Source organism: Aliivibrio finisterrensis (assembly GCF_008933155.1).
In the GTDB taxonomy this organism is placed as follows: domain Bacteria; phylum Pseudomonadota; class Gammaproteobacteria; order Enterobacterales; family Vibrionaceae; genus Aliivibrio; species Aliivibrio finisterrensis.
This window is the reverse complement of record NZ_WBVP01000008.1, coordinates 114,199-168,183: the sequence shown is the minus strand read 5'-3', so window position 1 is coordinate 168,183 and position 53,985 is coordinate 114,199. Positions and strand designations below refer to the sequence as shown.

Annotated in this window: 53 protein-coding genes and 1 pseudogene (1 of these 54 only partly in view); 35 read left to right on the top strand and 19 right to left on the bottom strand. The window is 39.5% G+C overall.

Going from position 1 to position 53,985, the window contains the following annotated elements; translation table 11 throughout:
- The 5 genes and pseudogenes from F8B77_RS17535 to F8B77_RS09510 all read left to right on the top strand — a co-directional run.
- A pseudogene (locus tag F8B77_RS17535) lies at positions 1-2,693 on the top strand (hypothetical protein); the annotation flags it as partial.
- Between the two features lie 74 nt (positions 2,694-2,767).
- Positions 2,768-2,920, top strand: coding sequence for a hypothetical protein (locus F8B77_RS17530; protein WP_167512789.1), 153 nt, complete (start codon positions 2,768-2,770; stop codon positions 2,918-2,920).
- Between the two features lie 102 nt (positions 2,921-3,022).
- The gene (locus F8B77_RS09520; protein ID WP_151655151.1) at positions 3,023-3,373 is read left to right on the top strand and encodes a DUF4156 domain-containing protein; all 351 of its coding nucleotides are present in this window, start codon (positions 3,023-3,025) and stop codon (positions 3,371-3,373) included.
- Between the two features lie 236 nt (positions 3,374-3,609).
- Positions 3,610-3,954: a hypothetical protein gene (locus F8B77_RS09515; protein ID WP_151655150.1), complete on the top strand. Its 345-nt coding sequence runs from the start codon at positions 3,610-3,612 to the stop codon at positions 3,952-3,954.
- Positions 3,955-3,962: 8 nt separating this feature from the next.
- On the top strand, positions 3,963-4,238 hold the full coding sequence (locus F8B77_RS09510) for a nitrogenase-stabilizing/protective protein NifW (protein WP_151655149.1): 276 nt from the start codon (positions 3,963-3,965) through the stop codon (positions 4,236-4,238).
- A 78-nt stretch (positions 4,239-4,316) separates the two neighbouring features.
- Here the strand turns inward: F8B77_RS09510 and F8B77_RS09505 are convergent, their stop codons facing one another.
- Positions 4,317-5,888 (bottom strand): arylsulfatase, encoded by a 1,572-nt coding sequence (locus F8B77_RS09505; RefSeq protein ID WP_151655148.1) that lies wholly within the window; start codon positions 5,886-5,888, stop codon positions 4,317-4,319.
- Between the two features lie 398 nt (positions 5,889-6,286).
- Between F8B77_RS09505 and F8B77_RS09500 the strand changes: the two genes are divergently transcribed.
- From F8B77_RS09500 to F8B77_RS09470, 7 genes are all read left to right on the top strand, one after another.
- Positions 6,287-7,291 carry an AAA family ATPase gene (locus tag F8B77_RS09500; protein WP_151655147.1) on the top strand — a complete coding sequence of 335 codons (1,005 nt, stop codon included), beginning with the start codon at positions 6,287-6,289 and terminating at the stop codon, positions 7,289-7,291.
- Between the two features lie 8 nt (positions 7,292-7,299).
- Positions 7,300-8,238: a DUF58 domain-containing protein gene (locus F8B77_RS09495; RefSeq protein ID WP_151655146.1), complete on the top strand. Its 939-nt coding sequence runs from the start codon at positions 7,300-7,302 to the stop codon at positions 8,236-8,238.
- Positions 8,235-8,771, top strand: a complete 537-nt coding sequence (locus F8B77_RS09490; protein WP_151655145.1) for a DUF4381 domain-containing protein — start codon at positions 8,235-8,237, stop codon at positions 8,769-8,771. Before F8B77_RS09495 ends, F8B77_RS09490 begins: the two co-directional genes overlap by 4 nt.
- Complete coding sequence (locus F8B77_RS09485; RefSeq protein ID WP_130044593.1) at positions 8,761-9,828, top strand: VWA domain-containing protein; 1,068 nt, start codon at positions 8,761-8,763, stop codon at positions 9,826-9,828. Before F8B77_RS09490 ends, F8B77_RS09485 begins: the two co-directional genes overlap by 11 nt.
- A complete protein-coding gene (locus F8B77_RS09480; RefSeq protein ID WP_151655144.1) occupies positions 9,821-11,518 on the top strand; it encodes a vWA domain-containing protein in 1,698 nt (565 codons plus the stop codon). The genes F8B77_RS09485 and F8B77_RS09480 overlap by 8 nt, the downstream gene beginning before the upstream one ends.
- 2 nt (positions 11,519-11,520) lie before the next feature.
- Entirely contained in the window at positions 11,521-12,870 is a 1,350-nt protein-coding gene (locus tag F8B77_RS09475; protein WP_151655143.1) for a BatD family protein, read from the top strand.
- 63 nt (positions 12,871-12,933) lie between these two features.
- Positions 12,934-13,848 carry a LysR family transcriptional regulator gene (locus F8B77_RS09470; protein ID WP_167512795.1) on the top strand — a complete coding sequence of 305 codons (915 nt, stop codon included), beginning with the start codon at positions 12,934-12,936 and terminating at the stop codon, positions 13,846-13,848.
- Between the two features lie 50 nt (positions 13,849-13,898).
- On the opposite strand, the gene F8B77_RS09465 is transcribed toward F8B77_RS09470, so the two are convergent.
- Positions 13,899-15,593, bottom strand: a complete 1,695-nt coding sequence (locus tag F8B77_RS09465) for an alkaline phosphatase family protein (RefSeq protein WP_208846118.1) — start codon at positions 15,591-15,593, stop codon at positions 13,899-13,901.
- Positions 15,594-15,646: 53 nt separating this feature from the next.
- Entirely contained in the window at positions 15,647-16,432 is a 786-nt protein-coding gene (locus tag F8B77_RS09460; RefSeq protein ID WP_208846122.1) for a formylglycine-generating enzyme family protein, read from the bottom strand.
- A 215-nt stretch (positions 16,433-16,647) separates the two neighbouring features.
- Here F8B77_RS09460 and F8B77_RS09455 point away from each other — a divergent pair, with 215 nt between their 5' ends.
- Both F8B77_RS09455 and F8B77_RS09450 read left to right on the top strand, forming a co-directional pair.
- Positions 16,648-17,964, top strand: a complete 1,317-nt coding sequence (locus tag F8B77_RS09455; protein ID WP_151655140.1) for an anaerobic sulfatase maturase — start codon at positions 16,648-16,650, stop codon at positions 17,962-17,964.
- Positions 17,965-17,978: 14 nt separating this feature from the next.
- A complete protein-coding gene (locus F8B77_RS09450; protein WP_151655139.1) occupies positions 17,979-18,968 on the top strand; it encodes a tetratricopeptide repeat protein in 990 nt (329 codons plus the stop codon).
- A 93-nt stretch (positions 18,969-19,061) separates the two neighbouring features.
- Here F8B77_RS09450 and F8B77_RS09445 read toward each other — a convergent pair whose 3' ends face one another.
- The gene (locus F8B77_RS09445) at positions 19,062-20,444 is read right to left on the bottom strand and encodes an MATE family efflux transporter (protein ID WP_151655138.1); all 1,383 of its coding nucleotides are present in this window, start codon (positions 20,442-20,444) and stop codon (positions 19,062-19,064) included.
- 277 nt (positions 20,445-20,721) lie between these two features.
- Here F8B77_RS09445 and F8B77_RS09440 point away from each other — a divergent pair, with 277 nt between their 5' ends.
- Complete coding sequence (locus tag F8B77_RS09440) at positions 20,722-21,327, top strand: riboflavin synthase subunit alpha (RefSeq protein ID WP_151655137.1); 606 nt, start codon at positions 20,722-20,724, stop codon at positions 21,325-21,327.
- Positions 21,328-21,342: 15 nt separating this feature from the next.
- On the opposite strand, the gene F8B77_RS09435 is transcribed toward F8B77_RS09440, so the two are convergent.
- Both F8B77_RS09435 and F8B77_RS09430 read right to left on the bottom strand, forming a co-directional pair.
- Complete coding sequence (locus F8B77_RS09435; protein ID WP_151655136.1) at positions 21,343-21,546, bottom strand: zinc ribbon domain-containing protein; 204 nt, start codon at positions 21,544-21,546, stop codon at positions 21,343-21,345.
- A gap of 180 nt (positions 21,547-21,726) precedes the next feature.
- Positions 21,727-22,596: a fructosamine kinase family protein gene (locus F8B77_RS09430; RefSeq protein WP_151655135.1), complete on the bottom strand. Its 870-nt coding sequence runs from the start codon at positions 22,594-22,596 to the stop codon at positions 21,727-21,729.
- A 272-nt stretch (positions 22,597-22,868) separates the two neighbouring features.
- Between F8B77_RS09430 and F8B77_RS09425 the strand changes: the two genes are divergently transcribed.
- Positions 22,869-23,204, top strand: coding sequence for a DUF3802 family protein (locus F8B77_RS09425; protein WP_130047526.1), 336 nt, complete (start codon positions 22,869-22,871; stop codon positions 23,202-23,204).
- Between the two features lie 69 nt (positions 23,205-23,273).
- Here the strand turns inward: F8B77_RS09425 and F8B77_RS09420 are convergent, their stop codons facing one another.
- Entirely contained in the window at positions 23,274-23,750 is a 477-nt protein-coding gene (locus F8B77_RS09420; RefSeq protein ID WP_151655134.1) for a C40 family peptidase, read from the bottom strand.
- A gap of 330 nt (positions 23,751-24,080) precedes the next feature.
- Between F8B77_RS09420 and F8B77_RS09415 the strand changes: the two genes are divergently transcribed.
- Together F8B77_RS09415 and F8B77_RS09410 are read left to right on the top strand one after the other, a co-directional pair.
- Entirely contained in the window at positions 24,081-25,673 is a 1,593-nt protein-coding gene (locus F8B77_RS09415; RefSeq protein ID WP_151655133.1) for an AbgT family transporter, read from the top strand.
- 168 nt (positions 25,674-25,841) lie between these two features.
- On the top strand, positions 25,842-26,531 hold the full coding sequence (locus F8B77_RS09410) for a pseudouridine synthase (RefSeq protein ID WP_151655159.1): 690 nt from the start codon (positions 25,842-25,844) through the stop codon (positions 26,529-26,531).
- A 34-nt stretch (positions 26,532-26,565) separates the two neighbouring features.
- Here F8B77_RS09410 and F8B77_RS09405 read toward each other — a convergent pair whose 3' ends face one another.
- A complete protein-coding gene (locus F8B77_RS09405) occupies positions 26,566-27,369 on the bottom strand; it encodes a sterol desaturase family protein (protein WP_151655132.1) in 804 nt (267 codons plus the stop codon).
- An 86-nt stretch (positions 27,370-27,455) separates the two neighbouring features.
- Between F8B77_RS09405 and F8B77_RS09400 the strand changes: the two genes are divergently transcribed.
- On the top strand, positions 27,456-28,199 hold the full coding sequence (locus F8B77_RS09400; protein ID WP_151655131.1) for a tRNA-uridine aminocarboxypropyltransferase: 744 nt from the start codon (positions 27,456-27,458) through the stop codon (positions 28,197-28,199).
- 126 nt (positions 28,200-28,325) lie between these two features.
- Positions 28,326-29,237, top strand: a complete 912-nt coding sequence (gene nagK, locus F8B77_RS09395; RefSeq protein WP_130044577.1) for an N-acetylglucosamine kinase — start codon at positions 28,326-28,328, stop codon at positions 29,235-29,237.
- 139 nt (positions 29,238-29,376) lie between these two features.
- Here nagK and F8B77_RS09390 read toward each other — a convergent pair whose 3' ends face one another.
- The 6 genes from F8B77_RS09390 to F8B77_RS09365 all read right to left on the bottom strand — a co-directional run bounded on the left by F8B77_RS09390 (position 29,377) and on the right by F8B77_RS09365 (position 34,379).
- Positions 29,377-29,709: a PBPRA1643 family SWIM/SEC-C metal-binding motif protein gene (locus F8B77_RS09390; protein WP_105054831.1), complete on the bottom strand. Its 333-nt coding sequence runs from the start codon at positions 29,707-29,709 to the stop codon at positions 29,377-29,379.
- Positions 29,710-29,795: 86 nt separating this feature from the next.
- On the bottom strand, positions 29,796-31,577 hold the full coding sequence (locus tag F8B77_RS09385; protein WP_151655130.1) for a bifunctional molybdopterin-guanine dinucleotide biosynthesis adaptor protein MobB/molybdopterin molybdotransferase MoeA: 1,782 nt from the start codon (positions 31,575-31,577) through the stop codon (positions 29,796-29,798).
- Positions 31,574-32,158, bottom strand: a complete 585-nt coding sequence (gene mobA, locus F8B77_RS09380) for a molybdenum cofactor guanylyltransferase MobA (protein WP_130044571.1) — start codon at positions 32,156-32,158, stop codon at positions 31,574-31,576. Before mobA ends, F8B77_RS09385 begins: the two co-directional genes overlap by 4 nt.
- A complete protein-coding gene (locus F8B77_RS09375) occupies positions 32,136-32,843 on the bottom strand; it encodes an energy-coupling factor ABC transporter ATP-binding protein (protein ID WP_151655129.1) in 708 nt (235 codons plus the stop codon). The genes mobA and F8B77_RS09375 overlap by 23 nt, the downstream gene beginning before the upstream one ends.
- Positions 32,844-32,855: 12 nt before the next feature.
- On the bottom strand, positions 32,856-33,554 hold the full coding sequence (locus F8B77_RS09370; protein ID WP_151655128.1) for an ABC transporter permease: 699 nt from the start codon (positions 33,552-33,554) through the stop codon (positions 32,856-32,858).
- A 3-nt stretch (positions 33,555-33,557) separates the two neighbouring features.
- Positions 33,558-34,379: an ABC transporter substrate-binding protein gene (locus F8B77_RS09365; RefSeq protein WP_151655127.1), complete on the bottom strand. Its 822-nt coding sequence runs from the start codon at positions 34,377-34,379 to the stop codon at positions 33,558-33,560.
- 281 nt (positions 34,380-34,660) lie between these two features.
- On the opposite strand from F8B77_RS09365, the gene F8B77_RS09360 reads away from it, so the two are divergent.
- Both F8B77_RS09360 and F8B77_RS09355 read left to right on the top strand, forming a co-directional pair.
- Complete coding sequence (locus F8B77_RS09360) at positions 34,661-36,082, top strand: sigma-54-dependent transcriptional regulator (protein ID WP_151655126.1); 1,422 nt, start codon at positions 34,661-34,663, stop codon at positions 36,080-36,082.
- Entirely contained in the window at positions 36,079-38,121 is a 2,043-nt protein-coding gene (locus tag F8B77_RS09355; RefSeq protein WP_151655125.1) for a sensor histidine kinase, read from the top strand. The genes F8B77_RS09360 and F8B77_RS09355 overlap by 4 nt, the downstream gene beginning before the upstream one ends.
- A gap of 244 nt (positions 38,122-38,365) precedes the next feature.
- On the opposite strand, the gene F8B77_RS09350 is transcribed toward F8B77_RS09355, so the two are convergent.
- From F8B77_RS09350 to F8B77_RS09340, 3 genes are read right to left on the bottom strand one after another with little or no spacing between them, the layout of a single operon-like run.
- On the bottom strand, positions 38,366-39,730 hold the full coding sequence (locus F8B77_RS09350) for an ATP-binding protein (protein ID WP_151655124.1): 1,365 nt from the start codon (positions 39,728-39,730) through the stop codon (positions 38,366-38,368).
- Between the two features lie 17 nt (positions 39,731-39,747).
- Positions 39,748-40,404 (bottom strand): response regulator transcription factor, encoded by a 657-nt coding sequence (locus F8B77_RS09345; protein WP_151655123.1) that lies wholly within the window; start codon positions 40,402-40,404, stop codon positions 39,748-39,750.
- A 32-nt stretch (positions 40,405-40,436) separates the two neighbouring features.
- Entirely contained in the window at positions 40,437-40,826 is a 390-nt protein-coding gene (locus F8B77_RS09340) for a PepSY domain-containing protein (protein ID WP_130047502.1), read from the bottom strand.
- A gap of 329 nt (positions 40,827-41,155) precedes the next feature.
- Between F8B77_RS09340 and F8B77_RS09335 the strand changes: the two genes are divergently transcribed.
- The 4 genes from F8B77_RS09335 (at position 41,156) to F8B77_RS09320 (ending at position 44,501) form a co-directional block, all read left to right on the top strand.
- Complete coding sequence (locus F8B77_RS09335) at positions 41,156-42,712, top strand: BCCT family transporter (RefSeq protein ID WP_151655122.1); 1,557 nt, start codon at positions 41,156-41,158, stop codon at positions 42,710-42,712.
- A 136-nt stretch (positions 42,713-42,848) separates the two neighbouring features.
- Positions 42,849-43,283: a hypothetical protein gene (locus F8B77_RS09330; protein ID WP_151655121.1), complete on the top strand. Its 435-nt coding sequence runs from the start codon at positions 42,849-42,851 to the stop codon at positions 43,281-43,283.
- A gap of 120 nt (positions 43,284-43,403) precedes the next feature.
- Positions 43,404-43,799 carry a copper resistance protein gene (locus tag F8B77_RS09325; protein WP_151655120.1) on the top strand — a complete coding sequence of 132 codons (396 nt, stop codon included), beginning with the start codon at positions 43,404-43,406 and terminating at the stop codon, positions 43,797-43,799.
- Between the two features lie 213 nt (positions 43,800-44,012).
- Positions 44,013-44,501 carry a hypothetical protein gene (locus F8B77_RS09320; protein WP_151655158.1) on the top strand — a complete coding sequence of 163 codons (489 nt, stop codon included), beginning with the start codon at positions 44,013-44,015 and terminating at the stop codon, positions 44,499-44,501.
- 85 nt (positions 44,502-44,586) lie between these two features.
- Here F8B77_RS09320 and F8B77_RS09315 read toward each other — a convergent pair whose 3' ends face one another.
- A complete protein-coding gene (locus F8B77_RS09315) occupies positions 44,587-46,302 on the bottom strand; it encodes a chitinase (protein WP_151655119.1) in 1,716 nt (571 codons plus the stop codon).
- Between the two features lie 186 nt (positions 46,303-46,488).
- On the opposite strand from F8B77_RS09315, the gene F8B77_RS09310 reads away from it, so the two are divergent.
- The 7 genes from F8B77_RS09310 to F8B77_RS09280 all read left to right on the top strand — a co-directional run bounded on the left by F8B77_RS09310 (position 46,489) and on the right by F8B77_RS09280 (position 50,535).
- On the top strand, positions 46,489-46,935 hold the full coding sequence (locus F8B77_RS09310) for a GNAT family N-acetyltransferase (RefSeq protein ID WP_151655118.1): 447 nt from the start codon (positions 46,489-46,491) through the stop codon (positions 46,933-46,935).
- Between the two features lie 48 nt (positions 46,936-46,983).
- Positions 46,984-47,403 carry a GNAT family N-acetyltransferase gene (locus F8B77_RS09305; protein WP_130047497.1) on the top strand — a complete coding sequence of 140 codons (420 nt, stop codon included), beginning with the start codon at positions 46,984-46,986 and terminating at the stop codon, positions 47,401-47,403.
- Positions 47,404-47,412: 9 nt separating this feature from the next.
- Positions 47,413-48,204: an SDR family oxidoreductase gene (locus F8B77_RS09300; protein ID WP_151655117.1), complete on the top strand. Its 792-nt coding sequence runs from the start codon at positions 47,413-47,415 to the stop codon at positions 48,202-48,204.
- Positions 48,205-48,240: 36 nt separating this feature from the next.
- Positions 48,241-49,101 carry a sulfurtransferase gene (locus F8B77_RS09295; protein WP_151655116.1) on the top strand — a complete coding sequence of 287 codons (861 nt, stop codon included), beginning with the start codon at positions 48,241-48,243 and terminating at the stop codon, positions 49,099-49,101.
- Between the two features lie 18 nt (positions 49,102-49,119).
- On the top strand, positions 49,120-49,338 hold the full coding sequence (locus tag F8B77_RS17525; RefSeq protein ID WP_167512794.1) for a DUF6500 family protein: 219 nt from the start codon (positions 49,120-49,122) through the stop codon (positions 49,336-49,338).
- Complete coding sequence (locus F8B77_RS09285) at positions 49,339-49,779, top strand: GNAT family N-acetyltransferase (RefSeq protein WP_122034607.1); 441 nt, start codon at positions 49,339-49,341, stop codon at positions 49,777-49,779. It begins immediately after the preceding gene.
- 291 nt (positions 49,780-50,070) lie between these two features.
- Positions 50,071-50,535 carry a GNAT family N-acetyltransferase gene (locus F8B77_RS09280; protein WP_151655115.1) on the top strand — a complete coding sequence of 155 codons (465 nt, stop codon included), beginning with the start codon at positions 50,071-50,073 and terminating at the stop codon, positions 50,533-50,535.
- A gap of 9 nt (positions 50,536-50,544) precedes the next feature.
- Here F8B77_RS09280 and F8B77_RS09275 read toward each other — a convergent pair whose 3' ends face one another.
- Positions 50,545-51,195 (bottom strand): glutathione S-transferase, encoded by a 651-nt coding sequence (locus F8B77_RS09275; RefSeq protein ID WP_151655114.1) that lies wholly within the window; start codon positions 51,193-51,195, stop codon positions 50,545-50,547.
- Positions 51,196-51,377: 182 nt separating this feature from the next.
- Here F8B77_RS09275 and F8B77_RS09270 point away from each other — a divergent pair, with 182 nt between their 5' ends.
- Positions 51,378-53,630 (top strand): peptidase U32 family protein, encoded by a 2,253-nt coding sequence (locus F8B77_RS09270; RefSeq protein WP_151655113.1) that lies wholly within the window; start codon positions 51,378-51,380, stop codon positions 53,628-53,630.
- Between the two features lie 125 nt (positions 53,631-53,755).
- A protein-coding gene (locus F8B77_RS09265) for a GNAT family N-acetyltransferase (RefSeq protein WP_151655112.1) crosses the window boundary here: on the top strand, positions 53,756-53,985 show its 5' portion. It continues 301 nt past the right edge of the window; only the first 230 of its 531 coding nucleotides appear in the window; its start codon is at positions 53,756-53,758; its stop codon lies off the right edge, out of view.

Sequence of the window (53,985 nt, the reverse complement as noted above, 5' to 3'; positions counted from 1 at the left end):
CGCTGGGTAATACACCTGAGGAAATTAGACAGTGGTTTAGTCAAATTAACATTGAACCTGCTCAGCCAGTTACCAGTGACTCAGTCGTTAGTGTTATTGCGAATAATAATCTTGAGAATACGGCACCAGAAGATGGTATCTATCAAATAAGCTATTTATTCGTCAGTGATTTAGCACCTAATCAAACATTTACTAGCCTTATTGATATGGAGGACGCTTATCCTGATACAAATAATGTGAGAGTGATAGCCCATCAAGTGAGTATCCAAAATCTGGATATAGTGAGAACATTGAAAAGCAAAACCCATACTTTTGCTCTCGCTCATGACCTCGATGGTGATGGTATTTTGAATGAATGGGATGACGATATCGATGGTGATGGAGTCGTAAATACATTAGATGCGTTCCCTGAAAATAGTGAGATTAGCCTAGATATTGATGGTGATGGAGAACCCGATAGTTTGGATGACAAAGCTATTACTCAAATAGATATTAGTAGCGATGGTATGTATAACGTTGACAGTAATCAATTGGTGAAATTTGTACCGTTAACATTAAGTAATGGTGGTACTTTAACCAGTTCTAATGCATTAGTTGGGCGAGTTTCTATTGTTGATAATACATTGTTATATCAAGCATCAGACTCTATGCCACAACAAATGTATATAGAATATACTTGGGTTAATGACAGCGGGGAAACGATGGCAGACTATCTATTATTGATCTCTAATGATGTAGATCCAAACGCCCCTCGCTTTGATGACGTCAAACCGCGTGATATTTCTGCAACGAGCCTTTTCACCCCAATCGCAGGTCTATCGCCAACAGCTAAAGATGTATTGGGTAACCCAGTCCCTGTTTCACTGCGAGATAATATACCCCGTTTACGTTCGGGTAATCATGTAGTTTATTGGGAAGCTACAGACCCCAATACACAGGCTACCCAAACTGTAGGGCAGCTATTCCGAGTCTTTCCGCAAGTTAATTTTGAGCAGCGTACAGCTATTTACGAAAACAATAAGGCGCAAATTACGGTGCATTTAATGGGGGCCTCTCCTGTCTATCCTGTCTCAATTCCAATTGAGATTGCAACTGAGCTAAGCAGTAGTGATTTTAACGATCATTCTTTGCTAGCCGCGCATACCATTACTATTGAGTCCGGTGTAAAAGGGGTGATCAACTTTGATGTATACGGTTCAGATGGCAATGAGGGAAGCGAAAGTTTAACAGTGGTGTTTAGTGACGATGTAAATGCTGGATCTTATGATTCTTTAACCTTTACCCTATTGGAATCTGAGCCAATGCCTACTATTGATGCAAAAATCATCAACACCAATGGGAAAGTACGTTCTTTAGTGTATCCCGAGTTAGTTGATGACTTGTATCTAACAGTCGACATTTTTAAACCTAACGAGTCGGTAAGCATCGAGATAGACTGGTATGTAACCTTTGAGGGAGATAAGCAATGGTTAGGTACCATGCTAGATACTGCTACATTACCAGTGGATATTAGCGGTGAGGTGGGTCGTTACTACTTCGACTATCAAGGAAGAGTGTTAGATACAGATTTGCCCGAACTTAAAGGACGAGTAACGTTAAGGGTGATGGACACCATGGTGCTTACGTCTAATCAAGATAGTGATAATGATGGTATTGTAGATATGTATGAGGGGTTTCTTGATACTGATAACGATCTAATCCCTGACTTTTTAGACGCAGTCAACTCTTGTGAATTGCAAGCTATTGATAATGAAAAGGCACTCGGTGGTGGGTATGTGATGCAATCGAGCCCAGGAAGTTGTATTCAGCTCGGAAAATTATCAGAAAAAGTAGGAACATACAGTCCATATATTAGCAATGAACAACGCAGTATTACTAGCGCTGAAGGTGCGGCTCTTTTACCCCGAGATATAGAATTCGATGACAAGTACACCGACAGTCACGTGACCAATTTTACCATTACCGAAGTATTTAATGATTCTATCTCTATTGTTTTACCTATGTTAAGACCATTAGTACCTGATAGTTTTTATCGTAAATATACGGAGCGAGCAGGATGGTTTACTTTTGATGAAAGTGAAGAGGGTAGTAATTTGCGTTATGCTCAAGGGGAATTGGGTTTTTGCCCACCTCCTGGTTCCGATGAATATCAAGAAACGATGATACTAGGAGGGTATTGTCTTGAGATAACGATCAAAGATGGGGGGGTACATGACGGGGATGGTGAACGTAATGGACATATTGACGACCCAGGCTATATGGTTTTTGCATCAACCCCACTCGATATCCCAGGTTTTACTGTTGATGCTGAAGCCGTCTTCGATCCACAAACGGATAAAAAGGTATTACAATTTAATTTATGTGATTATATTACCGCTGTCGATTGCCACAGTTTGTCGGTGAATAATGGTAATATCAATTCTGGCGGAGTAGTCACCAGTGTTAAGCAAGACATCACAATAACTATGCCAGTTTGGATCGATTTAATCGAAGTGCAATTAACAATTAACAATGGCGAATCAGCCACAAATGTTCCTGTACAGTTAGATTTCTCATTGCCAATATCAACGCTTACTGAACCTGAACGAAAGAATTTTGTAACTGTAGCAGGCGGTGGTGCATTGGATTTGTTTAATCTGTTGTTAATATGGCTATTGATCCGCACCAGAAGGTCTGAGAACGGAGTTAAGTGAGTACAATTTTCATGGTGTGAAGTATGTCCTGATTTAATGAGAAATCAAGTATCTTCAAGGATCACACGTATAGTATGGTTCTTATTTGGCGTATTAGACTTTATCAGTATCATTGGTATTCCATTCAACACTTGAAACTTGCGGTGATCTCAATTGCACCTATTGGGCACACAAGAGATGGTAACGAAGTTGCAGCAGGGGCTCGTTGTGCCAATGCAGACATATAAATAAGTGGTGATAATAAAAGCGCTAGAAATCTAGATTATTACTTGCCAACAGCTAAATTTTCACTAAAATCGCGCAACATTTATTTGGTTAGTGATTAATTAATGAAAACGCTAGTAGCTAGCTCTATGTTAGCATCGTCATTGATATTAACAGGCTGCGTGACTTTCCCAACTCAAGAATCAGAAAAAGTAGATGTGATTTGGGATGAAGTTGAAGTAGTTAAAGATTGTCAACGTTTGGGGATTGTATTTGGCTCAGAAGGCCATTTTTACGATTACTGGTTGCACGCTGATAAGGATATGGTTTGGGGTACATTAAACCAAATGCGTATTAAAGCAGCAGCACTGGGTGCGGATACGTTGTATCTATATCAGCCTTTAGATTTTTCAAGCTCTGTTACTATGTTTGGTAACGCTTATTTGTGTGAGCAACCAACAGAAAGTACAACTTAAGTTAAATAGATACCTGATAAAAAAGCATCGATAGATTGGTAACTATTGATGTTTTTTTATTGATCTATTGACCAAATAACGCCAAGTAGGATTAATGAAGACCGTTAAGATTAAAAAATAATCATAGCGTGTGTTTTCTTTACTTAGATCAAGTTGACAATAGAAGTGGTTAAGACAAGGCGATTTTTATTCGTTACTATGCGTCTTAATTAGAATAAATATTGGTTGAAAAGATAATGAAAATTTCTGTTGATGGTGGCTCTTTTAAAGTGGCAGTTGAAACTGAATATGAAGGGTTAGTTGCTGAATCAACTAAGATTTTTCATAGCACTCGTGAGCAAGCGGGATCAAACGATAAAGCGATTTTGCGTTTTCTACAAATTATCATTGAACATCGTGAAGACAATGATGCTATTGGGTATGCATCAATGGGGTTATTAGGTTGGTATAACGAAGTTATTTATGCTGTTGAAGATAAAGACCTTACGCTAAATTTGCCTAAGATTTTGCCACATCTATTAAATCCATCGGGTGATCTTACGGCTACTAGCGCGACTGAAATGAACACGTTTAAGCATTAGTATTACCGATGAGCCAAGCTGAAATTCAAAAAGTGATTGCTAGTTTTACTTCAATAGAACAGGTTCTTAAGCATTTTGATATTGAGTTTGACAGTAAGTTTATTAATGAATATCGAGTGCCATTAATGAAACGGATTAATGGCAACTTGCTGCTTGCGAAACCAGACGATTGGTTTTCGGCTCGCCGTGCATTAAGAAATGCCTATTGTAAGATTCAAAGAGGACGATTAGATCCCCACAGTCGTTCAGCGTGTCGTGGTTGTACTACGTGTATTCGTCGATAATCTCACAATATTTATGTATACAAAAAGCCCTCAATGTTAATCCATCGAGGGCTTTCATTTATTCACTTAACGATTCAATTATTTCACGTTTAAACTGTTCATTTGTTGTTGCAGTTTATCCAGTTGCTGCATTTTCCCTTTAAGTTGTAAGGATTCTGATGTGATTGTTGCAGGGTTCAATATTGTACCATTTTGCATTGGGTAATCAGGCAGCGTTGAGAAGAAGTCACCTAATACGTCTTGAATAGGTACAAATAACCACATGTTATCTGCCATCCAGCGTAAGTACATACCCGATTCGTGTGGTGCTTTTTCAAATGGGTCAGCACGTAGGTGGATAATTTGAGGCCAGTTTGGTTCTAGACGAACCGCGTTAGAAATATTACCTTCCATTACCGCAAAGTTTAATTTCCAATCCTGCCAACGAACCGCGTTTAACTCACCATTTGCAGTGAAGTAGAGTAGGGATTCACGAGGGCCTTTGTCTGTTTTTCCTTCAAAGTACGGTTTGAAATCATAGCCATCAATATGAACTTTGAATTCTTTGCCGTTAGCATTGTAGCCTTTAGCTAGTTTCTCTTTCACATTAGGAACACCTGCAGCATCAAGTAAGGTTGGAAGCCAATCTTGGTGTGCCATCATTTCATTGATTTTAGTGCCCGGTTCGATAGTTCCCGGCCAACGAACAAGTTGTGGAACGCGCATACCGCCTTCCCATGTTGTTCCTTTCTCACCATGGAATGGAGTTGCACCACCATCTGGCCATGTTGCTGTTTCTGCACCGTTGTCGGTTGAATAAATAACAATGGTGTTATCGGCAATGCCAAGATCATCTAGTTTATCAAGTAAAATTCCGACATGGTCATCATGCTCAAGCATACCATCAGCGTAAATACTGATGCCTGACGCACCTTGGTATTTCTCTTGCAGACGAGTCCATACATGCATACGGGTGGTGTTATGCCAGATAAAGAAAGGCTTATCCGCTTTAACGGCTTTTTCCATGAATGCGAGCGTTGCATCTAAGAACTCTTCATCGGCGTGTTCCATACGTTTACGCGTCATCGGGCCTGTATCTTCAATCTTGCCATCGGCATACGACTTAATCACACCACGAGGGCCGTAGTTTTTACGGAATTCAGGATCTTTAGGGTAGTAGTAAGTTTCAGGCTCTTCTTCTGCGTTTAAGTGGTAAAGGTTGCCGAAGAACTCGTCAAAACCGTGGTTAGTTGGCAAATGTTTATCTTGATCACCAAGATGGTTTTTACCAAATTGAGCTGACATATAACCTTGATCTTTTAATAGATCCGCAATAGTTGGTGCCCAATCTGGAATACCGTGATCAGATCCCGGCATGCCAACGGTCAATAACCCAGTTCGAAATGGTTCTTGGCCTGTAATGAAAGCAGAACGTCCAGCAGTACAAGATTGTTGACCATAGTGATCAGTAAAAAGGGCACCTTCGTTTGCAATACGGTCAATGTTTGGGGTTTCGTAACCCATCATTCCTTGGTTATAAGCACTGATATTCCAATAACCAACATCATCGCCAAAAATAGCTAGTATGTTTGGTTGTGTTGCGCCCATTGCTGCACTTGATGTGGCTAATAATCCAATACCGACAGTCAACTTATTCATATGATAACTCATGATAGAACTCCAAATTGTTGCGATTAGTTATAAGTACTTTAGAGGAGGAAGCATGCTTCGTCGCTTTATAGTGGATATAACTAATGGTTATTATTAATTTAAGTTATTGTTTTAATTAAGTATGTTGGTTTTTGCTTTAGTATTTAATTGAAAGCCTGATCAGAAAATTCACTAAATATACTCTAGCCCTAATCTGTTGTTTTCTTTAGGCTTGGAGAGTAAATCCACATCACCTTTAGGCGGAGTTAGAGAAAGTGGGCAAGTCAATTGATTAAGAAAGCGACAGGGATAGCGAAGCAAAAGCAACGCCTTTAATGATGATCGGTATAACCAATAGTTATAGAGCAAGTATTTACAATGAATAGATAAAATTTATCTCGTTAGGATAGGGAGCAAACATGAATCAAACCCAACAGGCAATAAATACATTGATAACACAGGTTGAACAGTCCGTTATTGGTCAGTCTCACGTGGTACGCTCGTTGGTTATTGGGTTATTAACTCAAGGTCATGTACTGCTTGAAGGCCTACCGGGAACCGCTAAAACACGTTCCGTTAAATCATTAGCAGACAACTTACATACCTCGTTTGGGCGGATTCAATTTACACCAGATCTCCTTCCATCGGATGTCACGGGTACTGAGGTGTATCAAGAGTTAAACGGTAAACCACAACTGCATTTTCAACCGGGGCCTATTTTTAACAGCATAGTATTGGCGGATGAAATTAATCGAGCGCCAGCTAAAGTACAAGCGGCATTATTAGAAGCGATGGCGGAAGGAACGATCACCGTTGGCGATCAAACGCACACCTTACCTGAACTCTTCATGGTACTCGCCACACAAAACCCAGTAGAACAAGAAGGTACATATCCATTGCCAGAAGCGCAAATGGATCGATTTATCATGAAGGTTTCTGTTGATTACCCTGATGATGAGGCAGAATTAGACATTATACGCCTTGTTCGCGGCGAAGAATCTTCTCAAAAGCAGGCAGCGGAAAAAAAGGAGGATAAGTCAGAAAGCGCAGTTAATATTCAGCTTGATCCTTCTGTCGTCATGCAAGCAAGAAGCAAGTTATCTCAAATTGAAGTCTCTGAGATCAGTGAGCGATATATCGTCGCCTTAGTTATGGCGACACGTAAACCTGAGCGTTATAACGAGTCTAATTTATCTCGTTGGATTGAAATAGGCTCAAGCCCTCGAGCGTCTATCTCACTGGATAAATGTGCGCGAGCTTATGCGTGGTTGCAAGGTCGAGATTACGTAGAACCAGATGATATACGAGCAATGGCTCATTCTGTGTTGGGGCATCGTGTAACCTTGAGCTACGACGCGTTGGCGGATGGCGTAACGCAAGAGCAAGTCATTAATGAGTTATTGGATCACGTTGTTATTGGGTAGGGCTTTTTATGAAGGATAAAAGTACTGATCCACGAATACATTGTGATTACAGTAAGCTAATTAAACTGCAATCCCAAGCGAGGGCGTTCAGTTTATTACCGAATTTAAAATCAGGCACTGCGTTGTCTGGCCGCCATTCGTCTATTTTTCGGGGGCGAGGTTTAAATTTTGAAGAGCTAAGACATTACCAACTCGGTGATGACATTCGTAATCTGGATTGGAAAGTCACGATGCGAACCGGTAAGCCTCATGTTCGTTCCTATACTGAAGAGAAAGATCGTCATTTTATTATTTGTGTCGATCAACGCAGTAGCATGTACTTCTCATCTGTCGATACCATGAAATCGGTCGTTGCAGCAGAGCTTGCAGCATTAACGGCTTGGCGAATATTACAAGACAGTGATCGAGTGGGGTTTGTTCTTCAATCAACAGAGAAACTGCATTGGTTAACCGCAAAACGATCCCAAGGGGATTTACTCCATCGATTGAAGTTGTTAGCCAATACAAATCAGTCGTTAGATGTGATGAGTAAAGACAGTGATGCGGTGAGTTTCTCTCAATTTGTCATCTTATTAGGAAGCCTAAAATTAAAAGAAACGACAATCATCATTTTTAGTGATTGGCATGGCACTACACCGGATGATATTACCCATTTAAAGCACCTTCAAAAGCATAACGACGTACTTGGTGTGCTTATCTCTGATCCTTTTGAATCCCATCTTCCAGCATTACATAACGACTGGGTTGTTGGCGATGGTTCATTGCAAATTAGTATTAATGAGGCGAAGAAGTTTGATTTAGCCAATAAAGGGTTAAGTGAACAGCAAAGTTTAAAAAGAGAACAATTGATCCAACTCATGGCTGCAAAAGGGTTGCCCGTTATCGAGACAGACACGTCAGGTGCGCATATCGAACAATTTAAACGTGCTGTAGGAGGTCGTCGATGAGCCTTCATACACCACCAAGCAGCTATATATTAAGAGATCTGAGTGAAGTGGTTACCCCTGAACATGTCAGCTGGTTTCCTCAAACGTTAGGGTGGAAAATAATCGCTATTACTTTGGTCGCTTTTAGTCTCTACAAAGCCATAAAGTGGGGAAAAAAGTGGTGGGGAAATCGCTATCGTCGTGAAGCTTTAATACTCGTTATTTCCATGAAGGTAAGGCTTGATGAGCAAGCGAAAATGTCGAATAAGTCGCAAGTGAGTCAGCAACTAACTCATGATTTATTTGAGGTGATGAAAGCTGCGGTTGTTTATCTGAATCCTCAACATGCTCCTGTTTTTGGTCATGATTTTCTTTGCGTAATCGATGGTTATTTTCCGCAAAGTTTGACCCCTTTTGATGATGACATTGGTAAAGGGTGGATGAAAGCGTTAGTTCAGAGTAAAAATCAATTAACGTTTCAAGAGTTACAGCAATTACTTACCGTATGTGAAGCGTGGTTATGTCATCATCAGGGGGAAGCGAATGTTAATTGATCAACTTGAATTTGCGAACCCGTATTGGTGGTGGATACTGCCACTACCAATGGTTATTTATTGGTTTATTCCTGCTTATCGCACTCGTCAATCAGCCATAAAGGTTCCATTCTTTGATGTGGTTGCTAAAGCCTTAGATGAGACACCATCTGATGGGGCAAGTCAGCTGACTCCTAGTGTGTGGCAAAAAGCGATTTTGATTTTATCTTGGGGGCTATTGGTTTTAGCGTTAACCAAACCGACCATTTTAGGAGAGCCTCAAACCCGTGAGCAATTAGGACGAGATGTTATGGTTGTGGTCGATTTATCTGGCTCAATGGCTGAGCGAGACTTCGTTTCTTCTACTCGAACTGATAATGGTGAGCGCCAATCCATTTCACGTTTAGACGCTGCTAAAGAGGTGTTATCCGATTTTGTGAAAACCAGAAAAGGCGATCGTTTAGGGCTCATTTTGTTTGGCGATGCGGCTTTTGTTCAAACGCCATTTACCGCTGATCAAAAAGTTTGGCTTGAATTGCTTAATCAAACCGATGTGGCAATGGCTGGGCAAAGTACCCATTTAGGAGATGCTATTGGTTTAGCGATAAAAGTATTCGAGCAAAGTGGTGACGATGAAACGGCGGTAAAACTAGATAATACGATTGATATAAAACCAAGAGAAAAAGTTGCAATTGTACTAACCGATGGTAATGACACAGGCAGTTATGTTGAACCAATAGATGCCGCAAAAGTCGCTGCTGCGAAAGGGGTTCGTATTCATATGATAGCGATGGGGGACCCAAAAACCGTGGGTGAACAAGCCCTTGATATGGAAGTCATAAATCGCGTAGCTAAATTATCCGGTGGTAATGCATTTGAGGCGATGAACCGTGACGAATTAAGTTTGGCCTATGATGAAATTGGAAAATTAGAACCGCAATTGTATGAGAGTACGACTTATCGTCCAAAGCAATCAATACATTACTACCCAGTAATGTTGATCGTTATTATGTATTTATTGGCGTTTAGCTTAGTGACTGTTAAACGTTATTTTAAAGCAGGAGAGGCGGATGTTTGATTCTCTTATGTGGCAACAAATCGTTGAGCAGTTTCATTTTATTCGACCTTGGTGGCTATTGGTTTTACTTCCTCTTGCACTATTAGTTTATTTACGTTGGAAGCAGGACAGTAAGAATGAATGGCAAGATGTATTACCCGATCATTTGCGTTCGGCATTAACCATCAATGATATGGGGTGGAAAAAACAGCTTCCGCTCAAGTTGCTCAGTGTTTCTATGTTTATTGCTATTATCGTGTGTGCAGGGCCAACTTGGGAGCGTGAACCGTCCCCGTTTGGTGAAGATAAAGCGGCGTTGTTAATTGTATTAGACAACAGCCCATCGATGTTGCAAAAAGACTTAGCCCCGAGTCGATTAGAACGGTCGAAACAGAAGATCCGAGATTTACTTAACGAGCGAAAAGGTGGAAAAACCGGGCTTGTCGTATTCTCCGGATCCGCACATTTAGCCATGCCATTAACCAAAGATAACTCCGTTTTTGCTCCGTTTTTAGCTGCAATTAACCCAGATATTATGCCAGTTGAAGGGAAGAGTGCAGAGAGTGCACTAGCATTAATAGAACCACAACTTGGTGATAACAGCGCAGGAACCGTTTTACTGATCAGTGACGGTGTTAATCCTAAGACGATTCAAGCGTATGAAGAGTATTTTCAAAATAGCTCACATCAACTATTGGTGCTAGCGGCAGGTAATAAAGATAAAGTGAGTGATAACCCAATGGATTTATCTTCATTACAAACGCTAGCACGAAAAAGCAATGGTAGCGTGGTGGAAGTGACGGTTGATGATCGTGATATTCAATCATTAAATAATAAAATTCAGCGTCATATGCAGTTGAATAATGAGTCAGCGATGCCGTGGAAAGACATGGGTTACTATTTACTGTTCTTGGTCGCGTTATTGATGCTTTCATGGTTTAGAAAAGGTTGGTTAGTGAAATGGTGTTTAGTGGTATGTGTGGTTTTTCCAACCTTATATTCAACGCCAACCTACGCTGAAAACGTGAGTTTAAAAGTCAAAACTGAAGAGCCGGTGAGTACGGTGACATTATGGCAAAAAATCACTGATGGCTGGATGGATTTATGGTTGACGGCAGATCAACAAGGACAATGGTATTTCGAACAATCAGACTATTTAAAAGCGGCAAAACAGTACCAAGACCCACTTAAAAAAGGGACGGCGTATTACTATGCGGGAGAATATCAATTAGCCCACAGCGCATTTTTACAAGTGAAGTCTGATTTAGGCCTGTTTAATGCGGCAAACGCGCTAGCAAGACAAAGAGAATATGTAGCAGCGCGGGATATTTTCCAGGGGTTATTAACAGAGGATATTGACTCCGAATTAAGAGAAAAAACGGAAAATAATTTGTCTGTAATGCAAGGTATTGTCGATGAAGTAAACCGTACCAGTGAAAGTCAAAAAAGCACAACCGATGGTCCAGAAGAGTCGTTTGAGTTAGCAGAAGATCAACCTAAAACCGGTGATGGTGCCGATGAAGAGGTTGATGCCTCTTTAATGACAAAAGAGAGTCTCAATGCCAATGAGATTTTGGGCAGTCAAGAATTAGCCGATAAATGGTTACGTAGAGTTGAGGCTGATCCGAAATACTTCTTACGTGCTAAGTTTCAACTGCAACGATACGAACAAACGCGCAATCACGCAACAGATACAGTGAAGGAGAAGTGAAGATGACCATTAGTAAACAAAGCACAACTCATCTAATGCTCTTCGTTATTATGATAGTTGCGGGTTTTAGCTTTCCAACGCACGCGACATCAATAAATGAGTTAAATAAATCAGACCGAGTGGTAATAAAAACGTGGCTTAGTGAGCCAGCTAATAAGGATACATCACTTAAAACGCCTCGCTACGCGGTCAATGAGCAAATCATTCTTTATATTGAAGTTGCAACACCAAGATGGTTTACCAGTGGCACTCGTATTGCCAATATTGAGATCCCGAATGTCGTGACTAAGCAGCGAAATACGTTAGCGACCAATTTTACGGAACGAAAAGATGGGATCACTTGGAGTCACCAACGTTGGGAAATTACCTTATACCCGCAAGAGAAAGGGCGCTTTGTGGTGCCTTCTACCGAAGTGAATATCGAGGTTTCACGTGAGGGAGGCGGTAATGTATCAGGCACCTTATACAGTGCACCACAGCAATTTACAGCAGCAATACCATCCGGGTTATTAACGGACGATCAAACTTGGGTATCTGGACGTAATCTAAGCATTGATCAGCAATGGAATCGCTCAAGTGAGGAGTTAAAAGTCGGAGATACAATAACTCGAATACTCACTATTAGAGGTGAAGATACCTTAGCGATGCTACTGCCTAATATAATAAATAGTTCTTCTAGTAATGAGTACCAAAGCTACCCGCAACCCAATCAACTTTCAGACTCTCAAACGCGCGGTGATTATTTTTCAGAACGTAAAGAGTCGAGTGTGTATGTGCTGCAGGCTGGAGGTGATCTCACTTTTCCTTCCTATCAATTAACATGGTGGGATTTGGATGCTCAGCAACTAAAAACCATTGAGGTAGCTGGAGAAACGGTTAAGGTTTCACACACACTTCAATCGTGGTTAAAAACCTACTGGAACTTAGTTTTGGGAGTAGCAGCCGGTGTCATTCTCTTTGGGTTTGTTGCTATACGAATAAGACATTATTATAAAACGCACCCTTTACCGGGGTGGTGGATCTATTCAAGGGCGGTTAAGCATAGTCAATGGAGCCAGGTAAGAGTATTGCTTTATCGTGTGTTACGACAACAGCATCAGCAACTTGAGCTTAAAAAGCATTCTCAGGTTAATGAGTGGCAGCAAGACTCGACAGATTTTCAAAGTGAAAAAGTGACAGTGTCACTATCGCGAGCGGTTTGGAAGAAGGTCAATGTTTTATCGAGTCCGTTAATCGTTTTATTTACTAGATTAACACCTAAAAGAGCACTTCCTCAGTTGGATAAATATCGAGAGCATTACCTTGCTAAAAACACCGATGTTCAAGAGAAATCACACAAAACTAAAGAATAGCGCTTGTGTCTATTTATCAATGATATACAGTGAAATCAGGATAAATAGACCATGACGGTTATTATGAAAAGTACTGAATTAAATTTGATCCCTATCTTTGTCGCTATTTATGAAGAAAGTAACCTATCAAAAGCTGCGGCCAGAATGGATATTAGCCAGCCAGCAGTAAGTAAAGCGCTAAAGCGGTTACGTGAAATTTACGATGACCCGCTTTTTCACCGCAGCACAACAGGGGTAGAGCCTACGGTCTTTGCCTCTGATATTTATCCTGCGATGTCGGCGGCACTCAAAAATTTCACTTCAACACTGTCAGCGTCAAGAGAGTTTGATCCTAAAACATCTAATCGTATCTTTTCTATTGCCGTTGTCTCTACGGTAACTCATTCTTTTATTCCAAGATTAGTGCGTCAAATTCGACAGGCTGCGCCTCATATTGCGTTAGAAATACATCCTCAATTTACCGAGGATCTTGAGGCTGATTTGCGCTTACAGCGATATGATTTAGTCATAGACATGGCTATCCGTGGTAGAACTATGTTGAAATCAGAAGTCGTATATTCTGAAAAACTGATGGTCGTGTGCAGCAAAGATCACCCAAGGATAGGAACGTCTATTTCACTTGAAGAGTTTTTAAAAGAAGAGCATGTGGCAGCTTCTCGTTGGCATAGCCGAAGCAGCTTACTTAATGGAGAAGACATTAAAGAGCTGGAAGCGCGGAATATCGTAATTAGAGCCTCAGGTGCATTAGAAATGATGCCCATTATTGGCTCTACAGAGATGATAGGATTGATGCCAAAATCTGCGGTGGATGGCTTGGGTAACTACTATAATTTAAAAGCGTTGGATTTACCGTTTGAGAAACAAGAGCACGATTTATGTACTATTTGGCACCCAAGTAGAACAACAGAAAGTGGACATCGTTGGTTGAGACAACAAATACAAAAAGTAGCCAAAGCCGAATTTAACGAAATTAAGTAAATTGATACAAAAGCAGCCCAATAATAAGGCTGCTTTTTTGATGGCGGTATTTAATGTTGAGTCACTTCTTTCAAAACCTCACCAGTTGCGCCACTTGGTTGCGTGATACCTAAAACATTCGATAAGGTTGGTGCAATATCGTAAGGGGTAATTTCGCGACTTACTTTTTCATCATTAATATTATATCCAGCAAAGATAACCGGAACATGAGTATCATAACGCCAAGGTGAGCCATGAGTAGATGCAATGGTTAACCCGTCCATGTCATTAATGTAGTTTCTAGGGTTATAAACCACATAAACATCACCTGATCGCATCGGATGATAGTTGTTTTTCACCAGTTGCATGGTGTGAGTGTTTGGTACTTGGTTTTTCTCAATATCTGAGCTTGTTACCGCATACGCAATGCCTTTCACTTTTAACAGTTCTTCTGCTATTACTTTTTGTACCTTATCTAACGCTATGCCTTTCTTCTTGATTACTTCATGATTTAAATACACATAAGGTTGAGCATATAAACGAATAGCGTCTTTCTCTAAGCCAAATTCGCTTTTTAAACGCGCAAGTAACTCTGGGGAAATTAGGGTGTGTTGATTGAAATAAGCAGCTTGATTTGCCCCTAACGCATTAATCGTAGCAGGGGCTTCAGGCACACCGTGATCGGCTGACAGCACAATCAATGTATTCTTCAACCCAACTTGCTTATCGACTTTTTTAAGTAAGTTTGCAATGGTTTTATCTAATCGAATTAAGTTGTCTTCTGTTTCTAAACTTGATGGGCCATACATATGAATCACATAGTCATTTGATGAGAAACTCACAGCAAGATAATCCGTAAACTTTCCTTTGCCTAAGTCTTCTTCTTTAAGCAGAGTTTCAGCAAAGTTCCCTGTGATTTCATCTCCAGCAGGGCTAAGTGTTAGCATGGTGCTGTAGTATCTATAGCTTGCAGGGCCATAAGGGTGAGGGAAGGTGCGTTTAAATCCGGCAAGGTCAACTTTGTAATCGGGATTGCCTTCTTTTAGAGTATATTTATCTTCAGGCAGTGATAATGCCCATTTTTTTCCTGAATATTGGTTAGGTACTTTTTGTTGGTTCCATGCAGTTACCCATGCAGGGTACTCATCATAATAGTAATTACTGGTCGCAAACTCTGATTGTGCTTTAGAGAACCAAAACGCTTTCCCTGAATGACCACCTAACGAAATAGCGCCACGGTCTTTTACTGATACCGAGAATATTTTTGATTCACCATTGCTTGCTATCGCGAGTTCGTCACTAAATGTGGTAGATAAAATTGGCTCAGGAGAACGACCATCTTGGGTTGCGACCTTTTGAGTTGGGTCGATCTCGGTTGATTTATTTACACCAGCACCGGAAGTAAGCATGCTGTAGTTGCCATCTTCAACGTTATAGACCAAGCGCTCTTCGTTTCTGTCATACCACACATTTCCAACCATGCCATGAACACTTGGTGGCGCTCCTGTAGCAAGTGAGACATGTCCAACAATCGTTTCGGTATTTCCGTGTTGGTAATGGGCATTGGTATAATAAGTACCATCTTCCATTAAGTAGCGAAAACCATCTTCGCCAAAGTTCGCTTTGTAGCGTTCTAACAAATCACCGCGAAGGCCATCTACGGTAATTTGTAAGATTAGTTTAGGGTTGTTATCATTCGCCAGTGCGGTTCCTGGGGTCATCATTACCCCAGCAAGTGCGAGACAATGTAATACGTTATTCTTCATGTTTTTATTCCTTGCCAAAAGAGTAAATTTTTATTGGTAATTTTAAGTGTTGATTACTTTGCATCTCTTACTAAGCGTAGCCCCATATCTGCCATGATAATGGACTGGCTTGCGAAATCTCGGCGGTAATTTTCTGATTCATTTGCCTTATAAGAAAAGCTGCTACCTCGCACTGATTTGTGCGCTAAGCCACTTGCTTCATCTCGTGCATTATTTGGATTATCGGTTGGAGAAAAACGATAAAAAGTATCGTCATAAGCATCACTAACAAACTCGCCCACATTGCCTGTCATATCATATAAGCCAAGTTCATTGGGTTGCTTCATTCCAACGGGATGAGCTTGATTATTGGCGTTGTCGGTAAACCATGCGACATCATCAATGTTGTTTGAGCCACTGTAAGTGTAGTTTTGGCTTAGATTTCCTCCTCGAGCGGCATATTCCCACTCTGCTTCTGTTGGAAGACGGTACGTTTCACCTGTCAGTTGATTGAGCTTTTCAATAAAGTAATTGGCTTGCTGCCAGCTTAAGTTATTTACGGGAATGTCTGGGGACTGGAAATAACTGAGTGATGAGCCCATTACCGATTCAAATAATTCCTGAGTGACTTCAAATTTTGAAATATAGAAATCATTAACCGAGACAAGGTGAGCAGGCTTTTCTGCTTTTGTAGCCGATGGAGAGTCTGAACCCATAACGTATATGCCACCTTCAACATAGACCATCGTCTCTTCTATTTTTTGAGTGACAGGGTGTGGTGGCGCGGTTGCACATCCTGCTAGCACTGAACTAAGAAATAAGGTGGTAAATAATGTTTTAAAATTGGTTAAAAAAGAGATTCTAAACATGACATTCTCAACAGTAATGATTGAGTATTTATCATACAGTGAAAAGACTTTCCAAAATGGAATAACGTGTATAACTAATACCAATGTTCTTTTTGTTTATTATGGAGTTAGAACTTACTTAACAACCGGCTATAAAGGGTGGCTAATAGGTTTGTTAGGTAAGTTCTTTTTCTCAAATCAAATACTCATTATCAATAGGAATCAATATGATCATTACTCAAGGTCCTCAGTTTCAGGGTAAGGCTTCAAAACGATTACATGTCATGGCAAAACCCATTGGTGCTGTGTGTAATATTGATTGCACGTATTGCTATTATTTAAGTAAAGAGGACTTACTTGAATACAAAAAAGGCTGCTCACCACAAATGGATGACGAGACATTAGAAACGTATATTCGTCAATACATTGAAGGTCAAAATACTCCTGAAATCATTTTCTCTTGGCAAGGTGGAGAGCCAACATTACTAGGTTTAGATTACTTTAAGAAAATTGTAGAGTTTCAAAAGAAATATAAGCCTGAAGGAATTTTGATTTCTAACGATTTACAAACTAACGGCACCTTGCTAACAGATAAATGGTGTGAGTTTCTTGCCGAAAATAATTTTCTAGTTGGTTTAAGTATTGATGGCCCTGAGCTATTACATAATGCGTACCGTACTAATAAAGCCGGTAGAGGAACCTTTAACCAAGTGATGAAAGCGGTGGATTTATTGCATAAACACAATGTGAGATTTGCGACCTTAACCTGTGTAAATAACTTAACGAGCCGAAATCCATTAGAAGTGTATCGATTCTTGCGTGATGTGGTGAAATCGCCACAAATGCAGTTTATTCCGATTGTTGAACAAAAAACCTTTAGAACGGTAGCGCCACAAACAGAGCAACTGGCAGCGCAATTGCGTCAAGGTGATAAACGCCTTATTCCGGGAAACAAAGAATCAATAATGGAACCTTGGTGTGTTTCAGATGAAGCATGGGGTAATTTCCTAATTGCAGTATTTGATGAATGGGCCCAGCATGATTTAGGCAAAGTGTTCGTTCAATATTTTGAAGCCAGTGTCGAAACCTGGATGGGGCGTAAAAACCCATTATGTACTTTGGGTGAGATTTGCGGAAAAGGCTTAGCAATGGAGCATAACGGCGATGTATTTGCGTGTGACCATTATGTTTATCCAGAATATAAAATTGGCAATATCCATACTCAAGAATTAGATGAACTAGCGTACAGTCGTAAACAGCAAGAGTTTGGCTTTGCTAAAGCGAAAACATTAACTACTCAATGCCAGCAATGTGATTATAAATTTGCCTGTCATGGCGAGTGTCCTAAAAATAGATTTATTAAAACACGTGACGGTGAGCCGGGGTTAAACTATCTATGCGCTGGTTGGAAGAAGTTTTTTGCTCATGCGGATAAATCAATTGCGTATATCTTAAGAATGCTAGGCAATCCAGTTCAACATGGAAAGTTTAGTGATGCGGCTCGACAGCAAGCGCAATCTTCTGCGTTTCCAACTAAGTTTTAATGGAGGGGAAGAGAATGAAACCATTACTGAAAAAATGCGCCGCACTAGGGCTGGCTAGTTTATTTGCAATTGCAACGCCAACCTATGCGACAGATTCACTGCAAAATATGACACCAGAGCAACAATTGGCTTATACGGCACAAAATAAAAATGAGAGTACAGAGAAGCGCGCAGAGGCGTTGCGTCAATTAGCGCGTTATCCTAATCAAAACAGTTTAGTTGCCGTAGCAAGAGGATTAAAAGATCCTGACCCCATGATCCGCGAAGCGGCAGTGATAGGATCTGATTTATACCAATTTAAACATCGCTGGCAGATAGTATCGCCGTTATTAACGGATTCTGAGTTGAGCGTTCGTATGGCAGCAACGGCAAATTTGCTTCGTGAATACAACCAGATGTCGGCATCTCAGCAAGCTCAAATTGAAGCGCCATATCAAGAAGTAACCGCATATTTGGCAAAACAAAAAAACAGTGCTGACCAATTACTGTTAGCAGATGCCTATCGTTGGCATGGTGAGTGGTCTGAAGCCGATGATATTTATCAGAAGCTTGTGAAGATAGAGCCTAACAATTCGAAAATATGGTTGAATTTATCGGACAATTACCGAGCACAGAACCAAGATGAGCAAGCTTTATTGGTATTAGATAAAGCGATTGTTCAATTACCAAAAGAGGCGAGTCTATATTACTCAAAAGCGTTAACTCAGGTACGTTTAGATCAAAAAACGCAAGCAGCGCAGTCGATTAAAACAGCAGCAGAACTGGCAGATAACAACAGTTATTATTGGTACCTAAATGGCGTGTTGCACGAAGATATTGACTTGAAAACCGCGACAGAATCGTTTGAGAAGGCGTATTTGATTTCAGGCTCACCGGAACAACTTTATGCGGTATGTGATATTTACGTGCGCTATGGAAATGAAAAGGCAGATGCCTGTTTAGTTGAGCTAGCAAAGGTTGCCCCTGACTATGTAATTACTCAACTAAAAGAAAAACAAAAATAATCAAATGCTTATGTAGATTGGTATTAGTACTGTTAATAATAAAAAAGCCCGAGGTATTAATACCTCGGGCTTTGCTGTTTATACTTGTTTGAATTAGTGCACTATTTGCAGTTCATCCACTTCCATATTGATTTTAGTAGGGTTCTTTTGCAGCCAACGTAAACGTAAGCTTAATAAAATCGCAGAAGTCGTTAGACCGCCAATAAAGCCAAACCAGAAGCCATAAACACCCATCGGCTCAGTGATCCAATCTGTCATACCAAGAACGTAGCCCGCAGGTAAACCTACAATCCAGTAAGAAACAAACGTACACTTAAAGATAGCCGTCATGTCTTTGTAGCCACGAAGTGCACCAGCGGCAACCACTTGAACAGCATCAGTACATTGGTAAATAGCAGCAAGAAGCATAAGGCTTACCGCCAATTCAATTACTTCTTTGTTGTCAGAATATAGATATGCGATCTGCTCACGGAATAATAAAGTTAATATCGCAGTGCAGCATGCCATTAGCAAACCAAAAGCCAATCCACAGAAGCTTGCAATCTTAGCACCTTCAAGATCGTTTTCACCCAATTTATGACCAACGCGAATACTAACGGCAATCGCAATACTCATTGGCACCATGAAGATCAACGATGAGAAGTTAATCGCAACCTGGTGTGCAGCTACAACAATTGATCCTAATGGTGACACTAATAAGGCAACCGCTGCAAATAACGTCACTTCAAAGAAGATAGAAAGAGCAACAGGTAGGCCTAATTTGAATAAACGATAAATCTCTTTCGCTTGTGGCTTATTCCATGTTTCGTATAAATTTACACGACGTAATTTAGGCGCAATAAACGTATAAATCACCATGGTGATAAACATTAACCAATACACAATAGCAGTCGCAACACCACAGCCAACACCGCCTAATGCTGGAGCTCCCATCTCACCATATACAAACATCCAGTTTAGCGGCACGTTAGCTGCTAGACCAATGAAGCCGATAACCATTGCTGGCGTAGTTAAAGATAAGCCTTCACAGAAGCTACGTAATGCTTGGAATAATAAAAACGCAGGAGCAGCCCATAGCACAGCATGTAAATACCCTTGAGTCTTTTCAAATAACTCAGGTTCTACATCCATAGCCGCAATAATAAAGCCAGCGTTATAAAGGATAAGCATAATCGGTACAGAAACGATTAACGCTAAGTAAATACCTTGATGGATCTCAAATGGGACTTTTTTAGATTTTCCTGAGCCATTCAATTGAGCCACAACAGGCACTAACGCCATTAATAAGCCAACACCAAATAATACTGATGGAAGCCAAACACTTGCTGCAATTGCAACCGCTGCCATGTCGGTCGCACTGACGCCACCAGCCATAACGGTATCAACAAAACCCATGCCTGTTTGAGCGATACTCGCAATTAGGACTGGTGTTGATAATTTAATTAATCGAACGATTTCTGTTTGGTATCTGTGCACTGATTCACCGTACAAATTTTTAATGTAAAAAGGGCATAAATGTATTTAAGAGCATTAATGCGGGTTCATTTTGCGCTAGTAAATATCGCAAAAGAAAAAAGGTCTGATTGAGTGCTTCGAACAGAGGAAACTGTTAAAGGTAAGCAGAAAGTGGACAGTATATAGATTAAGAGAGACTTCACAAAATGAAATATTCAACGTATCGTAGATATTTTTAAAATAGCCAAAGTCAAATAAAACGATTCAATGTATTTGATGGTATTGATAGGAGAGAGTGATGTTTACTGGGATTGTTGCGACAACTGCAAAAGTAATTGAAATAGTAAAGAAAGAGAAATTTCAAACCCATGTAATAGAAATACCTGCGCCATATCATCAAGGATTAGAAATTGGTGCGTCTGTTGCCCATAATGGGTGCTGCTTAACCGTAACTAAAATCGATGGGCATCTTATTTCTTTTGATTTAATTGAAGAGACGCTGCGTTTAACCAATCTTGGTTTGTTAGAAGTAGGGCAGTTTATTAATATTGAACGTGCAGCCCGTTTTGGTGATGAAATTGGCGGCCATTCAATGTCAGGTCATATTGTAGATGTGATGGCGGTACGAGAGATTAATAAAACGACAGAAAACTGTCAGATCTGGTTTGATGTTGCGCCGCAGTGGACAAAGTATATTTTACATAAAGGCTACATTGGGGTGGATGGTATTAGTTTAACCATTGGTGATATTGATGAGAAAGGCTTTAATGTTAATTTGATCCCTGAAACGTTAGAAAGAACCAACCTAGGTAAGCGAATTATCGGTGATAAAATTAATTTAGAAATCGATCCGCAAACACAAGCAATAGTAGACACCGTAGAGCGAGTGTTAGCGAATCAATAATGAGTTAGAAATAACTTAAAAGAGTCCATCTTCCTCATTATTAGTCGTTAGATTTATTGATTGATTTTGAGGGTTTATCTCCATCGTGAATTCAATTGCGCGATAGCAAGATGGACAGTCATCATAAACGGTTTTATTTGATTGTTTTTGGTCAATCACCATATCAATGGACTGATGACAGTTTGGACACTGGATATTATGGTTAGTGTAATTATTCACAACAAACTCCTTATTATTGTTCCGCAATTACGAATATGTACTTTGGTGTATCTTCATTCATAGTAGAAAAGAGAGTTGTTTTTTGAAGTGAATTAAGTGAAAAGATTGATGATATCGACGTTTTTTTGCCTAGATTGATAAAAAATGAGATGGCGAGTACCATCTCATATATTGCATTATCTATTTTTTATTTAAGTCAAGCTTATCAATAAGCTGCTGAGCATGAAACATGTATTCTCCACCAAACATGAGGCAATGGTTAAGAATGTAATATAGGTTATATAGATGTTGTCGAGTGTCAAACCCATTAGAAATAGGGGTGATGGATTGGTACCCGTCAAAAAAGCTATCTTGAAAACCACCAAATAACTCTGCCATTGCTAAATCACATTCGGGATCACCCCAATAAGAGGCGGGATCATAACTGATAGGCCCTTTGACACTTAACGCGATATTACCATGCCAAAAGTCGCCATGTAAAAGTGCTGGTTTGGGTTGATGGTTATGTAGGATATTTTTCGTGTTGTTGACTAATGTTTCAATATCACCAAATTCCATTCCTTTTTCATGCAATAATTGTAATTGCCAACCAATACGTTGCTCTGCAAAGAAACAGGCCCATTTACGATGCCAAGTATTTACTTGTAGAACATTACCAAGATAGGTATCACAATCAAAGCCATATTCGACCTGGTCACCCCATAAATGGTGATTTGCTAAGCTTACACCAAGCTCAAAAGAGGTTTGCTGATCCATGGGTTTGGTGGGTAAGAAATTTAAGACTAAAAAAGCGTGGTTTTTAGTGGTTCCAACATGAAGTGGAGAGGGGACAAAGATGTGTTCGGAATGATCAAGTTGATTCAAACTTTCTATTTCGGTTTCAAAAATCGGGAGTTCACCTCGTTCATTTATTTTAACGAAATAACGCTGAGAGCCATCACTGATCATATAGCAATCATTAATTTCTCCACCAGTGATGATCTCACGTTCAGAAATAGTGAAGGGACGTCCCGTTACGTCAGAGATTTGTTTTGCTATAGCCTGCCACATAATTGCCTCTCTTGATTATCTGAAAAACCACATCATTAAGGATAGTTTATTCCAAATAAATATCTGTGAAGTATGGCAGATAATACCAATACAATTGATTAGATAAACGGTAATGTATGAAAATCACACTTATAATTACTTAAGCTGTCAATAGAATCGGAAAGGATTTGAGTGTTATTCTCTATTTTGATAAGTTGTGCTAATGCATATTAAAATAAGTTTAGAAGCCTTTAATTTTTTAAGCGCTATGAACCATAACAAGTGGATAAATTATGATTGTCAATACTGAAGGTTACCATTCATTAATTGAATACCTTACAGAGAATTTAGCTATTTTTGCTAATCAGCAAGGGGATACTGGGGAAGAAACTGTGGAAGACATTGTGACTGATCTAGTGGCTTCTAATTTAATGACGGTATTTGCTCAAAATCCAGAGCTAGAATCGGAAATGAGATTCACCTTATTGCGAGAAGCCGATGCTGTGGTGGCGGATTTAGGTGAAGTATTAGCAAGTGCTTGGGTTCAAAAAGCGACAAATGAGCAAGTGATGTTCTTAGATGACTACATAGGCTTGATTAAAAACCTATTTGATAGCGCATTCCGATAATTAGTAGAATTGCTATTAAAGCCAAGTACATTGAAGGTTATTCAATTTACTTGGCTTTTTTATTGACTTCTATAACACGCGTCTAACCTGCCAAAATGCCTTCTTCCAATAGGGGTTATCAAGACTTGAAATGATCACGCCTTTTGATGTTGAAGCGTGCATAAATTCTCTATTTCCAATATACACGCCTACATGCCTTACTTTTACGCTAGTTTTAAAGAAAATAAGATCGCCTTTCTTAGCATTCGATAAAGAGACCTTCACGCCAGTTTCAACTTGATACTGTGTCGTTCTTGGAAGCCATTGTTGATGCAAACTACCGAGTGCATCTTGTGTGAAAGCAGAACAATCCACGCCTTGCTTGCTTGTACCACCATATTTGTATGGGACACCTTGCCATTCTTGAAAATAGTCTTGATACCCATCAGACGTGGATAATTGAGGGTGCTGAGTGCTAATTTCTTGTTTTGTAAGCTGTGGCTCAGAAGGGGAGGAACAACCAAATAAAGTGAGTAAAGCAAAAATAGAGATAAAATGGCGAGTCATGTTCAATCCTAGATAATAAAACCAACCTTGCTATTCTGACTTATCTCTATAGAAAAAATCAATATTAATAAAAACAAGCTCATATGACTATTGTAAGTAATTATCGCTCAATGTTAACTGTAAGTTTCATATTTTGATATAAGTATGGTTATAAATACTACAAATGAAATATTTTGTGACATTTTGAGCTTTTAATGGTTTTTACAATCGTGTAACCTTTGCGTGAATTTTGGAAGTACTTACTTTTAACTAAAAGACACATAATTTAACCATTTATTTCAGAATGGAGTGTTTTTAATTATAAAGAAAGACAAAAACAAGGAGTTACAGATGAGTTCGTCTGCATCGCAACAACAGAATCAACAGCAGCCAAAAAGGCCGTTGTTCACACGTTTTCTTGATTCAGTAGAATATTTAGGAAATCTATTACCACACCCAATTACTCTGTTTGCAATCTTTTGTGTGGCAATTTTAGTTTCATCAGGCATTGCTGGCTACTTTGAACTATCAGTAATGGACCCTCGCCCAGAAGGGGCAAAAGGCCGAGCCGCTGATGGTATGATCCACGTGGTTAGCCTTTTCAATGCTGAAGGTTTACAGCTTATCGTTACTAACCTAGTGAAAAACTTTGTCGGTTTTGCACCATTAGGTACGGTTCTTGTTGCAATGCTTGGTGTTGCAATCGCTGAGCATTCAGGCATGTTATCTGCTGCAATGCGCGGCATGGTAATGGGCGCGTCTAAGCGTATGGTTACAGTAACGGTTGTATTTGCAGGTATTATTTCAAATACGGCATCTGAGCTTGGTTACGTAGTACTTATCCCACTAGCTGCAATGCTTTTCCACTCACTAGGTCGTCATCCGTTAGCAGGTCTTGCTGCGGCGTTTGCTGGTGTATCAGGTGGTTATTCTGCAAACCTTCTAATCGGTACGGTTGATCCACTGCTTTCTGGTATTACAGAAACAGCAGCACAAATGATTGACCCAACTTATACCGTTGGTCCTGAAGCAAACTGGTACTTCATGTTTGTTTCTACATTCTTTATCGCAATCACTGGTGCGTTTGTAACAGAGAAAATTGTTGAGCCAAAACTTGGTAAATATAACGATGAAGAAGCGTCAGAAGATTTATCAAATGATAAGATGGGTAAGCTAACTGCTATTGAGAAGAAAGGTCTTAAATTTGCAGGTGTTGCTGTTCTTGTTGTGAGTGCACTACTTGCATGGACGATTGTTCCTGAAGATGGCGTATTACGTTCAGCAACCGGTACGGTTGCAGGCTCTCCATTCTTGAAAAGTATTGTGGCATTCATCTTTGTATTCTTTGCGGTTCCTGGTTTTGTTTACGGTAAAATTACTGGTTCAATGAAGAATGATCGTGATGTGATCAATGCAATGGCAACATCAATGTCTTCAATGGGCATGTATATTGTTCTTGTATTCTTTGCTGCACAGTTTGTTGCTTTCTTTAAGTGGACTAACTTTGGTCAAGTGATAGCAGTAGGTGGGGCGAGCTTCCTACAAGATATCGGTCTTACTGGCCCAATGCTATTCTTCGCATTCATCTTAATGTGTGGCTTCATTAACTTAATGATCGGTTCAGCATCTGCACAGTGGGCAGTAACCGCACCAATCTTTGTTCCAATGCTAATGCTAGTAGGTTACGCACCAGAGACAATTCAAGCGGCTTACCGTATCGGTGATTCAACAACGAACATCATCACTCCAATGATGAGCTACTTCGGTCTTATCCTTGCGGTAGCGACACGTTACATGAAGAACCTAGGTATCGGTACACTGATTGCAACCATGCTTCCATACTCAATGGTGTTCATGTTTGGTTGGAGTATCTTGTTCTACCTATGGGTATTCGTATTCGGTTTACCAGTAGGTCCGGGTGCAGCAACGTTCTACACACCATAACGGTTAATAGAATAAACGCTTAGCTCTGAGTATGTAATTAGCCCTAAGCATATAAATAAAAAGGCGATCTTCGGATCGCCTTTTTTGAACGCTCGTTTTTGTAATACGATTGCTTATTTGAATAGAGCAAGGATAATGGCAGCATGATGAGTGGTAATGTGTGGTTCTATGCGTCTAGATAAGTTTATTTGTAAAAGTACAGAATTAACGAAAACCCAAGCGGTTGAGTTACTTTTGGAGGGAAGAGTAAAAGTAAATGGTGACACTGTCACACTAGAATCAACTCAAGTTCATGAGAATAATGACATTACTCTTGATGGAAAAGAATTAGTCGCTCGACCTTTTCGTTATCTGTTAATGAATAAGCCTGCGAATACTATTTGCTCTAATGCTGATGAAGCTTATCCCTCTTTATTTAACTATATAAAAGAGGGGAATAATGCAGAGTTGCATATTGCAGGGCGGTTGGATGCAGATACGACAGGGTTAGTATTAATTACTGATGATGGGCGTTGGTCTTACGATATTATTACACCAAATAAAAAATGCGAAAAAGTGTATCGAGTGGGTTTACGTAAACCAATAGCAGAAGATGCAGAGAAACAATTTACATCCGGAGTGCAGTTACAAGGTGAATTACAACTTACGCGTCCTGCCAAGCTTGATATTATTACGCCCCAAGAGGTTCTACTTACTATTACGGAAGGTAAGTTTCATCAAGTAAAGCGCATGTTTTCAGCGATTGGTAATAAAGTCGTCTCTTTACACCGTGAGAAGATTGGATCGATCAGTCTTGATGTGAACGAAGGTCAATGGCGCTATTTAACGGAAGAAGAAGTCAACTCATTTAGCAAATAAGAATGAGGTGCTGTGAACACCTCATTACCATGTTTTATTTATTTCTAAATGGTTGCGTCAGCATTTTATCTAAGCGTTGTTCTTTTTCTTTTCTGAAAAAACCAAGCCCGATTTTCATCTCTTTATGCCCATCTATTGGTTTTACTAAATAGGTTTTACTAATGCGATCCCAAATAGATAAAAAGAAACCATAATTATTATGCATTTCAGAGATATGAACAGAATGATGAACCCGGTGGAAGTCAGGCGTCACCAATAACACTCGAATATAGCGATCTAACCACGTTGGGATAAACAGATTGCTGTGGTTAAACATCGCACTGACGTTTAAAGTAATTTCAAACAGAATAACCGCTTCAACTGGAATACCAAGTAAACCAATAGCCGCTATTTTTACCAACATAGAGATAATGATCTCGATAGGATGAAAACGCGTCCCTGTTGTGACATCAATGTCTTGATCTGAATGATGCATTCGATGCAAGCGCCATAATAAAGGAACACGATGAAAGGCGCGATGTTGCCAATAGATTAACCAATCCAATAACAAGATAGAAAGAAGCCCTGTTAAAAATGATGGCGTGTTTAAATAATTAAATAATCCCCATTGTTCTTGTTGTGCAATAAAAGCAGCATCAATGGCTAATAAAGGCAGAGTGAGACGAAGAATCAAGCTATTAAAAAAGACTAAACCTATGTTACTAGTCCAACGTGTAGATTTTTTTTGCGTTAAGACTTTGCGTGGCCATTGGTATTCAGCTAAAGCAAAAATGATGAATGCAACGATAAAGAAGCCTAAGCGTAGAGGGTCATTGTATTCAATCCAGTTAATTTCCATTCGGAATTCTCTTATTAAACTTGTTATTACTTATACTGTAAGTAAAATGCGCTTTTTTTTCCATATAAATAGCTTGGTTATTGCAAATGCGTATTCACAAAGTCCATCAATTACATAAAGAAAGATTAGCACGTTCTACAAAACCTTTTAATGCGCGTGGTGCTAATGTGAACCGTTGTGAGTACTGCCAAGTACATAAAGACTACTGTATTTGTGAGCACCAACCAGACGTTCAATCTAACGCGGCTTTCTTGTTGATCATGTTTGATACTGAAGTTCTAAAGCCAAGCAATACCGGCAAACTTATTGCCGACTTAATCCCTGAGACTCATGCTTACCTTTGGTCTCGTACTGAGCCAAATCCTGAGATGCTCGCTTTATTGCAAGATGAGTCGTATCAACCATTTGTGATCTTCCCAGAAGAGCAAATTGAAAATAAAGCCCTAGTGACAAATGATATTGTGGTTGAAGAGGGTAAAACGCCTTTATTTATTTTACTTGATGGCAGTTGGCGCGAAGCGGGCCGTATGTATCGTAAAAGTACTTATCTACATCAATTACCTGTGCTGTCATTTAATAGTGAGCACCTGTCTAGCTACATTATGCGTAAAGCATCAAAAGATCACCAATTAGCCACGGCAGAAGTAGCAAGCTTAGTATTGGATTTATTTGGTGAAAAAGAAAATGCGAAGCACCTAGAATGTTGGTTTGAGCTATTTCGAGAACATTACCTTTACAGTAAGCGACCAGTGAAGGGAGCAGAAAGAGGGATGGGGTTAAAACGTTTGATTGATTTTCGTACAGAACTGAAAGAAAGCAACCAAATCTAATGGGGATTTGAGGTACATTTCACACAAAATAGAAGGTAATTCCGCCTAGGTCACAGTCTGTATTTATATAAATTAGGTAAGATAACACCATAAAAAATTTAAAATAGATTAGGACAAGGATACCTTATGTACTACGGTTTTGATGTAGGCGGCACAAAGATTGAATTTGGTGCGTTTAATGAAAAATTAGAGCGCGTTGCCACTGAACGAATTCCAACACAAACAGAAGATTACGCATTATTGGTTGATGACATTGCTGGCTTAATTGCAAAATATGATGCTGAATTTGGCGTTGAAGGTAAAGTCGGTTTAGGGATCCCAGGAATGGAAGACGCTGAAACGGGTGCTTTATTAACAAGTAATGTACCTGCAGCAAAAGGTCAATTCTTACGTAAAGATTTAGAAGCAAAAATTGGTCGTTCAGTAAAAATTGATAACGATGCAAACTGTTTTGCATTATCAGAGGCGTGGGACGAAGAATTAAAAGACTCTCCATCAGTTATGGGCCTAATTTTAGGTACTGGTTTTGGTGGTGGTTTAATTTTTGATGGTAAAGCATTCTCTGGTTACAGCCATGTAGCAGGGGAGTTAGGCCACTCTCGTTTACCAATCGATGCATGGTTCCACCTTGGTGAAAACGCACCGTTATTAGGTTGTGGTTGTGGTAATAAAGGCTGTTTAGATAGCTACCTTTCTGGTCGTGGTTTTGAACTACTTTATGCGCATTATTATGGCGAACAAAAGAAAGCGATTGATATCATTAAAGCCCATGCCGAAGGTGATGTGAATGCGGTAGAGCATGTTGAGCGCTTTATGGAGCTATTAGCGATCTGCTTTGCTAACCTGTTTACCTGCTTTGACCCACATGTTGTAGCACTGGGTGGTGGTTTATCAAACTTTGAATTGATTTATGAAGAGTTGCCGAAACGTCTTCCAAAGCACTTATTATCAGTAGGTCGCGTGCCTCGTATTATCAAAGCAAAACACGGTGACTCTGGCGGCGTTCGTGGTGCAGCATTCTTAAATATTAAAGACTAATCTTGACTCAATATTTAGAACAGAAAATGCAGATACAAAAAGAGCCTCATGTTGTTTGTTATTACTAACAGATAAACAGAGGCTCTTTTTTTGAAATACAATCAGCTGTTTAGCTAAAAGTTAAATAACGGAGTCGTTATTAAGCACAACACTTTTTGTATTTCTTACCGCTACCACAAGAACAAGGTTCGTTGCGGTTAGGTGTTTTTTCAAAGCGAGTTGTTTTTGGCTTGTTTAAAACGCCTTCAAGCTCAAGAATATTTTCTTCTTTCTCAGCATTCACTTCGATGTTTGCGAATAAGTTGTGCTCAGTAAGCTGCGCTTCAATTTCAACTTTACGCTCTTCTGTTTGAACAACTAAAGTTAGTGGTGCTTCTTCAGTACCTAACTTAACGTCACGCTTGGTGTTAAAACCAGAAAGAACATGGTTTTGACGAGTTTCGATACGACCTTTGAAGAACATTTTAGACATCTTGGAGCCTTATAATTTTTGAACACGGTATTTTAGGCACTTTATACCATCAAAGTGCCTAGCAATAAACTAGAATACTAATTTATTTACACTCTCGAACCCAACGGAATAATCGTCACTTTCTGACCAATAGCCACTGATTCAACCTCAGGTTGCACTTCAATTAAGCAGTTGGCTTCACTCATCGAACGTAAGATCCCAGAGCCTTGCTTACCTGTGGTTACCACTTCCATTTGACCATTTTGGTTAATAGAGTAAATACCACGGCTGTACTCCGTTCTGCCAGTGCGAGAGCGAATAAACTCTTTAGCAATTGCCGTAAAAGTCTCAGGTTTCCAGTCATCTTCGCCTTGAAGTTTACGTAATGCAGGCTCAACAAATTGTAAAAACGCCACCATTACTGCAACAGGGTTGCCCGGTAAACCAAAGAAAGGGGTATCACCAATATGACCAAAGGCAAGAGGGCGCCCCGGACGCATATTGATACGCCAGAAGTTAATATTCCCCAACTTATCTAAAATCGTTTTGATGTAGTCCGCATCACCAACCGACACACCACCAGAAGATAAGATCATATCTGCTTGTTGTGATGCTTGAGAAAGTGTTGATTCTAAAGCGGCTTCACTGTCTTCAATGATACCGAAATCAATCACTTCGCAACCGATTTTCTGTAATAACGCCGTCAGCGTAAAGCGGTTAGAGTCGTAAATAGAGTTGGCTTTTTGTGCTTCACCCGGCGCTTGAACTTCATCACCTGTCGAGAAGATAGCCACTTTTGTTTTAACGATAACAGGGACAGAAGCAATACCTAAAGACGCCAGCATGCCCACTTCAGGAGCCGTAATGCGTGAGCCTTTTGCTACACAGATTTGGTTTATAGCAAGGTCTTCACCAGCTAAACGAACGTTTTGCCCTTTACGAATGCCTGATTTACCCGCGTCGAAACGTACTTGGTCAGCTTCTTGAATCGCTTGTTCACGCATGATCACCGTATTACCATTTTCAGGCACAGGCGCACCCGTCATGATTTTTGCGGCTTCACCATGCTGAAGAGGGCGATCATAGCTGTGACCTGCCATGATTTCAGCAACGACCGTATAGCTTTCGCGCTCTAAATCATCACCACAAATCACATAGCCATCCATTGCTGAATTGTTATGTTGAGGAACATTAATCGGCGATAAAATATCTTGAGCGGCTAATGCGTTAATCGACTCAACTAAAGACACATCACTTTGTGAATTTAGAGAAGTAATTGCTTCTAAAATCTTAGCTCTTCCCTGGCTAACAGATAAAAACGCAGGAGATAATTCATCACAATTAGCTGATAAATTACTTTGTTGTTTATGCTGATGCTGTTTTACGTAGTCAGCAATAAACGCAGTGATAGCATCGGTATCATTGATATCCATTTGCGGTAGCTCTGATTTGGCTTTGGAATCAGAGGCAATCGCAATAATGTTGTTATCTTCTGGGAAAATCCAAGGCTTGCCTATTTCATCACGATGCAATTCAATCTTGGTGTATGGCAGCTGTTTAAAGCCTTCAATAAGAATCAAATCAAGTTCAGTTTGATCTAACTTATTGATGAGTTGTTGACAGGTCGTTTCTTCATCAGGCGTTTCAGTAATCAACGCATTACGAAAACGAGAGCTAATCAACATTTGGCTTGCACCCGCTTTACGTAAGCGGTAGCTGTCTTTACCTTCTTGGTCGATATCAAAATTATGATGAGCGTGTTTAATGACTGCGACTTTTAGTCCCATATCAGTCAGTTTTGGTAATAGCTTTTCTAATAATGTCGTTTTACCTGTGCCGCTATAAGCAGCAAAACCCAATAAAGGGATAGACGCAGTCGTTAAGCTCATAATAAAGATCCAAATTGTTCGAGTTCTTGAGGGCTATTCAAATTGATAAAAGCATTAGGGTAGTCAGAGAAATCAGCAAATACGGTATTACACTCTTTGTATAATAGGATGATTTTTCTGTCACCGCGCGCTAAGAAGGCATCAATTTTAGGAATAATGCGTTTGTGCATTAAAGTGACGACAGGTTGCATGTACTCACCATCGTGAGCAACAACAATATCAGTGTCTTCTTTTACCGCATCGCAAAGCAATGAAACTAAATTGCTCGGAAGGTTAGGGGAATCACAAGGAATAAATCCAACCCAGTCAGAATTCATATTTATTAGGCCAGAATGCATTCCTGCCAATGGACCAGGGTATTCACTAAACTGATCTGGAAAGGTGACCGCGTAACGTGAGTATTCTTCAGTACTGCGGTTAGCATTGATGGCAATCTGGTCAGTTTGAGGTGTTAATGTATCTAAAGCGTGCTCAATTAACGGTTTATCTTGAAATAGAACAAACCCTTTATCTTTACCGCCCATACGACGAGCTTGTCCACCCGCTAAAATTACCCAACTAGTTTGCTTTGGCTGGAGCATATTTATCCTTGCTAACGATCACTTTTAATGGGGTTGATTCTATCAGCTTTGCGTCTGAAATGGTCCATTGACGATGACAAATTTCAGTTAATGCGTTGGTTTGGTGACTGGTGACGACAATGCTAGAGCCACGTTCAAGGAGATCTTTCGCCATAATAACCAATAAATCGATGGATTCTTGGTCAACACTGGCACTTGGCTCGTCCATTAGCAGTATAGAAGGTTTTAGCACCCAAGCTCGTGCCATAGCGACACGTTGTTTTTCACCACCAGATAAAACAGAAATATGCTCGTCAGCTAACGTTTCAAGGCCAACCATGCGTAGCGCATTGATCACCATATTGCGTTTTTCAAGTTTATTCATGGTGGTGTATTTCATGCCATAAATAACATTATCGAAAACCGTACCATCAAATAAAAATGGGTTTTGATGCAGGTACACAATTTGATTATTGCCTGAGCGACCAAACAAACGTGCAGTCCAGTGTGGTTGATTGAGGCTTAATTTTCCTGATGTTGGCGTTTGTAATCCAGATAAAATCTTAAGTAGTGTTGTTTTACCTACACCATTAGCGCCACGTAAATAGACAGACTCTTTTGGTCCTAATGATAAATGTGGGATATGGAAAAGCACACGATCATTAAATCGCATCGATAGATTATCGGCAGTGATTCTTATTGTCATTTTTTATGCCTACTAAGTACGTAAATACCCTTTACCACGAGTGATAGAGAGTAAAAAATTTAATACCAAAGCTAAAATCAATAGCACAATACCAAGGGCAACCCCTTGAGCAAAGGCACCTTTTTGGCTTTCCATAGCGATTGCGGTTGGAATATTTCGTGTTGCATTAAGGATGTTACCACCGACCATCATAGAGCAGCCGACTTCAGTAATAATTCGAGAAAACCCAGCAATAACGGCGGCTAGGATAGGGAATCGCGTTTCCCAAATTAAACTACCAAAAGCACGTGGTAATGAAGCGCCGAGGGTAAATGCGGTTTCCCACACTCGTCGGTCACTGTGTTGAAATGCGCCGTGCATCATGGCAACCATGATAGGGAAACAGATGAACATTTGACCAATGACCATCGCCTCTTGAGTAAAAAGTAGTTGCCAATCGCCAAGAGGCCCAGATCGAGAAAGAACCATATACAGCAATAAGCCAATCACAACAGTAGGTACTGACTGTAATGTGTTAATAATAGAGAGCAGTAGCCACCGCCCAGGAAACGAGCCATACGCAAGCGCAAACGCCAACAAGAGTGCTGGCAATAACACAACTGCCATTGCAAATAGTGAGACAGAAAATGAAACACCAACGATGCTCCATAATGCAGCATCACCGCTAAACAGTAATTGAATGGCTTCGTGAGAGGTGGCTAAGATAGTCATGGATTATTTAGCGTCCGCAGTGAACAGTTTTTTACCATTAAGAGTAAAGCTATCGATCATTGCTTGGCCTTTATCACTAATTAACCAATCACTGAATGCTTGAGCGCCTTTCGTATTTAAGTTCTTGTAACGCTCAGGGTTAATCAGAATCACTTGGTAAGGGTTAAATAGACGCTTGTCGCCCTCAACCATGATCTCAAGATCAAGTTTGTTTTGGTAAGCTAGCCAAGTACCACGGTCTGTTAATGTGTAGGCTTGTAGCTCAGAAGTCATGTTCAATGTTGGTCCCATACCTTGGCCAACGGCTTTGTAGCCACCAAAGTTTGGTTCAATCTTAGCTTGAGACCATAAAATCAATTCTTTTTTGTTTGTGCCAGAGTCGTCACCGCGAGAAACGAAAGTAACGTCTGATTCCGCCATGTTCTTGAATGCCGCAGTCACGTCTTTCATGCCGTGAATGTGTGCAGGATCGGCTTTAGGACCAACTAGAACAAAATCGTTATACATTAATGCTTTTGGATCAACGCCATAGCCTTTTTCAACAAAATTTGCTTCTGCTTTAGGGGCGTGAGTCATTACTAAATCAACATCACCATTTTCGCCCATTTTTAGCGCTTTACCTGTGCCCGCTGCCAATACTTGAACTTCGTAGCCAGAATCTTTTTTAAATTCAGGCAATAGGTAATCAAGTAAACCAGAGTGGTAAGTACTTGTTGTCGTTGCAAGACGAACGATACTAGCATCATCTGCATATACGTTGGTTGCAGAAAAAGAACCAAGAGCCAGGATAGCCATCACTGTAAACGTACTGATTTTATTGTTCATGTTATATCCATGTAGTGTTATTAAAATTACTGCAAGTGCAATAAATGAATAGACTCATCGCCATTAAAGCAATCACTATGCCAGAAATAATATTGATAGTACTATCTTTAACTTAATGATATTTAAGCGATTGATGGGTATCCTGGCATAAAAGCCCTACAAAAAATGTGACTAGGACAAAATGTCTCACACGAAAGGATACATTTTGTAGAATACAGGGTAGAATAATTAGGACATTTTGACCCACATATCTCGTTAAAGCGTATAAATTAGGAAGCTCTATGGTCTCGAAATTAGATTGGAATGCATTTTCAGTGCTTGTTGTTGATGATGAAGTAGGTATGCAGACCATACTAAAAAAAGCTTTAAGTAAACAATTTGGACAGGTTCATACTGTTGGAACCATTGAAGATGCCGAAGCTATTCGCCAATCTCACCATCTTGATTTGATTATTCTTGATATCAATTTACCAGGCCAAACTGGATTAGAGTGGCAAGAGAGTATAGCTTCTGACTCTCGAAACTACGACGTCATATTTATGACCGGGTATGCAGAGTTAGGTACTGCAATTCAGGCATTGCGATTAGGTGCTGCTGATTTTATTTTAAAACCGTTTAATCTTGAAAATATGCTGCAAGCGGTGAAGCGTTGTATGGATCGTCGTTTAGTTGAACGCACTAATTTTGTATTACAGCGAGAAGTGGAAAAAAACAACCCAATTGAAATGATCGGTAATGCGGAAAAAACCATAGAGCTAAAACAGATGGTTGCTCAATTTGCACCATCAAATGCAGCAGTTCTTATTGAAGGTGAATCAGGTACAGGTAAAGAGCTTGTGGCTCGTGGCTTACACCAATTAAGTCACCGTAACGGTCCATTTGTCCCCCTTAACTGTGGGGCTATTGCGCCTGATCTTCTTGAAAGTGAACTGTTTGGTCATACATCAGGTGCCTTTACTGGAGCTAAAAAAGGACGTGAGGGATTATTTAGAGTTGCTAACGGTGGAACTCTATTTTTAGATGAGATTGGTGAAATGCCAATAGGGATGCAATCTTCTCTTTTACGCGCTTTAGAGCAAAAAGCCATTCGCCCCGTGGGTTCTGAAAAAGAAATTCCAGTTGATGTTCGTATTGTAGCAGCAACCAATCGTAATTTAGTGAAAGAAGTAGAAAAGGGTAATTTTAGAAAAGATCTCTTTTATCGTTTAAATGTTCTAACGGTATCTTTACCTGCTCTGCGTGAACGTAAAGCGGATTTGGCCTGTTTAACAGAACACTTTTCACACATGATAGCAAAAGAAATGGGATTAAAACCGATTCATTGGGCTCACGAAGATATCGTCGCTATGGCTCAGTATGATTGGCCCGGTAATATCCGCGAGTTAAAAAATATGATTGAGCGTTGTATTTTACTGGGTAAACCGCCAGTAGATCATTGGGTTAGTCTTCAAGGTGATGTGCCATTGCAGCACCAATCATCTAACCAAGAGCAAATCATCGATAAAGAACCAACGGAATGTTCGTGTATGCCAGAAATGGATGAATACCCTGAGCAATGGACATTAAAAGAAGTTGAAAAGAAGCACATCATCACGGTAGTGGATCTGCACGATGGAAATAAATCTGCTGCAGCAAGGCAACTTGGCGTCGCTCGTAAAACATTAGAAAGAAAATTTAAAGAGTGGAGTGAAGAAATCGCATGATGCTGTCTTTGTCGTTATGGAAGCGACGTGTTCAAACCATGGTGAGATATAGATTATTGTGGTTAAACTCGGTGCCACTGTTTTTAACTCTATTTGCGCTGGTTGTTATTACCGCATTCTGGTCGGTACATTATACCTGGCAAAATGCACTCAATGATGTAGGAAGCAAACTTTCTATTGCCAATAATAGCATTGTTTTTTTACAGAAAGAGCAAGGAGCAGAGCTTCGCGGTTTTGTTGAGTCTTATCCATTTCAAATTAAACTAAAAGAGAAAGATTCTGACTTTACAAACTGGGTAATAGATCAAGCGGGGAGGTACAATTCAGATTATATAGCGCTTCACCCCATTAGTTATGTAGATCAGTTACCTGCAACTATTGTAAAAGCATTGTCGTTGGGGATCTCTCGGACATTTTTCCAAGTCATGGAACCAGATACTTTAAAAAATATTTCACCTGTATTGGCATCTAAAGCTTATGTTGTCAATAAAGAAGACAACAGCATAGAAAAGAGAGGACTAATCAGCCGTACTTTAATTCCTATTTTTAATGAACACGGCCATTTAGAATGGATTGTAGATAGCGGTATTCTTTTAAATAATAGCACCTTTTTAGTTGACCGCATTCGAGATTTAATTTATCCAGAGGGCGATTTAGCCGCTGATAACTACGGGACAGTAACGTTATTTCTAGATAATTTACGTATTAGTACGAACGTACCGTTACATAATGATTTTGCGAATAAATCACTCAATCAAGGCCGTGCTATCGGAACGATGGTATCTGCGGAAGTAAAAAATAACGTAATAGAAAATGGAGAGCGCTGGGTTAATAGGGCTTATGTATATAACACTTGGTATATTTCCGCTTATCAACCAATTAGAGACATGAATGATAAGGTGATCGGAATGCTCTATACCGGCTACCTTGAGTGGCCACTGTTAAAACAATATTTTCAAAATTTAGTTGAGGCAGGAGTAACAATATTAATTACTCTTTTATTATCGACTACTTTTGTACATCGAGGTGCTAGGGATCTCTTTCAGCCAATAGAAAAAATCCATTATGTTGTTAAATCAGTACAGATGGGAAAAGACGTTCGTATTGGCGATTTAGGTCTTAATAATCATCATGAACTTGCAAGTTTAGCTCAGCAGTTTGACAACATGCTTGATCAACTTCAGCAACGAAATTTGGAAATTCAACTAGCCTCAAAAGAACTCGAATCAAAAGTGGAATCAAGAACCGCCAGTTTGCATGAAAAAACCATTGAGTTAGAGCAATACATTAAGTTACTCAAACAAGCTCAAGATAAGTTAATCATGAGTGAGAAGTTGGCCTCTTTAGGGGAGCTTACCGCTGGTATTGCGCACGAGATTAATAACCCAACCGCCGTAATCTTAGGTAACACTGAGTTGATTAAGTATGAGCTTGGGGAGGGCGCAGAGGTTATTTCAGAAGAGCTTGATACGATAATGGAGCAGATAGATCGAATTCGTAATATCACGCGCAGTTTGTTGCAATATAGCAGACAAGGTGGGATTCAAGATCAAGTTACTTGGCAATACATTAACCCTATCATTGAAGAGAGTGTGACCTTAGTTAGAACCGGGGCGCATAAGCGAGATATTGAGGTGGAGTTTGATTTTGAACAGCCACCACGAGTAGAAGTGAATCGCCATCATCTGCTACAAGTATTGGTTAATTTACAGATGAATGGTATTCATGCCATGAACAGCAAGGGGAAGTTGATCATTCGAAGCCGTACATGGTGTGAAGAAGGCGAAGAACGTGGTGCTATTATTGAAGTGGAAGACTTTGGTAGTGGAATGACTTCAGAGCAATTAAGTCGGATCTTTGACCCATTTTATACCACCAAACGAGAGGGTACTGGGCTTGGTCTTTCTGTATCTCAGAGTTTACTCAGCCAAACGGATGGGGAAATTAAAGTTTGCTCGCAACTTGAAAAAGGCTCGGTATTTACGGTTTATTTGCCAACAAAGTCTAATCAGCAGCAATACGATAATTTGGTAGGTTAATCGTAATACTAGGATAGGATCGGTAAGTGAGTAAGAACGACCAGAAAAGAAATGTTATCTGACTCACAAATTTATGCACTAAGGTCTCATATTGGTTTTTTTTTAAGCGGAGTGTTTATAAAAAGTCTTGAAATTTAATTAGTGATATTAGATAGTTAGCACGTCCGGTTATGACCCCGAACAGTTCCAAATTAAGCCACATTTTGAGACGTGTGGCTTTCCTTTTTTTCTCTTTTTAATATTTTCACTCTTTTACTAGTGGGAATCTTAGGGTGGCTTTTAGTCCTCCCATTGTACTCTTTGATAATTCAAGCGAGCCGCGATAACTGTACGCCATTTCACTCACGATATTTAGCCCAAGACCTGTTCCTGGAGTCGTTTCATCCAAACGGATACCGCGTATAATGACTTGCTCAAACTCTGATTCAGGAATGCCTTTACCATCATCCTCAATTATGATACGAATTTGATTTGCTTCAACTTGCTTAGAATGAACACGGATCATTGAATGTGCCCATTTATATCCATTTTCAAGTAAGTTTCCTAGCATCTCATCGAGATCAGTTTTATCGACGGCGATATGATCTTCACTGTCTAACTCATTTATTAATATCACTTCACGTTCAGCATAGACTTTATCAAACGCCATTGAGATCGCATCTACTCGTTCAGAGGGTGAGGTAGCCACTGAGAGGATATTCATTGAACCTGCCATGCGAGCACGACTAAGGTGATAATCAATATGTGCTTGCAGTTGAGCAATAGGGGCAGACAGACGATTTTTATCTTCAACGCTCAAATATTCTAATTCATTTTTAAGTACCGATAGAGGCGTCTTTAATGAATGAGATAAATTACCTGCATGATGACGAGCACGTTCAAGTAACTCTTGGTAATGAAATAATAGTGCGTTGAGATCAGAAACCAATGGCGCGATTTCTTGAGGATAATGCTGACTTAATGCCTGTTGTTCACCTTTACGCAGCATCACTAATTCAGATTGCATTTTAGCTAGAGGGCGAAGTGACCAACTGACTTGAATACCGATAAGAAATAAAACCCCACTAAATAATAAGCCAAGAATGATCCAGAGCTGGCCTGTAAGTTGATGTAAGGTTTTTTCTAATGGATCTTCATCAAGACCAACAGTGATGGTTATTGGCTGTTTAATTTCAGGAAGGTAAATATTTTTTTGTATATAAATAAGTTCTTCGTTATTAGCGCCTTTCACTTTTGGGTTAATAGATAAATTATCTTCTTTGAATGTGAGCTTTTTATCCCACAAAGATCGCGAACGAAGATCATCACCTTTAGTTGATGCGCTCCAATAAAGGCCACTGTAAGGCTGACTAAAGCGAGGATCAGATAAACGCGATGGCATGATGAGATTACCTTCGCTATTCACTTCGATATTAGCGGTGATCTCATCCATTGAAAGCGATAACTGACTTTTTACATCTTGGACTAGATAATCGTTTACTAATTTAGGGATACCAATTCCCGCAGCAAATATCATGGCAGATAGCCAAAAAGCCGCAGCAAGAAGCAAGCGGCTTTTTAGACTCAATTTTTTGAAGGTATCTTTGAATTGTCTCGGTGATGTATTCACAGTAGACCTTTTATATTCTAAGGGTTTAGTTGATAGCCAAGACCACGAACCGTTTTAATAATTTGTGGTGATATTTTTTTACGAATTCGACCGATAAATACTTCAACCGTGTTTGAGTCACGATCAAAATCTTGTTTATAAATGTGTTCAACTAAGGTAGTTCTAGAGATAACTTTCTCAGGGTTATGCATAAAGTAGGCAACAACTTTGTACTCTAATGCCGTTAAGCTTACTGCTTGTTCTTGCCATAACACTTTTGAGCTACGAGTATCTAAACTTAATTCCCCAATTTTTAAAATAGGAGAAGCGTTACCAGAAGCGCGACGTAATTGAGCGCGAATCCGAGCGATTAATTCAACCATTTCAAAAGGTTTGGTTAAATAATCATCGGCCCCTGCATTTAACCCTTCAACACGCTGAGATAGGGTATCGCGAGCACTTAGAATAATGACGGGTGTATTGATGTTTTCATCTCGAATACTTTTCAATACGGTTAGTCCATTTAACTTTGGTAGGCCAAGATCGAGAACAATCGCATCCCACTCTTCTGTTGTTGCGCGATATAAAGCATCGACACCATCTTGAGATAATTCTGGAACCCAATCAGCACTTTCTAAGGTTTCTACAATTTGTTCACCTAAGCGTGGGTCATCTTCTACGACTAAAATTTTCATTATTATTCTCTTAGTGATTATCTTTTTTGTTGTTATTTAAGAGCTGCGCGAATATCGCGGCCTTTAATCTCTGTAATTGCTAACGTTGCTGCATCATATTCAACTTTGATTATATTGTTTTCATGTACCAGTTTTAATTCGTAGGTCCATTCATTGTCGTCTTCATCCAGCTCTACTTTGATAATTCGGCCATGGAAGTCTTTCTCAACCATAGCGTAAAGCTCAGAAAATGGCTTTACCAAACCGGCTTGAACTGCGTCATAAACTTCATCTTGATCTTCATCGATATCTATTTTAGCGCCATTTTGATGAACATCTTGAATGAGCTGATGTCCATCAGGGTGAGCATTCGCAAAAGCACTTTGTGATAATGGGAAAAAAGTGAATAGGGCAGCAAGGTATAAGGCTGATTTTTTTAGCATGATGCTTCCTAATTAAGTCAATACAGCATCAGTATAAAACAGCGAAGATGAATAGAACATGAATTTTATTCTGAAGATAGTCGGATAAGAAAAGTTCAATATTCTCTAATCACAATGAGTTATTTTGATAAATGTGTAAATTATTATAGGTTGTTGTGGTGTTTTATGGTGTATTTTATAGGTTGTTGATTTTATGGCTTAAATTTTAAATTTAGTGATTAAAATCATAAATATTTGACTGTTTTTTTGCCTTTTTTAAAAATATTTCACTGGTTTTACGTTTTTTAAGCTGTTAGAGTTCCATCCCTCACGCATCAAGTGGGATACCCATGTTTAAAAATAGCAATGAAAATAGCGATAAACTAGTTCCAACACTTACTATAGGATTTATCCTTTTATTCCTTCTCTTTGCTCTTGTTGATCTCTCAACATTTACAGCAACGATTCAAACCTTATTTATGTCAGCATCGACCATGTTTGGGTTATGGTGGCAGTGGTTAATGATCATCACATTTGTTATAGCTCTTATCATAGCGATGAGCAGTTATGGCAAAATTAAGATGGGTGGTGAAGAAAAACCAACGTTCGGTACGTTCAAATGGGTCGCAATGATCATGTGTACCTTACTTGCAGGCGGTGGCGTTTTCTGGTCAGCTGCTGAACCAATCTTTCACTTCATTACACCTTCTCCAACTTTTTCTGATGTTAAAACTGGCACCCTTGCAGCCGTAGCGCCTGCGTTAAGCCAAAGTTTTTTGCATTGGGGCTTTCTAGCATGGGCTGTATTAGGCACATTAAGTACGATTGTACTAATGTACGCACATTATAATTGTGGCGTTAAATTGCGTCCCCGTGCTTTGCTATATCCAATTTTAGGCAACAAACTTGAAAATCATTGGTTAGGCTCATTGATTGATGCTTGTTCAATTATTGCGGTTGCCGCTGGTACAATTGGCCCAATTGGTTTCTTAGCAACGCAACTTAGTTACAGCTTAACGGTACTGACAGGACTTGAAAGTTCACTGATGAGTCAAATCGGTCTTTTATCTATGATTGTGGCAATTTATTCAGTTTCAGCCTTTACGGGGATGGACAAGGGCTTACAGTGGTTAAGCCGAATGAATGTTATTGGCGCGGTCACTTTATTAGTAGCCATTTTGGTACTAGGCCCAACAAGTTTTATCTTTACTGAGTTTGGTCTTGCATTTGGTAACTATATTCAACACCTACCAGAAATGAGCTTAAGTACCGCAGATCCTGCATGGAACTCGTGGTGGACTTGGTTCTTCTGGGGATGGTTTATTGGTTTTGCACCAATGATGGCTATCTTTATTGCGCGAATTTCTAAAGGTCGTAGCGTTCGTGAGTTAGTGATTACCGTGGCAATTATTGCTCCTATTGCGACAAACTTTTGGTTCTCGGCACTAGGTGGTACAGGGATCTTCCTTGAGTTACAAACCCCAGGTAGCATCTCTGGACCATTACAAGAAGCGGGTTTACCTGCAGTACTGTTAGCGTCATTAGAGCAATTACCACTAAGCTGGTTATTAATTCCTGCATTTTTAGTGCTTACGACGACGTTTGTTGCTACAACAGGTGACTCAATGGCATATTCAATTGCAATGGCTGTAGAGGGAACTGATAAACCATCACGTTTCCAACGTCTATTTTGGGCGTTAATGATGGGTATTGTTGCCGGCGTATTATTGATTGCAGGGGATGGTGGATTAAATGCTCTACAATCTTTCATTGTGATCACCGCGGTTCCAGTTTCAATCCTACTTGGTTTTGCATTGATTTCAGCACCTATTGCTGTATTACGAATGAAAAGTGCCGAGCAAGAGAATCAATCTGAAGCAGTTAATCAAAAAACAGCGACTGTATAAGATAGAAACATAGAACGAATGGGAGGCTTATCACATAATCTGTGGTAAGCCTTTTTTATTGCCTGCTATTTGAGTGAAATGGTTACTCTTTCCAAGATCAGGGAGGGGGCATTCTTCAATTATTAGGAGTAAATAGATGTTAGACAAAGATCAAATACTGCTGCAACTTTTTTACCGTGAAATAAAAGAGACTTCTATAATTGATAAGTCAGCTCTTGATGGTGGCGAATTTGTAGATAATGAATATAAAAAATGGTTAGCAACAAAGAGAGAGTTTCAGCTACCAGAAATCTATGATGCTCATTGGATAAAAAGTTGCACGGCAGGGTATATAACAGAGCTGATTTTCACCAAAAATGGCAGCTTAACTGAGTTTACTTTATTTGATAGATTAAAGACGGTGGGCCATTGGGTATTAGATGATGGCTTATTGTATGTATCAATATTTAAAGGTGAAAACCAATACGATTTTGTAATTGTGGCAAACTCTAGCGTTAATATTCACTCAGCGATTGAATATAAAAATGACGAGTTGCATTCCTATCTTAAGTTAGCTCAGACGAGAGTGTAGGTTAATTTATTTATTGTAATTTGCGTAATTTGTTATTTATAAAGTAAAAACTGATACACATCATAGAGTTTATTTTTTCAAACTGGTTTAATTGTCCTTCGATTTACTATTATGATTATTATGACCGCACTTATTTCAAATAGAGATAAACATTCTAGAGCAAAGCTATTATTAAGCTTTGTTCTTTTAAGTGTGTTCATTTGCTTTAGTCAATTGGTTGGAGTTACATCTAGCTGCCAAGACCATTTAATTGAAGCGCAAGCGAGAGTGCACCAGCTTGATTCGACTATTGATACTGGAACTCAACAAGTTGCTCAGAAATGTGATTTAGTTGAACACTTACTGTCATTTGAAAATAGCATACATGATCTTTTGTTATGTGCGTGGTTGCTGCTTGGTGTTGCTCTACTTCTTACCCCTCTTTTACATGCTCCTCCCTTATTTTTTGAGCCACTAGAACAGCAAGTTCAAAAGGTTCGACGGCGGCATCTTCGATTTTGTGTCTTTCTGGAATAAAAACTTAAGTAATACCAATTCCAATAGTCATCTGAACATTATTGCTGGTTAAATCACTCAATAGTTGCGCGAAGAATACGTATTGTAGAATCACTACATATTAAAATATTCGCCTTCGTCTAAGTAATTTTCCTGCGTAATAAATAGGTTATTTAACTAATTATATTGGTATAAAAATGAATGAATTATTTTTATTTTACTTAGGAAATTATGATGAAAAAATTAGAAAAAGCGATTGATGTTATTAAATATTTACCATTCTATATGTTGTTTGCACCATTTTGGTTTTCAAATGGGGTGGTTGATAAGTTTTATGGCATTTTATTTGGAACACGACACGGTGACAGCTGGGATGGCTGGAAAGAGTATATAGCAGGTACATGGTCGCAAAAGCCATTAACAAACGCATTATTGGTACCTATGTATGACTATTTGTTTCCTGTATTGATTGCTCTACAGATTTTACCCGTTTTTCTTCTAATTGCTTCATTTTTGAAATTAGAAATACTACCGAATAAGCCTAAAACATTATTGAAAGCAGGTTTGTTGTCTTCTTTGTTTGTTACAGCATCAATGGCTGTTTCTCAAACATTAGCAGGGGCTTCAGATGTTCAATATTTGTTCCAATTTTGGGGTGTATCATTATTGGCATTTTGGTATGTAGAGACACAAGCTAAGTCGTTAACACCAGTTACTGCTTAGTTCACTTAATATGATAAAGCCCTTCAGTTAACGCTGAAGGGCTTTTTACGTTTAAACACCTAAACATCTATTTAATTAGGTAGTATTACACTCTTTTCCAAACTCCCCATTCACCAGAAGCTTCAGGGTTATTACCTTGAGTCCACCACTGAGCTTGATACGTAACACCATTAACGGTTACTTGGTCACCCGTATTATAAGTGACTGTTGCATCCCATGTAGATGATGGATCTGTTGGTTCAGTAGGAGGTGTTGGCTCTACCGGTGCTGGTGGCGTCGGCTCTACTGGAGTAGGGTCAACAGGCGTTGGCGGTGTAGGCTCTACAGGTGTAGGGTCGACAGGTGTTGTTGGAGTCCCACTGATCACTTCCCAAACACCTGTTGTGCTCGTTGCAGGGTTATCACCTTGGTTCCACCATTTAGCTTGGTAAGTTACACCATTTACAACCACTTGATCGCCAGTGTTATAAACCTTGCCTGCATCCCACGTGTTTGTTGGATCCGTCGGGTCGGTTGGCTCTGATGGATCCGTTGGAAGCGTTTCAACAACACGAGTTACAGGCCAGTTAGCGTGAGACTCATAGAAGTTAGTGACACATTTTTCATAGTCACCAGGAACAAGTGCGGAATATGCAGTTTGGAAGCCAACTAATTCACACTCAAAAGAAGCGCCTTCTGGACGATCAGGGTAGTATTTCCAGTTACCATCCCAGTTAGTGTAAAGTACATCGGTCGCACCATTTAGATTCAAACTGCCATAAGGGGTTTGTTGCCAACACGTATTTGCTTCATCTGCTTCAACTGGGATTTCGTAATGTTGTGCTAACCCTTCCCAATAGCGAATACGGTTAACTGGCTGGCCTTTGTCTTTGTTCTGCTCTCCACATTCAATACCGCCATTAATGACATTAATTGTTGTACCAAACCCATAACCAATGCCTGCATCAGTTTCTCGTTGAGAAGGGGTCCAAGTACGGTCAATAACATGCAGCATGGCAGGTTTTGGTGCTTGAGGCGTTAAGAAGAACCAAACGGCTGATGCTAGGTTTAGCCAAGAATCAGCAACTAGCCCAGGATTATTGAGCAACACAGTAGCATCGCCATCGAACATGACTTCAGAGAAAGCGCCGTAGTTAAAGTGGTAAGATAATTGTTTTGCACCACGGCCAAAATAGCCTTCACCAGCCGCACATGGCCAACGTTTATTTTGCCAGTCATTTTGGCCACACCCTGTGGTATAGCCTTCTTGACCTTCAGACCATCCCATTTCACGAACATGGACTAAGGCTTGTTGCCATTCTTCAAGCGCAAGAGGGTTATCTGACACGTTATCAATAGCAATATGCCCACCAGTCTCTTGAGAGAAATGCGCGAATGCCGTTACGATTGATTTTTTACAAATAGCATCAGCGTCGCGTCCATCCGTATAGTCACCACAAAAAGCAGGGAACTTACCAATAGCACGCAAGAAACGTGTATACGTATATTCAGGCGCTGCCATTTGAGTTAAGAAGAACCATTCAGATTGTGGGAAAACTCGTTCAACACGCTTTACGTTAGCTGGGTTGGTTGCAACACTGGCATCAATGGCTTCTACTGCAGCATTTGGCAATGTTTCTAGCGCTTTAGCCCATACGTCGTACATAGGGTCTAATGTTTTCGCATCTTCAGCAGCCTTAATTTCAGCTTTAGAGACAACATAACCTGTTGGGTTTTCAGGATCTGGTTGAGGATTCATTGTGAAACTATTGGCTGCAAAACTGCAGGCAAGTAACGAAGGGAGTATAGCGAGTTTAAACATGGATAACTTTCCTTGTCGTTATTTATAGAATAAAAATAAGTTAGAATAACTATAGAAGTTTTTATAAGGTTCGGTTATCTAGAAACATGAATCAGTTTTAACTATGCGAGTTGTTTCAAAGAGTATAAATTATAAGCGAAAGCATATTCGCAATGTGATTAGCGCTACAGTCAGGGAAATATATTAATGGTAAGTGTCAGAGCAGCAGAGAAAATTGATTTAAAGAAAGTTTATGAAATAGAAACAGAAGCGTTTGGTACGCATGGATATCCTTCTTTTTTTATTCGACAAGCCTTTGACTGTTGGTCTGATGGTTTACTTGTGGCTAAAAAAGCAGGTGAGGTTTCAGGGTATGTGTTGCAAGTGCCATCGAGTGAAACTAAAGGAGATGCTTGGGTATTATCGTTGGCAGTATCAAAGAGCGCACAAGGCTGTGGCTTAGGTAAAAAATTATTAGAAACAGCGATTGAGAATGCCAAACAATATAAGCGATTATTATTGACGGTGTGCCCTAAAAATACAGGAGCGTATACCTTATATCAATCATATGGCTTTTACTTAGTAGAAGAAGAGCAAGACTATTTTGATATTGGTGAAGATCGTTTAGTTCTTGCCCTAGATATTGTTGAATAACTTGTTATTGTGTCTTTAAAGAATTAACAAGATTGAGACGGAGAGAATATGGAAATCGATTATAAAGTAAATGAACCGATTAGTGCTGAGCAGTTTATAACCTTGCTAAAGAAAACGTCTTTAGGTGTACGTCGCCCCATTGATAATATTGAAAAAATACAAGCCATGTTAGATAACTCAAATTTAATTGTTACGGCATGGGGAGATGGCGAACTCATTGGTATTGCTCGTTCAGTGACAGATTTTAATTTCTGTTGTTATTTATCTGATTTAGCTGTTGATGAGAGCATTCAATCAATGGGTGTAGGTAAGTACCTTATCTTAGTGACAAAAGAAGAAGTCTCTTCTGACTGTAAGTTGATTTTGTTAGCTGCCCCACAAGCAGAAGGTTATTACCCCAAAATTGGTTTTGAAGCGCACAACAGTGCATGGGTTTTATCCGATGAAAGTCAGTTGAAGCTATTCTAAGGAAAGATCATGACATCAATCAGTGTATTAGGGTGTGGCTGGTTAGGCTTACCGTTAGCAAAACATTTAGTTACTAATGGCTTTGCTGTTAAAGGCTCTGTTCGCAGTGAAGAAAAAATAGAATCTTTGGAAGCAGTCTCTGTTACTCCATATGTTTTGGATATTGATGGTGAGATAACAGAGCAATCATGGGGATCATTTCTAGATTCAGATATTCTAGTTATCGCGATCCCATCTAAGAATCAAACTGGCTTTAGTGCTTTGATCCGTGTCTTAGAGTCTTCATCTATTAAGCATGTGGTTTTTGTTAGCTCAACTTCGGTATATGCGGATAATAATGGAGTGGTTACTGAAGATATTGCGGCCTCTGAATCTTCTGCGTTATTTCAAATCGAATCGTTGTTTTGTCAATCATCGGTATTTACAACAACGGTGATCCGCTTTAGTGGTTTAGTGGGATATCAACGAAATCCAGGGCGATTTTTTCAAAAAAGTGGTCGTTCTGTGAGTAACCCAGATGCACCGGTAAATATGATCCACCAAGACGATTGCGTAGAGTTAATTACACAGATAATCAAACAAGAAAAATGGAACGACTTATTTAATGCGTGTGCTGATAGTCACCCAAGTAAACGCGAGTTTTATACCCAAGCAACTCAGCGAATAGGGGTGAGTACACCTGAGTTTATCGAATCAGACACTCAAACGTTTAAAATCATCAGTAATGAAAAAATTAAAAAGGCATTGGGTTATGAGTTTATTTACCCTGATGTGATGCAAATTACTTACGATGAATGTTAATTAACAAAAAACGCGATTCAAATTAAGGAGAGAATGATGAGTAATCCAATTGAAACTAAGCCATTAGTAGCTAAATCATTAGTAACAACGACATGGTTAGCTCAGCATATTGACGATGAGAATCTCGTTATTGTGGATGCCTATATGGCGAATGTCGTAGGTAAAGAGCCGTTAGTTTATGATACTTTTTCTTGCCTACCTACAGCGCGTAAATTGGATGTAGAAGCCGATTTTTGTGATCATACATCTTCTCAAACCCATGCGCTTCCCAATGAAGAGCAGTTTACTCAGGCAATACAGAATCTAGGTATTAATTCTGATTCAATGGTTGTTATATACGATAACCAAGGTATTTATTCTGCACCAAGAGCGTGGTGGACGTTTAAGGTAATGGGATTTGAACATGTTTATGTCTTGGATGGTGGATTACCTCAATGGCTCAAAGAGGGAAGAGAAACCGCATCAGAATACACAACAACATCGATATTAGGTAATGCGACTGCAAAAGTGGTGAAAGGCTTAGCGTGTGACTCGGACGAAGTACTTAGCGTAATAAATACCGATGTTGCAATTTTAGATGCTCGTGGAGAACTGCGTTATTTAGGCAAAGCACTAGAGCCACGTGAAGGTGTTCGTAGTGGCCATATCCCAAGCTCTAAAAACCTCCCTTTTTCTATGTTGTTAGATAACTATACATACCAAGACGAAGAGACATTACGAACTATTTTTGAGGAACGCGTACCTTCAGTAGATACAAAAATTTACTTCAGTTGCGGTTCAGGCATAACAGCATGTATTTTGATGTTAGCTGCTGTATCAATAGGTTATAAAGAGGTCGTTTTATACGATGGTTCTTGGGCGGATTGGGGAACTAATCACTCGTTGCCGATAGAGTAATTAAAATGAGGGTGATCTATGAGAGACATTTTAAGAGCAAAAATCATCACGGTGTGTGATAAGAAAATAGAGCAAAAAGGGGATAATGTAGGCTTATCTTTTTATGCTTTTTTTGCCAATAAAAACGGTGATCCAGAGTTATTAATGGAAGCGGCTACGTGGTGGATTGCTACCCATAAATTAGATCACTTTGAAAAAGCAATTAAGATAAAAGCCATGATTCAAGATGGGCAATAAATGAAAATAGAAATTCGCCAAGGCACAATAGAAGATGTACTCGAGGTAGATGCTCAGATCCCAGAATTTGATGGTCGAAATACCAAAGAGAAACTAGAACAACGGTTAAGTGATATAACACATTTGATTTTAATAGCGACACATAATGAGCAACCTGTGGCGTATAAAATGGGTTATGAATTATCACACTTTGAATTTTACAGCTGGCTTGGTGGCGTTATTCCAACAGCTCGCAAAAATGGTATAGCGACACAACTACGTTTAGCACAGGAGTCTTGGGCGCATAATCAGGGTTATACAGCGATTAGCGTTAAATCTATGAATCGTTACCCTGCAATGTTACAGCTACTGATTTCAAGTGGTTATCATGTTTCTGGTTACGAAGACAAAGGAACAACAGATAAAAGTAAAATTATGTTTATAAAAAGAATGATCAGCTAACGTATAGTAATACCAATCGTAGTAAATAACTGACCATCCTAGCTGGTTAAAATACTCGATAACTGCGTCGAAATTTTTGATTGTAGAATAACTACTTATCGAAAATGTCGCCTTGTTCTCAAGCATTTTTCCTGCGCTATTTCTGTTCACTTACTTACTGTGATTGGTATAAAGAGCTAGGTTGAACTAGAGTAAAAAATCACTCTTTATGGTCTACAATCAAAGAATAGGTAAACCAAGTTATTATAGATGATACTTTGAAATAATAAGCTGAAAATAAAGGATGACTCAATGGAAAGAATTACGTTTAAAAAAGTCACATTGTGTGAGTATCCCTCATTGTTTGGAATATATAAAACGTACTTTTATTCTATAGTCGAAGGTTCACTTGGTTGGGATGAAACTTTTCAACAACAACGCTTTTTCGATTCATACCCTCAAGAGTGGTTTGATTGGGTTATGTTTAGCGGAGAGCGTTTAGGGTTAATTTGTACTCATTTGGATCTTAACAAAGCACATGTTCATCTGTTTATCATTTTTAAAAAATACCAAAACAAAGGAGTAGGTGCTTCTGTCATGAGATGCTATCAGCATCATTTCAGTGACAGGGTCACTAAGATAAGCCTTTCTTCATTTAAAAATAACCCTAAAGCTATCCAGTTTTATCACGGGTTAGGGTATAAAATTATCGGAGAAGATGAACACTTTGTCGAGATGGAACATTCACTGCTTTATTCTGGACAACTTGGGGGTTAACAAAGACGGTTATTCCCCAAAAATAATCTTCTCAGATCCTTTCTGCCATTTTGGGTGTGTAAACATCGCTTTTGAAAAAGTAGGGTCATTATAATGATTCACCAACCACGCTCTTAAATAAGGAAGTGGAGCTTGAGCGTACCATTTTTTATCGACTCGTGAAAACTGACGAATAAAGGGCAAGATAGCGTAATCCACCAAACTCGGTGTTTCTCCTATAATATAAGCATGCTGAGATAACGCCTTTTCGATCGTCATTAACCATTCACAACATCGTTCTCTGCATTCAACTTCATTCGTATCATGGTAGCGAGAGGCTGCGCGATATTTTTGCAATGCATCCACAAACTCATTGTCACTTTGATTAATGACATCAAGCATCTGAGTGAATTTTGTCTCATCGTGTGAGTAGAGCAAATTATTAGGATCTGATTGGGTGAGCGCCCATACCATCACATCAAGACTTTCATCGATTACGGAGCCATCACCCAGTAGCAATACAGGAACAGTGCCTTTTGGTGAAATCGACAACATTTCTTCAGGCTTATTGTTCATATCAATATCGCGCAGCACCACAGTCTGCTGTGCATGCAAAATAGCAAGACGAGAACGCATCGCATATGGACATTGTCGAAGAGAGTAAAGAATAGGCGTTATCATGATGAAATACTCAAAAGTTAAAGCAATTAAAACGATATTAACGGAATAAATGGCGAGATCCAGCCTTATTTCTTTATGATCTAGATCAATAAAAGCCGAATGAGTGGTAATAAAAGCGTGAGGCGAGTAGAATGCCCCCTCAAAAAAATTATTACATAAAAACCGAAGCGAGCAATTTCATAATGAGTAGAAAACTTGAATTATTGGCACCTGGTGGTGATGTTGAAGCGATTAAAGCGGCCATCGTTGCAGGGGCAAATGCCGTGTACTGTGGTTTAGATATCTTTAACGCCCGTAACCGCGCATCCAATCTTTCATTTGATGAGCTAAATGGTGTATTGCGATTAGCTCATGAATACGGTTGTGAAGTATTTCTGACCCTAAATGTTGTTATTTTAGAGCACGAAATCAAATCATTAGTTAAGTTATTAAATCAATTAGTTAATACAACACTTGATGGTATTATCGTGCAAGATTTAGGTGTCTTTAACCTAATCAAAAAGCACTTCCCAACATTAGATGTTCACGCTTCTACTCAGTTAACGACACACAATGAAGGTCAACTTCATTTCCTTTCAAAAGTTGGCGCGTCACGTGTTAACTTATCTCGTGAATTGAACATTGATGAAATTAAAGAGATGACAGCGGTTGCTCATGAACATGACATGCTAACAGAAGTATTTGTTCATGGTTCTTTGTGTATTGCATTCTCTGGTCAATGTTACTCAAGCTCAGTAAGTGTGGGTAACTCAGGTAACCGTGGTCGTTGTAGTCAAGCGTGTCGTGATGAATACGAAGTCACGAACGTAGGTACTAAATACCCATTAAACTTAAAAGATAACTCAGCGTATTTTGAACTTCCTGAATTAGTTGATGCAAAAGTCGACTCATTGAAAATTGAAGGCCGCATTAAAGGCGCTCACTACGTATATACCGTGGTTGAAAACTGGCGTAAAAATATCAATAAATTTGTTGAGACAGGTGAGCTATATGAAGATGACTCAAATCTTCATAAAGTATTCAACCGTGGCTTAACCAACAAATTCTTGAAAGGCAATTTGACTAAAGACATGTTCATCGATAACCCTCGTGATAACAGCGTAAACTACGCGGTTGAGCAGAGTAACTCGATTGATGTAGTACAAATTCAAGAAGTTAAACAAGATCTTTACAGCGCTAAAAATGCACTGGGTGCGACACTTGAAGAAAAAGTGAAGTCATTAAGCATCGATAAAATTGCGGTTACTATTGCTTTTAAGGCAACGTTAGGCGAACCATTAACGGTCGTTGTTACGCCAAGCCAAGATGATCAAGAAACGTTTGAAGTGAAATCAACATCACTACTGAGCCAAGCTGGTCAAAAAGCGATTACAGGAAAAGAGCTAGAAAAACGCTTTAAAGGCGTGATTAACCCTAACTATGAATTACTAGGTTATGATTTCTCTGAGTTAGGTGAAAACTTAGCGGTTCCATTCCGAGAGCTGACAGAAATTAAAGATCAAGTCGCATTCTTGATGAATGGGTCTAAAGAAGTTATTAAACATACTGAAGTTGACGCATTGCCTGTCTATCCAAAAGTGGAAGAGAAGCCTAAGTTATCAATGCTGATTGCTGATGTTGCTGACTTAAATGTCTGCGATGCAACAGATGCGGATATTTACTTCAAGTTACCAGAAAGCTTCAAAAAACGTGATCGTAAGTACATCAATATTTTCTTAGAAAACCCACGTTTGATCCCATGGTTCCCGGCGGTTCTTATTGGTAAAGACTACGACGAAGCCGTTAAAGTACTTGAAGAAGTAAAACCGGCTCGTATCGTAACCAACAATACAGGTATTGCTTACAAAGCTTTTGAAATGGGTATTGAGTGGGTTGCTGGTCCATTCTTAAATACAACGAACTCACACGCGTTAGTGACAATGAAAGAAACACTAAATTGTGCAGGTGCGTTTATTTCAAATGAGATCAATAAAGGTCAGATGAAGCACATTCGTCGTCCTGAAAATTTCAAATTGGCGTACAGTATTTATCACCCAATTTTAATGATGACAAGCCGTCAGTGTTTCTTCCAACAAACAGTAGGCTGTAATAAACCAGCGATTGAAGCGGGTTGTATGCTGAAGTGTGAGAAAGCCACCACAATTACTAACGTGAAAGGCATTTCGTTCGCGGTAGATAAACAAAAAGGTGGCTACCCAAGCATCTATAACCACGAACAGTTCTTGAATATGGATATCGTGACAGATTTATCTGATTTATTTGATGAATTTTTCATTGATCTAACCAACATCGGTGGTGGTTCTAAAGAACAAGCCGATAAGATTGAGTTAGTTAAACACTTTGAAAAGCTAGTTAATGGCGATGTAAGTGTACAAGATGAATTATTCACTATGGTTCCAATTAACACTAATAACCAATACCAACAAGGTTTGTAAGACTTAGTCTATAAATGACAAAAAAAGCCGCGATAGTTCCTCGCGGTTTTTTTTGTCTATAATTTAGTAATAAAGATAAGTTTGATATAGCAGAAGTACAATTACCAACACTGAGGGAATTGACTATGGTGACACTACAACTACTAAAAATAGAAGATGCAGCAGCGTTATTAGAGTTTGAATTGGCCAACCAAGAATGGTTTGAATCCTATATTGAAGCGCGAGATGAGGATTTTTTCAGTGAAGAAGGGATCAAAGAGCACATTGATTTTTATCTTTCTGAATATGAACAAGAGCGAATTTATCCAATGTTACTGAAAAATGCCAAAGGAACCATTTGTGGGCGAGCCAATCT

What these genes read in the sequence shown, in the direction of transcription:
- F8B77_RS17530 (WP_167512789.1), top strand. Translation starts at nt 2,768, where the DNA reads ATGGTTCTTATTTGGCGTATTAGACTTTATCAGTATCATTGGTATTCC.
- F8B77_RS09520 (WP_151655151.1), top strand. Translation starts at nt 3,023, where the DNA reads ATGAAAACGCTAGTAGCTAGCTCTATGTTAGCATCGTCATTGATATTA.
- F8B77_RS09515 (WP_151655150.1), top strand. Translation starts at nt 3,610, where the DNA reads ATGAAAATTTCTGTTGATGGTGGCTCTTTTAAAGTGGCAGTTGAAACT.
- F8B77_RS09510 (WP_151655149.1), top strand. Translation starts at nt 3,963, where the DNA reads ATGAGCCAAGCTGAAATTCAAAAAGTGATTGCTAGTTTTACTTCAATA.
- F8B77_RS09505 (WP_151655148.1), bottom strand. Translation starts at nt 5,888, where the DNA reads ATGAGTTATCATATGAATAAGTTGACTGTCGGTATTGGATTATTAGCC.
- F8B77_RS09500 (WP_151655147.1), top strand. Translation starts at nt 6,287, where the DNA reads ATGAATCAAACCCAACAGGCAATAAATACATTGATAACACAGGTTGAA.
- F8B77_RS09495 (WP_151655146.1), top strand. Translation starts at nt 7,300, where the DNA reads ATGAAGGATAAAAGTACTGATCCACGAATACATTGTGATTACAGTAAG.
- F8B77_RS09490 (WP_151655145.1), top strand. Translation starts at nt 8,235, where the DNA reads ATGAGCCTTCATACACCACCAAGCAGCTATATATTAAGAGATCTGAGT.
- F8B77_RS09485 (WP_130044593.1), top strand. Translation starts at nt 8,761, where the DNA reads ATGTTAATTGATCAACTTGAATTTGCGAACCCGTATTGGTGGTGGATA.
- F8B77_RS09480 (WP_151655144.1), top strand. Translation starts at nt 9,821, where the DNA reads ATGTTTGATTCTCTTATGTGGCAACAAATCGTTGAGCAGTTTCATTTT.
- F8B77_RS09475 (WP_151655143.1), top strand. Translation starts at nt 11,521, where the DNA reads ATGACCATTAGTAAACAAAGCACAACTCATCTAATGCTCTTCGTTATT.
- F8B77_RS09470 (WP_167512795.1), top strand. Translation starts at nt 12,934, where the DNA reads ATGAAAAGTACTGAATTAAATTTGATCCCTATCTTTGTCGCTATTTAT.
- F8B77_RS09465 (WP_208846118.1), bottom strand. Translation starts at nt 15,593, where the DNA reads ATGAAGAATAACGTATTACATTGTCTCGCACTTGCTGGGGTAATGATG.
- F8B77_RS09455 (WP_151655140.1), top strand. Translation starts at nt 16,648, where the DNA reads ATGATCATTACTCAAGGTCCTCAGTTTCAGGGTAAGGCTTCAAAACGA.
- F8B77_RS09450 (WP_151655139.1), top strand. Translation starts at nt 17,979, where the DNA reads ATGAAACCATTACTGAAAAAATGCGCCGCACTAGGGCTGGCTAGTTTA.
- F8B77_RS09440 (WP_151655137.1), top strand. Translation starts at nt 20,722, where the DNA reads ATGTTTACTGGGATTGTTGCGACAACTGCAAAAGTAATTGAAATAGTA.
- F8B77_RS09430 (WP_151655135.1), bottom strand. Translation starts at nt 22,596, where the DNA reads ATGTGGCAGGCTATAGCAAAACAAATCTCTGACGTAACGGGACGTCCC.
- F8B77_RS09425 (WP_130047526.1), top strand. Translation starts at nt 22,869, where the DNA reads ATGATTGTCAATACTGAAGGTTACCATTCATTAATTGAATACCTTACA.
- F8B77_RS09420 (WP_151655134.1), bottom strand. Translation starts at nt 23,750, where the DNA reads ATGACTCGCCATTTTATCTCTATTTTTGCTTTACTCACTTTATTTGGT.
- F8B77_RS09415 (WP_151655133.1), top strand. Translation starts at nt 24,081, where the DNA reads ATGAGTTCGTCTGCATCGCAACAACAGAATCAACAGCAGCCAAAAAGG.
- F8B77_RS09410 (WP_151655159.1), top strand. Translation starts at nt 25,842, where the DNA reads ATGCGTCTAGATAAGTTTATTTGTAAAAGTACAGAATTAACGAAAACC.
- F8B77_RS09405 (WP_151655132.1), bottom strand. Translation starts at nt 27,369, where the DNA reads ATGGAAATTAACTGGATTGAATACAATGACCCTCTACGCTTAGGCTTC.
- F8B77_RS09400 (WP_151655131.1), top strand. Translation starts at nt 27,456, where the DNA reads ATGCGTATTCACAAAGTCCATCAATTACATAAAGAAAGATTAGCACGT.
- nagK (WP_130044577.1), top strand. Translation starts at nt 28,326, where the DNA reads ATGTACTACGGTTTTGATGTAGGCGGCACAAAGATTGAATTTGGTGCG.
- F8B77_RS09390 (WP_105054831.1), bottom strand. Translation starts at nt 29,709, where the DNA reads ATGTCTAAAATGTTCTTCAAAGGTCGTATCGAAACTCGTCAAAACCAT.
- F8B77_RS09385 (WP_151655130.1), bottom strand. Translation starts at nt 31,577, where the DNA reads ATGAGCTTAACGACTGCGTCTATCCCTTTATTGGGTTTTGCTGCTTAT.
- mobA (WP_130044571.1), bottom strand. Translation starts at nt 32,158, where the DNA reads ATGCTCCAGCCAAAGCAAACTAGTTGGGTAATTTTAGCGGGTGGACAA.
- F8B77_RS09375 (WP_151655129.1), bottom strand. Translation starts at nt 32,843, where the DNA reads ATGACAATAAGAATCACTGCCGATAATCTATCGATGCGATTTAATGAT.
- F8B77_RS09370 (WP_151655128.1), bottom strand. Translation starts at nt 33,554, where the DNA reads ATGACTATCTTAGCCACCTCTCACGAAGCCATTCAATTACTGTTTAGC.
- F8B77_RS09365 (WP_151655127.1), bottom strand. Translation starts at nt 34,379, where the DNA reads ATGAACAATAAAATCAGTACGTTTACAGTGATGGCTATCCTGGCTCTT.
- F8B77_RS09360 (WP_151655126.1), top strand. Translation starts at nt 34,661, where the DNA reads ATGGTCTCGAAATTAGATTGGAATGCATTTTCAGTGCTTGTTGTTGAT.
- F8B77_RS09355 (WP_151655125.1), top strand. Translation starts at nt 36,079, where the DNA reads ATGATGCTGTCTTTGTCGTTATGGAAGCGACGTGTTCAAACCATGGTG.
- F8B77_RS09345 (WP_151655123.1), bottom strand. Translation starts at nt 40,404, where the DNA reads ATGAAAATTTTAGTCGTAGAAGATGACCCACGCTTAGGTGAACAAATT.
- F8B77_RS09340 (WP_130047502.1), bottom strand. Translation starts at nt 40,826, where the DNA reads ATGCTAAAAAAATCAGCCTTATACCTTGCTGCCCTATTCACTTTTTTC.
- F8B77_RS09335 (WP_151655122.1), top strand. Translation starts at nt 41,156, where the DNA reads ATGTTTAAAAATAGCAATGAAAATAGCGATAAACTAGTTCCAACACTT.
- F8B77_RS09330 (WP_151655121.1), top strand. Translation starts at nt 42,849, where the DNA reads ATGTTAGACAAAGATCAAATACTGCTGCAACTTTTTTACCGTGAAATA.
- F8B77_RS09325 (WP_151655120.1), top strand. Translation starts at nt 43,404, where the DNA reads ATGACCGCACTTATTTCAAATAGAGATAAACATTCTAGAGCAAAGCTA.
- F8B77_RS09320 (WP_151655158.1), top strand. Translation starts at nt 44,013, where the DNA reads ATGAAAAAATTAGAAAAAGCGATTGATGTTATTAAATATTTACCATTC.
- F8B77_RS09315 (WP_151655119.1), bottom strand. Translation starts at nt 46,302, where the DNA reads ATGTTTAAACTCGCTATACTCCCTTCGTTACTTGCCTGCAGTTTTGCA.
- F8B77_RS09310 (WP_151655118.1), top strand. Translation starts at nt 46,489, where the DNA reads ATGGTAAGTGTCAGAGCAGCAGAGAAAATTGATTTAAAGAAAGTTTAT.
- F8B77_RS09305 (WP_130047497.1), top strand. Translation starts at nt 46,984, where the DNA reads ATGGAAATCGATTATAAAGTAAATGAACCGATTAGTGCTGAGCAGTTT.
- F8B77_RS09300 (WP_151655117.1), top strand. Translation starts at nt 47,413, where the DNA reads ATGACATCAATCAGTGTATTAGGGTGTGGCTGGTTAGGCTTACCGTTA.
- F8B77_RS09295 (WP_151655116.1), top strand. Translation starts at nt 48,241, where the DNA reads ATGAGTAATCCAATTGAAACTAAGCCATTAGTAGCTAAATCATTAGTA.
- F8B77_RS17525 (WP_167512794.1), top strand. Translation starts at nt 49,120, where the DNA reads ATGAGAGACATTTTAAGAGCAAAAATCATCACGGTGTGTGATAAGAAA.
- F8B77_RS09285 (WP_122034607.1), top strand. Translation starts at nt 49,339, where the DNA reads ATGAAAATAGAAATTCGCCAAGGCACAATAGAAGATGTACTCGAGGTA.
- F8B77_RS09280 (WP_151655115.1), top strand. Translation starts at nt 50,071, where the DNA reads ATGGAAAGAATTACGTTTAAAAAAGTCACATTGTGTGAGTATCCCTCA.
- F8B77_RS09275 (WP_151655114.1), bottom strand. Translation starts at nt 51,195, where the DNA reads ATGATAACGCCTATTCTTTACTCTCTTCGACAATGTCCATATGCGATG.
- F8B77_RS09270 (WP_151655113.1), top strand. Translation starts at nt 51,378, where the DNA reads ATGAGTAGAAAACTTGAATTATTGGCACCTGGTGGTGATGTTGAAGCG.